Origin of the sequence: Pseudomonas marginalis, from assembly GCF_024169655.1 — a bacterium.
Lineage (GTDB): Bacteria > Pseudomonadota > Gammaproteobacteria > Pseudomonadales > Pseudomonadaceae > Aquipseudomonas > Aquipseudomonas paraveronii.
The window spans coordinates 1,592,619-1,649,215 of sequence record NZ_JALJWV010000001.1; the positions used below are offsets into that span (position 1 = coordinate 1,592,619).

The following is a 56,597-nucleotide window of genomic DNA, read 5'->3' on the forward strand; positions in this document are numbered from 1 at the left end:
TTTGCGCACGTCGAAGAACACGTCCAACGCTTCGCTGACCAGGTCTTTCTTGATGTTGGGGTAATGCACATCGACGATTTTTTGCAGGGTGGCGCGGTCGGGGAAGGCGATGTAATGGAAGAAGCAGCGGCGCAGGAACGCGTCCGGCAGCTCTTTTTCATTGTTGGAGGTGATGATGATGATCGGGCGCTTCTTGGCCTTGATGGTCTCGTCGATTTCGTAGACGTAGAACTCCATCTTGTCGAGTTCTTGCAGCAGGTCGTTGGGGAACTCGATGTCGGCCTTGTCGATTTCATCGATCAGCAGGATCACCCGCTCCTCGGACTCGAAGGCCTCCCAGAGCTTGCCCTTCTTCAGGTAATTGCGCACGTCGTGCACCTTGTCCACGCCCAACTGCGAGTCGCGCAGGCGGCTGACCGCATCGTACTCATACAGGCCCTGGTGGGCCTTGGTGGTGGACTTGATGTGCCAGGTGATCAGCTTGGCGCCGAAGGATTCGGCCAACTGCTCGGCGAGCATGGTCTTGCCGGTGCCCGGCTCGCCCTTGACCAGCAGCGGCCGCTCCAGGGTGATGGCCGCGTTGACGGCCAGTTTCAGGTCATCGGTGGCAACGTAGGCCTGGGTGCCTTCGAACTTCATCGGTCATTCCTCGAATTCATCAATGCCCGACTATACCGTGCGGCCCCGGCGACTGTGAACGCAGACGGGTTATTCAGTCTCTGAATGGCCAGTCACGCCTGCGCTCAGTCGATCGAAGGCGTGGTCGTTCCAGGGGCCGTTCTGCGGGCTTTGTAGGAGATTGACTGTTGTGATGTCTCCGACGTTCCTCTGACTGGACGCTTTGGAAGACGAGGCATACCCTTGGGGCTTTCTTCAAGCCGCCTCAAGGACCCGTCATGAGCCGCATTTTTGCAGACAACGCGCACTCCATCGGTAACACGCCTCTGGTTCAGATCAACCGCATCGCACCGCGTGGCGTGACCATCCTGGCCAAGATCGAAGGGCGTAACCCGGGTTATTCGGTGAAGTGCCGCATTGGCGCGAACATGATCTGGGACGCGGAAAGCACCGGCAAACTCAAGCCGGGCATGACCATTGTCGAACCGACCTCGGGCAACACCGGTATCGGCCTGGCGTTCGTCGCCGCCGCCCGTGGTTACAAACTGGTACTGACCATGCCCGCGTCGATGAGCATCGAACGCCGCAAAGTGCTCAAGGCCCTGGGCGCCGAACTGGTGCTGACCGAGCCGGTCAAGGGCATGAAGGGCGCAATCGACAAAGCCGCGGAAATCCTCGCCAGCGACCCGGCCACCTACTACATGCCGGCGCAGTTCGAAAACCCGGCCAACCCGGCGATCCATGAAAAAACCACCGGCCCGGAAATCTGGAACGACACCGACGGCGCCGTTGACGTGTTGGTGGCGGGCGTGGGCACCGGCGGTACCATTACGGGGGTGTCGCGCTATATCAAGAACACCGCAGGCAAGCCGATTCTGTCGGTGGCCGTCGAACCGATCGTATCGCCGGTGATCACCCAGGCGCTGGCCGGTCAAGAGATCAAGCCCAGCCCGCACAAGATCCAGGGCATTGGCGCCGGGTTCGTGCCGAAGAACCTCGACCTGTCGATGATCGACCGCGTGGAGCTGGTGAGCGACGACGAATCCAAGGCCATGGCCCTGCGCCTGATGCGGGAAGAGGGGATTCTGTGCGGGATCTCCTGCGGTGCGGCGATGGCGGTCGCCGTGCGCCTGGCCGAGAAGCCGGAAATGCAGGGCAAGACCATCGTGGTGATCCTGCCGGACTCCGGCGAGCGCTACCTGTCGAGCATGCTGTTCAGTGATTTGTTTACCGATCAAGAAAACCAGGCTTGATGCAAATCAGCGTGAGGGCGGGGGCCTTATGCATAATTGGCCCACCCTCGCGCCGTTTTAAACGCTGATTGTTGGACTGCGCGGGTTTTTCCCGAGGTCCGGAGTGTTTATCATGGCCGGCTGCTACGTCTGGTTTCCCCTCGACGGGAGGTTGTTGGCCAGGCGCTTATTTCCAGGAGTTGCTGCATGACCTTTTCTTTGGCCGCCAAACTGTCGGTGTTGCTGGTGTTTATCGGCAGTACGCTGTACGTGCACCTGCGCGGCAAGGCCCGTTTGCCGATGTTGCGCCAGTTCGTCAATCACTCGGCGCTGTTTGCCCCGTATAACGCCTTGATGTACCTGTTCTCGGCCGTGCCGTCCAAGCCGTACCTGGACCGCAGCAAGTTCCCGGAACTGGACGTGCTCAAGGACAACTGGGAAGTGATCCGCGAAGAGGCCATGCACCTGTTCGACGAGGGTTACATCCGCGCTGCCGAAAAGAATAACGACGCCGGCTTCGGTTCGTTCTTCAAGAAGGGCTGGAAGCGTTTCTACCTCAAGTGGTACGACAAACCGCTGCCGTCGGCCGAGGCCCTGTGCCCGAAAACCGTAGCGCTGGTCAGCAGCATCCCCAACGTCAAGGGCGCGATGTTCGCGCTGTTGCCGGGCGGCAGTCACCTCAACCCGCACCGCGACCCGTTTGCCGGTTCCCTGCGTTATCACCTGGGGCTGTCTACACCGAACTCCGATGATTGCCGCATCTTCGTCGATGGCCAGGAATACGCCTGGCGTGACGGTGAAGACGTGATGTTCGACGAAACCTACGTACATTGGGTGAAGAACGAGACGGAAAAGACGCGTGTGATCCTGTTCTGCGACATCGAACGTCCGCTGAGCAATCCCCTGATGACCCGCATCAACCGCTGGGTCAGCGCGCAACTGGGCCACGCCACCGCGCCGCAGAACGTGGATGACGAACGCGTCGGCGGTATCAACCAGGCCTATGCCTGGAGCAAGTCGTTCAGCGACAAGATCAGCAGTGTGGTCAAGCAGTGGAAGCGCAAGCATCCCAAGGCCTACCGCGTTGCGCGGCCGGTGCTGGCGGTTGTCGTCTTGGTACTGCTGTGGAAGTGGCTCTTCGGCTGATCTCGGTTTTTCCAGCTTGAAATGCAATCAAAATGTGGGAGGGGGCTTGCCCCCTCCCACATTTGATTTACAGCGTCGCCTAAGAGGCGATCAACTGGCGCAGCACATAGTGCAGGATGCCCCCGGCCTTGAAGTATTCCACTTCATTGAGGGTATCGATCCGGCACAGCACGTCGATCTTCTCGCTGCTGCCATCCTCGCGGGTAATCACCAGGGTCAGGTTCATGCGCGGCACGATCTCCACAGCGGTCAAACCGAGGATGTCGATCTTCTCCTTACCGGTGAGCTTGAGCGCCTTGCGGTTCTGGTCCAGCTTGAACTGCAAGGGCAGCACGCCCATACCCACCAGGTTGGAGCGGTGAATCCGCTCGAAGCTCTCGGCAATCACCGCCTTGACCCCCAGCAGGTTGGTGCCCTTGGCCGCCCAGTCGCGGCTTGAGCCGGTGCCGTATTCCTGGCCGGCGATCACTACCAGCGGTGTGGCGGATGCCTGGTATTTCATGGCCGCGTCGTAGATCGGCATTTTCTCGCCGGTGGGGATATACAGCGTGTTGCCGCCTTCCTCGCCGCCGAGCATTTCATTGCGGATACGGATATTGGCGAAGGTGCCGCGCATCATCACTTCATGGTTGCCCCGGCGTGAGCCGTAGGAGTTGAAGTCACGCGGTTCCACGCCTTGTTCGCGCAGGTAGCGACCGGCGGGGCTGTCGGCCTTGATGTTGCCGGCAGGGGAGATGTGGTCGGTGGTCACCGAATCGCCCAGCAGGGCCAGGATGTTGGCAGCGTTGATGTCTTTGATCACCGGCAGCGGGCCGGCGATGTCGTCGAAGAACGGCGGGTGCTGGATGTAGGTGGAATCCTTCTGCCACACGTAGGTCGCGGCCTGCGGCACTTCAATCGCTTGCCACTGTGCGTCACCGGCAAACACCTCGGCGTATTCCTTGTGGAACATGCTGGTGCTGACCTGGGCGACGGCGTCGGCAATTTCCTGGCTGCTCGGCCAGATGTCCTTCAGGTACACCGGATTGCCTTGCTGGTCGTTGCCCAACGGTTCGCGGCTGATATCGATGCGCACTGTACCGGCCAACGCATACGCCACCACCAGCGGCGGCGAGGCCAGCCAGTTGGTTTTCACCAGCGGGTGGACGCGGCCTTCGAAGTTGCGGTTGCCGGACAGCACCGACGCCACGGCAAGGTCGGCTTTCTGGATGGCTTTTTCAATCGGCTCGGGCAACGGGCCGGAGTTGCCGATGCAGGTGGTGCAGCCATAACCCACCAGGTCAAAGCCGAGCTTGTCCAGGTATTGAGTGAGGCCGGCGGCCTTGTAGTAGTCGGTGACCACTTTGGAGCCGGGGGCCAGGGAGGTTTTCACCCAGGGTTTGCGGGTCAGGCCTTTTTCCACGGCCTTTTTCGCCACCAGCCCGGCCGCCATCATCACGCTGGGGTTGGAGGTGTTGGTGCAGGAGGTGATGGCGGCGATGACCACGGCGCCGTTTTTCAGGCGATAGGTGTGGCCGTCATCTTCATAGTCGGTCTCGCCTACCAGGTCGGCATTGCCCACGGCCACACCGCCACCGCCTTCGCTTTCCAGGCGGCCTTCTTCCTTGTTGGTCGGTTTGAATTGCAGGTCGAGGAAGTCGCTGAACGCCTGGCTGACATCCGGCAGCGATACGCGGTCTTGCGGGCGTTTCGGCCCGGCGAGGCTGGCTTCGACGCTGCCCATGTCCAGGGCCAGGCTGTCGGTGAATACCGGCTCCTGGCCGGCGTTGCGCCACAGGCCCTGGGCCTTGGTGTAGGCCTCGACCAGTTTGACGGTCTGCACAGGACGACCGGACAAGCGCAGGTAGTCCAGGGTTACCTCATCCACCGGGAAAAAGCCGCAGGTTGCGCCGTATTCCGGGGCCATGTTGGCGATGGTGGCACGGTCCGCCAGGGGCAGGTCGGCGAGGCCGTCACCATAGAACTCGACGAATTTGCCGACCACACCTTTCTTGCGCAGCATCTGGGTGACGGTCAGCACCAGGTCGGTGGCGGTGATGCCTTCTTTCAATTTGCCGGTGAGCTTGAAGCCGATCACTTCCGGAATCAGCATCGACACCGGCTGGCCGAGCATCGCCGCTTCCGCTTCGATCCCGCCCACGCCCCAGCCGAGCACGCCGAGGCCGTTGATCATGGTGGTGTGGGAATCGGTGCCGACCAGGGTGTCGGGGAAGGCGTAGGTACGGCCGTCTTCATCCTTGGTCCACACGGTGCGGCCGAGGTATTCGAGGTTGACCTGGTGGCAGATGCCGGTGCCCGGCGGCACCACGCTGAAGTTGTCGAAGGCGCTCTGGCCCCAGCGCAGGAAGGCGTAGCGTTCGCCATTGCGCTGCATTTCGATGTCGACGTTTTGCTCGAACGCGCCGGTAGTACCGAACTTGTCGACCATCACCGAGTGGTCGATCACCAGGTCCACCGGCGACAGCGGGTTGATGCGCTGCGGGTCGCCCCCGGCCTTGGCCACGGCGGCGCGCATGGCGGCCAGGTCGACCACGGCGGGCACCCCGGTAAAATCTTGCATCAGCACGCGGGCCGGGCGGTACTGGATCTCGCGGTCGGACTGGCGCTCTTTGAGCCAGGCGGCGATGGCTTTGAGGTCGGCGCCGGTGACGGTCTTGTTGTCTTCCCAGCGCAGCAGGTTTTCCAGCAGCACTTTGAGGGACATCGGCAGCTTATCCAGGTCACCCAGGCTCTTGGCGGCTTCGGGCAGGCTGAAATAGTGATAAGTCTTGTCGTCGATTTGCAGGGTTTTAAGGGTTCTCAGGCTATCAATGGATGACATTACATGACTCCTTATGGTCCGCACGGCTACGGACCTGACGGGACGAACAGAGCTATCAAACTAGCGCTGTTTTCAGTAGCTGGCTAATTACTGGACTCTATGGACAGATCCAAGGTTCCGAAGTCAGCTATCATGCGCGCGTTTTCATGACAGACATTGCGATAGCGCATGTCCGTTGAGTCGCCAGGAGAATTGATGAACACCCTTTTTATGCACTGCCGCCCGGGTTTTGAAGGCGAGGTCTGTTCCGAGATCGCGGAGCACGCCGCGCGCCTGAACGTTTCCGGCTACGCCAAGGCCAAGACCGGCAGCGCTTGCGCCGAATTTGTCTGCACCGAAGAAGACGGCGCCCAGCGCCTGATGCACGGCCAGCGGTTTGCCGAGCTGATCTTCCCGCGACAATGGGCACGCGGGGTGTTCATCGACCTGCCGGAAACCGACCGCATCAGCGTGATCCTCGCGCACCTGCGCGATTTTCCGGTGTGCGGCAGCCTGTGGCTGGAGATGGTCGACACCAACGACGGCAAGGAACTGTCGAACTTCTGCAAGAAATTCGAAGTCCACCTGCGCAAAGCCTTGCTCAACGCCGGCAAACTGGTGGACGAGCCGAGCAAGCCACGCCTGCTGCTGACCTTCAAGAGCGGCCGCGAAGCGTTCATCGGCTTGGCCGAATCGAACAACTCGGCGATGTGGCCAATGGGCATCCCGCGCCTGAAATTCCCCCGCGACGCACCCAGCCGCTCGACCCTGAAGCTGGAAGAGGCCTGGCACCACTTCATCCCCCGCGACCAGTGGGACGAGCGCCTGCATGGCGACATGACGGGCGTCGACCTGGGCGCCGCGCCCGGCGGCTGGACCTGGCAGTTGGTCAACCGGGGCATGCTGGTGACCGCCATCGACAACGGGCCCATGGCCGAAAGCCTGATGGACACTGGCCTGGTGCAACACTTGATGGCCGACGGCTTCACCTTTGTGCCCAAGCAGCCGGTGGACTGGATGGTGTGTGACATCGTCGAAAAACCGGCACGCAACGCGGCCTTGCTGGAAACCTGGATCGGCGAAGGCTATTGCCGTGAAGCGGTGGTCAACCTGAAACTGCCGATGAAACAGCGTTATGCCGAGGTCAAGCGTTTGCTCGAGCGCATCGAAGACGGCTTCAAGGCACGCGGCATTCGCGTGGAGATCGGCTGCAAGCAGCTGTACCACGACCGCGAGGAAGTGACCTGCCACCTGCGCCGCCTGGTGGATGTGAAGAAAACCAAGGCCCGTTAAACTGAGCGCCTGCTGCAGGAGTAATCAATGAGCGATATGACCGACACTGCCGTCGACGGCACCCTTGATGCAACGGGCCTCAACTGCCCGGAGCCGGTGATGATGCTGCACCAGCACATCCGCGACCTGCCGCCTGGCGGTCTGCTCAAGGTGATCGCGACCGACCCGTCGACCCGCCGCGACATTCCCAAGTTCTGCGTGTTCCTCGACCACGAACTGGTGGCTCAGCAGGAGCAGGCCGGTACGTACCTGTACTGGATTCGCAAGAAGTCGGCTTAACCCCGCGCCTTGTCCCGGCGAATGCGCCGGCGTGCGCTGCGCGCCAGGCGCACCAGCAACATCCCCGCCGCACAGCTCAGGCCCACGATCAGCCCCTGCCACAAACCGCTGGGGCCGCTCGGCTCGCCCAACCAGTCGGTCAGCCCCAGGGCGTAACCCACCGGCAACCCCACGCCCCAGTAGGCAAACAGGGTCAGCACCATGGTCACCCGGGTGTCCTGATAGCCGCGCAACGCGCCGGCGGCGGTGACCTGGATCGAGTCGGAAAACTGGAACAGCGCTGAAAACACGATCAGCGTCGACGCCAGGTGGATCACCACGGGGTCCGGGGTGTAGATCGTCGCGATCTGTTCGCGGAACAACAGCATCAGGCTGCAGGACAGGCAGGCATACACCAGCGCCGTGCCCATGCCGACGCCAGCGGCAAAGCGCGCTTCGCGCGGCTGGTCACGGCCGAGGGCCTGGCCGACGCGCACGGTGACGGCCATGCTCAGGGAGTAGGGGATCATGAACACCAGGGAGCTGACGTTCAGGGCGATCTGATGGCCGGAGACCACTGTGGCGCCCAGGCTGCCGATCAGCAGGGCGATCACCGCGAAGATGCTCGATTCGGCAAAGATCGCGATGCCGATTGGCAGGCCAATGCCCAATACGCGCTTGATCACCGCCCATTGCGGCCAATCGAAACGCTTGAACAGTTCGCTGCTCTGGTACGCCGGCCCCCAGCGCGTCCAGCCTGCCAGGCCGAGCGTCATCACCCACATCGCAATGCCCGTGGCCCAGCCGCAGCCCGCGCCGCCCATGGCCGGCACGCCCAAATGGCCATAGATGAAGATGTAGTTCAGCGGGATATTCAGCGCCAACCCGCACAGGCCCATGACCATGCTCGGTCGTGTGCGGCCCAGGCCATCACTGAAACAGCGCAACACGTAATACACCGCAACGGCCGGCATGCCTGCGGCGATGCCGTGCAGGTAGCCCATGGACGGTTTGATCAGGTCGGGTTCAACCTTCATCGCGTGCAGGATGGGTTCGGCGCTGAGCAGCAACAGCGACGCGGTGATGCCGACCACCACCGCCAGCCACAGGGATTGGCGCACCAGTGGCCCGATCTCGCTATGCTGGCCGGCGCCGTAGCGCTGGGCGACTTTCGGCGTGGTGGCCAGCAAGGTACCGGTCATCAGCAGGTACACCGGAATCCAGATCGAATTGCCCAGGCCCACCGCCGCCAGGTCTTGCGGGCTGACGCGCCCGGCCATCACGGCGTCGACGAAGCTCATCGCGGTGGTTGCCAGTTGGCCGATCATGATCGGCACGGCGAGTCTCAGCAGGCCACGCACTTCCCGGCTGATGCGGGCGGGACGGGTGAGGGTGGCGGAGGCAGTGTTCACGTACAGATGTCCAAAAAAGAGCGCAGGACGGCGGATTCTACGCGTTGACACAGCGGTCAGGAAAAAACCTGTGTTAACGATTTGTAAGCGATCCTCCAGGCCGCGCAATTCGCTGTGGGCGCTGGCAAGCCGGCTCCCACCTTCGATCTGCGGTGGAACACCGAACGCATCCCTGTACACTGCTGATCCGCCAAAGGAGCCTGCCATGCTGATTGTTGCCGACGAAAATATTCCGCTGCTCGATGCTTTCTTCCAAGGATTTGGCGAAATCCGCCGGGTGCCCGGCCGTTCCATTGACCGCGCCACCGTCGAACAGGCCGATGTACTGCTGGTGCGCTCGGTGACCAACGTCAACCGGGCCTTGCTCGAAGGTTCCAAGGTGCGCTTTGTCGGCACCTGCACCATCGGCACCGATCATTTGGACCTCGATTATTTCAATCGGGCCGGTATTCAATGGTCCAGCGCGCCCGGCTGCAATGCCCGTGGCGTGGTGGACTATGTGCTGGGCAGCTTGCAGACCCTGGCCGAAATCGAAGGGGCCGACCTCAATCAGCGTACTTACGGTGTCGTCGGCGCCGGTGAAGTGGGCGGGCGGCTGGTCAAGGTGCTCAAGGGCCTGGGCTGGAACGTGCTGGTCTGCGACCCGCCGCGGCAGATCGCCGAAGACGGTGACTACGTCAGCCTGGAGCAGATCATCGAGCAATGCGACGTGATCAGCCTGCACACGCCGTTGACCAAGTCCGGCAATGGTTCCACCTGGCACTTGCTCGATCGCGAGCGCCTCAACCGTCTCAAGCCCGGTGCCTGGCTGATCAACGCCAGCCGTGGCCCGGTGGTGGACAACGCCGCCCTGCGCGACGTGCTGCTTTCGCGTGAAGACCTGCAAGCGGTGCTGGATGTGTGGGAAGGCGAGCCTGAAGTGGATGTCGACCTGGCCGACCTCTGCGTGCTGGCCACCCCGCACATCGCCGGTTACAGCCTGGACGGCAAGCAGCGTGGCACGGCGCAGATCTACCAGGCGTTTTGTGCGCATCTGGGTCAGGCACCCGCGATTGAACTGAGCGATTTGCTGCCGCCGCCGTGGCTGGCCGAGGTTCACTTGAATGCGTCTACCGACCCGGCCTGGGCGCTGGCGACGTTATGCCGCAGCGTGTACGACCCGCGTCGCGACGATGCGGATTTCCGTCGCAGCCTCGTGGGAACGGTGGATGAGCAACGCAAGGCGTTCGACCTGTTGCGCAAGCACTATCCGGAGCGCCGTGAGATCGATGGCTTGAAGGTGCGTATCCATGGGCAATCGGCGCTGTTGTCTGGCATCGTCGAGGCATTGGGCGCTGAGCTGCTGTAGGAACGAGGTCACAAAAAAACCGGCCATCAAGGCCGGTTCTGAAAGAGCGTGGGCGCTTCAGCCTTGCTGGGCAGGCTTGACCAGTCGCTGTTCCAGCTCACGGCACGCTTGCTGGATCATCTCTTCGGTAATCTGCACTTCGCGGCCTTGGGCGTCGATGACGGAGCAAGGCAGGTATTGCGGTTGGCGGATTACTTCAATCTTGGCATCGCTGCTGTTTTGCAAGGTCATGGCCTGTCTCCTCATCAGGTTGTGTACCAACTTTAACCCCCCTGCGTGACCAAGCTGTTACAACTCCTTGCAAGATCATCGCTTCGAATACCCAGTCCACCAGAAACCGTTACAAATTTCCAGACGGGCGTTAGACCGATAACCTCTAGGGGCCAATGTCGGCGGGCATAATTAACCCGACTCATTGTTATTTACCCAAGTTCCCCCAATGTTATCTGCAGGTTCCTATCTCCCATCATCAGGTGATGCCCTCCATGTTCTCAGTCCGTCAACGCCGTGCAATTCGCCTGGCCAGCCGCTTCATTGCGCCCTACCGCTGGCAGGCGCTCGGTGCGTTGGTGGCGCTGATCGTCACCGCGGGTATCACCTTGTCCATGGGGCAGGGCATTCGCCTGCTGGTGGACCAGGGGTTCATGACCCAATCGCCGCACTTGCTCAACCAGTCTATCGGCCTGTTCATGATCCTGGTGCTGGGCCTGGCCGTCGGCACGTTTGCGCGGTTTTACCTGGTGTCGTGGATCGGTGAGCGGGTGGTGGCTGACATTCGCCGGCAGGTGTTCAATCACCTGATCTACCTGCATCCGGGTTTTTATGAAAACAACCGCAGCTCGGAAATCCAGTCGCGGTTGACCACCGACACCACCCTGTTGCAATCGGTGATCGGCTCCTCGTTGTCGCTGTTCCTGCGCAACGCCTTGATGGTCATCGGTGGCATCGTGCTGCTGTTTGTCACCAATCCCAAGCTCACCAGCATCGTTGTGGTGGCGCTGCCGCTGGTGCTGGCGCCGATCCTGATTTTCGGCCGCCGCGTGCGCAGCCTGTCGCGCTTGAGCCAGGACCGCATTGCCGACGTCGGCAGCTACGTGTCCGAGACGCTCGGCCAGATCAAGACCGTGCAGGCCTATAACCACCAGGCGCAGGACGAACAACGCTTTGCCGTGACCGTCGAAGACGCCTTCGCCACGGCGCGCAAACGCATCGCCCAGCGCGCCTGGCTGATCACCCTGGTGATCATGCTGGTGCTCGGTGCTGTCGGGGTGATGCTGTGGGTTGGCGGGATGGACGTGATCAGCGGGCGCATTTCCGGCGGCGAGCTGGCGGCGTTTGTGTTCTACAGCCTGATCGTCGGCAGCGCCGTCGGCACGTTGAGCGAAGTGCTCGGCGAGTTGCAGCGCGCCGCCGGTGCGGCGGAGCGGATCGGCGAGTTGCTGCAGTCGAACAACGAGATCCAGGCGCCCGCCAGCGGCACCGTGCAGTTACCAGACCGCGTCAGCGGCCGTATGGAGCTGCAAGACCTGCGCTTTTCCTACCCCTCGCGGCCGGACACTTACGCCATCGACGGTTTGAGCCTGACCATCAATCCCGGTGAAACCCTGGCGCTGGTGGGGCCGTCCGGTGCGGGCAAATCGACGATTTTTGATCTGCTGCTGCGCTTTTATGATCCCCAGCACGGTCGCATCCTGCTCGAAGGCCACCCGCTGACCGAACTCGACCCCCAGGACCTGCGCCGCCACTTCGCCCTGGTGTCCCAGAGCCCGGCGCTGTTTTTCGGCAGCGTTGAAGACAACATCCGCTATGGCAACCCGACCGCCACCCGCGAGCAGGTCGAAGCCGCCGCGCGCATCGCCCATGCCCACGACTTCATCCTGCAAATGCCCGATGGTTACCAGACCCACCTCGGCGACGCCGGCATGGGCCTCTCCGGCGGCCAACGGCAACGCCTGGCCATCGCCCGCGCGCTGCTGGTGGACGCGCCGATCCTGCTGCTGGACGAAGCCACCAGCGCCCTCGACGCGCAGAGTGAACACCTGATCCAGCAGGCGCTGCCGCAACTGATGCATGGCCGCACCACGCTGGTTATCGCGCATCGCCTGGCGACGGTGAAGCATGCGGACCGGATTGCCGTGATGGACCAGGGCAAGCTGGTGGCGATCGGCACGCATCAGCAGTTGATCGCGAGTAACCCGCTGTATGCGCGGTTGGCGGCGTTGCAGTTCAGCGATGGCGTGGAGGAACAGGCTGCGCACTGAAATCACCGCGCATAAAAATGCCCGCATCCTTCGATGCGGGCATTTTTGTGTGTGCGTCAGGCTTTATTGATCATCGAAGTAACGCTCGTGCCAGTCCACCAACGGCTGTGGCGAATTGAGCTTCTGCCCGTAGATCACCGAATAAGACAGCACGTTCTGCACATACTGGCGGGTTTCGTCGAACGGGATGCTTTCCACCCACACGTCGAAACTCAGGTGATCGGCACCGCGCAGCCACTGGCGCACGCGGCCGGGGCCGGCGTTGTAGGCGGCGGAAGCGAGGACGCGGTTGCCGTTGAATTGGCTATGCACCTGGCTCAGGTAAGCCGCACCGAGCTGGATGTTTTTGTCCGGGTCGAGCACCTGGGCCGGGGAGGCCAGCGGGATGCTGAACTTGCGCGCAGTGTCTTTGGCAGTGCCGGGCATCAGTTGCATCAGGCCGCTGGCGCCGACGCCGGAGCGGGCGTCGTCCATGAACGCGCTTTCCTGGCGGGTGATGGCGAACACCCAGCTCGAATGCAGGCCGCGTACCTTGGCTTCGCGCACCAGGGTGTCGCGGTGGGCCATCGGGAAGCGGATGTCGAGGTCATCCCAGTACTGCGCCTGGCTGATGGTACGGATCGCCGGGAAGTACCACTTCATGTCGTAGGCCAACCTGGCCTGGGCGACCATTTCGTCGCGGTTGAAGTGACGGCTGACGTGGTACCACTCGCGGCGGCCATCGACCACCTGGCCACGCGCATAGAACTCCAGGGCGCGGCGCACGCCGGGGGTGTTGCGCACTTTGTTGATCAGCGCCTGGCTCATCAGCAGCGGCTTGTTGATCAACTGGTACGGGGCTCTGGAGCGGTCGGCGGCGAGGAAACCGTAGAAATCCCGCTCCCGCGACAGGTTCTTGTACAGCACCAGGGCTTGCGGGTTTTTCGGCTCGGCCAATTCAAGGCTGCGGGCCTGCCAGTAGCGCCAGCGGTTGGTGGTGGCCAAGTCTTGTGGGAGTTTGCGCGTGAGTTGGTAGGCGTCTTCCCAGCGAGCCAGGCGCAACAGCAGGCGCAGGCGCCATTCGGACACGGTGTTGTCGCGCAGTTCGGGGTCGTACTTGGTCATCACCTCAAGGGCGCGTGGGTCAAAGCGCTTGGCCAGGGTCAGGCCAATCTCGCGGGCAATCGCCACTTTTTCGTCACGGGAGAAGTGCATGCTGGTGGCGTAGCCGTCGAGCATGGCCATGGCCTTGTCCGGGTCCTGGCGCGCCAGACGGCGCAGGCCCAGGCCCACGGCGTCAGACATCGCCTCGGTGGCCGGCAGGAAGCGCGACGGGTCGCTGAGCATCTCGGGCTTTTGCGCCACGTCCACCATCAGGCGGCCTTGGGCGCCGAGGGTCGGCAGGCTTTTCACCAGGCTGTTGGCCAGCGCGTAGTTGCGGGCTTCGGCGGCGAGCTTGGCGCGGTCCCAGATTTTCTGTTCGGTGAGTTGGCCATCTGAGGCCCACTGCGCAAAGGTGGCATCACAGGCCGCCGGTTGGGATTTGCCAGTCAGCCAGAGTTTCTCGGCGGTCTTGTAGCCTTCGGCCTTCAGATTGTGCGTGAGCTGGAACTGGCCATGCAGGCAATCGAGCTCGACGAAGTTGAGCTTGGGGTCGTAGTACTTTTCAAAGGTCTGCCAGTCGCCACGGTCGGCCAGCCAGCGCAACCAACGCAGCTTCATCCAGTTGGCTTGGGGCAGGTCGCCGTTTTTAGCGAGGAATTGTTCGATTTCCTCGTTGCTGGCGGTCTTCAGGCGGGCGGTCAACTCGTCGTAGGCCAGGTACGGCGTCAGCGGATAATCGGCCAGGGCCTGGCTGTATTGCATGTACGGCCCGGTATCGCCTTTGGCCAGGGCGCGTTTGGCCTCATCGTAATATTGACGTTGGGTAGTGATGTCCACGGCCAGGGCGGATTGAGCGGCAGTGGCGGTAAGAAGCAGACAAGATAAAAAGTTGAAAAGGCGACTGCGCATGAGACGTCCGTGCAGAGAAATCACGACTAGCGCCGGCATCGCCGACACTCATTGCCTCTAGCTTAGCCTTTTGCCAGCGGCCGGTGAAAGCTTTGCTGACCGGTTCGTTCAAGTTCGCCGAAATTGTCCTACAGAACGCGTCAGTAGCGAAAATGCCGACCGCATCCCACCCTCAACTCAGGTAGAATGCGCGCCCAGTTTTTGGAGAAGCGTATGACCCTGCTCAAATTCAGCGATGTGTCCCTTGCTTTCGGCGCTATGCCGTTGTTGGACAAGGTGTCCTGGCAGATCGCCCGTGGTGAGCGGGTGTGCATCATCGGCCGCAACGGCACCGGTAAATCCAGCATGATGAAGCTGGTAAAGGGCGACCAGAAGCCCGATGAAGGCTCTGTTTGGCGTGCCCCCGGCCTCAAGATTGGTGAATTGCCGCAGGAATTGCCGGTGGCCGACGGACGGACAGTGTTCGACGTGGTCGCCGAAGGCCTCGACGGCGTTGGCGCGTTGCTCGCCCAGTACCATCACCTGGCGCAGAACTGCGTCACCGAAGAAGATCTGGACAAGCTGATGCACGTCCAGCAAGACCTCGAAGCCCGTGACGGCTGGCGCTTGCAGCAGTTGGTGGACAGCACCCTGAGCCGCCTGCAACTGCCGGCCGACAAGACCCTCGCCGAATTGTCCGGTGGCTGGCGTCGTCGCGTGCTGCTGGCCCAGGCCCTGGTGTCCGAGCCGGACCTGCTGCTGCTCGACGAACCGACCAACCACTTGGACATCGGTGCGATTGCCTGGCTCGAAGAAGCCCTCAAGGATTTCCAGGGTGCCGTGCTGTTCATCACGCACGACCGATCCTTCCTGCAGAACCTGGCGACACGCATCCTCGAACTGGACCGTGGTGGCCTGATCGACTGGAACGGCGACTACGCCAGCTTCCTGGTCCACAAGGAGGCCACCCTGGCCGCCGAAGATACCGCCAACGCTTTGTTCGACAAGCGTCTGGCCCAGGAAGAAGTGTGGATTCGCCAGGGCATCAAGGCGCGCCGCACCCGTAACGAAGGCCGTGTACGCGCACTCAAAGCCCTGCGCGTTGAGCGCGGTGAGCGTCGCGAGCGCACCGGCAAGGCCAACATCATGCTGGAAACCGCCGATAAGTCCGGCAAACAGGTGATGGTGCTGGATAACGTTAGCTTCCATCACCCGGACGGTCCGTTCCTGATCAAGGACTTCTCCATGGTCCTGCAGCGCGGCGACCGCATCGGCCTGCTCGGCGCCAACGGCACCGGCAAGACCACGTTGCTCAAGCTGATGCTCAGCGGCCTGCAGCCGACCAGCGGTAAAGTGGAAGAGGGTACGCGCATCGACGTGGCCTACTTCGACCAGTTGCGTCACCAGTTGGACCTGGAAAAAACCGTGATCGACAACGTCGCCGAAGGCCGCGACTTTATCGATATCGACGGCCAGAGCCGCCATGTACTGAGCTACCTGGGCGACTTCCTGTTCAGCCCGCAGCGCGCCCGAACGCCGGTCAAGGCCTTGTCCGGTGGTGAGCGCGCGCGCTTGCTGCTGGCCAAGCTGTTCAGCAAGCCGGCCAACTTGCTGGTCCTCGACGAACCGACCAACGACCTCGACGTGGAAACCCTCGAGCTGCTGGAAGAGGTCCTGCTGACCTTCAACGGCACCGTGCTGATGGTCAGCCACGACCGGGCATTCCTCGACAACGTGGTCACCAGCACCCTGGTCTTCGAAGGTGAGGGCAAGGTGCGCGAGTACGTCGGTGGTTACCAGGACTGGCTGCGCCAGGGCGGCTCGCCGCGCCTGTTGGGCGTGACCGAGAGCAAGTCCGGCAAGGCCGACTTGAGCTCCGCCGTCGTGGCCCCTGTGGCCGCCGCTGCACCGGCTGCGGAAGCCGCGCCTGCCGCGAAGAAGAAACTCAGCTACAAGCTGCAGCGTGAGCTGGAAGCCCTGCCTGGTGAAATCGACGCCAAGGAGCAGCAGATCGCCGCGGTCGAAGCGGAAATGGCTGACGCGGGTTTTTACCTGCGTCCGGCGGCGGAAACTGCCAAGGTCATCGCGTCCCTGGAAACATTGAACCAGGAGCTGGAAGGGTTGGTTGAGCGTTGGGCCGAGCTGGATGCCTGATTGATTCCAATGCATTAAAAAACCCGGTGTTCATCTGATGAACACCGGGTTTTTTATAGGAGATGAGTTCAAATGTGGGAGCAAGCAAGCCCCCTCCCACATTGGATCTCCATCGGTCTTACGAGCTTTTTACCAGCTTCACCGCCAGCACATCGCACGGTGCGCCGTGCAGTACGTCATTGGCGGTGGAACCCAGCAGCAATGCCAGCCCGTGACGGCCATGGCTGCCGACCACGATCAGGTCGCAGCCCTGTTCCTTGGCCAGGTGATGGATTTCCTGGCGCGGCTGACCATAGGTCAGGTGGCTCTGATCTTTTTTCAGGGTCGGGTACTTGGCGATCAGGCGCTCAAGGCGTTCCTTGGCTTGATCGAATTGCTGCTGTTGCAATTGAGACAGGTCCATCGGCACGTCGCCGCCAAAGGCCATGGCCATCGGTTCGACGATATGCACCAGGGACAGCTTCGCAGTGTCGCCAGCCAGATCCACGGCGCGCTTGATCACTGGATCGCACTCTTCGGTCAGGTCGACGGCGACCAGAATATGTTCGTATGACATGGGGCGTTCCTCCAGGGGACTGCAATAAGTTCAGTATGGCTGCTTTCAAGCGGATGGGGTTGCGTCAGGTCAAATCCGCTCATCTAGAAATTCGGGAGTACACATATGACGGTCTGGATAGTGGTGTCAATCCTCGCGGTGGTTTTGAGCCCCCTGGCATGGCTGCGCCCGTCGCCTCATCAGAGCGGGCGCATGGCCCTGCGCATGGAGGCGCGCCGTATGGGCCTGGCGATGCAACTGTCGCCTCAGGAGTGGCCGCACTGGCTCAAGCAGGAGCCACCGAGCCCGTGCGCGCAATACCACCGGCCACGGCGCGGCAAGGTTCCTGCGCTATGGAGTTACTGGCAGTTGGAGCCTGGGGTGTGGGTCAATCAATGGCAGGAACCGTGCGTGGATGAGACGTTGTTGGCGCATTTTGCGACGCTGCCGGCCAACGTCTACAAAGTCGAGGCGGACCGGCAAATGATCGCATTGTGCTGGGGCGAGAAGGGCGAGGTGAGTGATCTGCAGGCCATTGATACGTTGCTCAAGGCCCTGGCCTGAACGCCAGGCAATAAAAAAGCCCGACATCATCATCGGGCGGGGTTGGCCAGGCAGGCCGGTAACTCTGTGTGTTCCACGCCGGGTATTCATCCAGGCGTTTTGACTATTCGTTCATGGCTGCCGCAAGCCTAGCCGGATATCCGGATCTGTACAGCCTTTTTCAACATCGTGTTCATTATTGATTTTGTGAATAATTGAATATTGGCGAAGCGTGGGCCGCGGGTTGGGGTTCTGAAATGACTGGAAAGTCGCGTTTTTCCTAGCGCTTTCGAGCGATTGACAATTGCCCGGAATTGGATGAAGGTGGCGTACCCAAATCAAACGGGCGTATGAATTGAGCGTTTGTCTGTCAGATGTCTCATACAGAATCCCGACTATCGCATTGGCGGGTGTGCCTGGCGCATTGGGGTGAGCATTGACGAAATTTTCAATGTCCATCCAGAGGCCAGCGTCCAATGTGTACTGTTCAGCTTCCATATCGTGGAGATCAGTTGATGATTTACGAAGGTAAAGCCATCACGGTTAAGGCTCTTGAAAGTGGCATCGTCGAACTGAAATTCGACCTCAAGGGTGAGTCCGTCAACAAGTTCAACCGTCTAACCCTGAACGAACTGCGTCAGGCCGTAGACGCCATCAAAGCAGATGCTTCGGTCAAGGGCGTGATCGTCTCCAGCGGCAAGGACGTGTTTATCGTCGGCGCCGACATCACCGAATTCGTCGAGAGCTTCAAGCTGCCCGATGCCGAGCTGGTGGCTGGCAACCTCGAAGCCAACAAGATTTTCAGCGATTTCGAAGACCTCAGCGTGCCGACCGTTGCCGCGATCAACGGCATCGCGCTGGGCGGCGGCCTGGAAATGTGCCTGGCCGCGGATTTCCGCGTCATGTCGGCCACTGCGAAAATCGGCCTGCCGGAAGTCAAGTTGGGCATCTACCCAGGCTTTGGCGGCACCGTGCGCCTGCCGCGCATCATCGGTGCCGATAACGCCATCGAGTGGATCGCCGCCGGTAAGGAAAACAAGGCTGAAGACGCGCTGAAAGTCGGTGCTGTCGATGCCGTGGTTGCTCCGGACAAACTGGCCGAAGCGGCACTGAACCTGATCAAGGGCGCCATCAACGGCGAATTTGACTACAAGGCCAAGCGTCAGCCGAAGCTGGAAAAACTCAAGCTCAACGCTATCGAACAAATGATGGCGTTCGAAACCGCCAAAGGTTTCGTGGCAGGCCAGGCCGGCCCGAACTACCCGGCACCGGTTGAAGCGATCAAGACCATCCAGAAAGCCGCGAACTTCGGTCGCGACAAAGCCCTGGAAGTGGAAGCGGCGGGTTTCGTCAAACTGGCCAAGACCTCTGCTGCCCGGAGCCTGATTGGCTTGTTCCTGAACGATCAGGAACTGAAGAAAAAGGCCAAGGCCTACGATGAAGTCGCCAAAGACGTGAAACAGGCCGCCGTACTTGGCGCCGGTATCATGGGCGGCGGTATTGCCTATCAGTCGGCGTCCAAAGGCACGCCGATCCTGATGAAAGACATCAACGAGCACGGCATCGAGCAAGGCCTGGCGGAAGCGGCCAAGCTGCTGGTGGGTCGCGTTGATAAAGGTCGTATGACCGCTGCGAAAATGGCTGAAGTGCTTAACGGCATTCGTCCTACGCTGTCCTACGGCGATTTCGGCCACGTCGACCTGGTGGTCGAAGCGGTTGTCGAAAACCCGAAGGTCAAGCAAGCGGTGCTGGCTGAAGTGGAAGCCCAGGTCAAAGACGACACTATCCTGGCGTCCAACACCTCGACCATTTCCATCACGCTGCTGGCCAAGGCCCTCAAGCGTCCGGAAAACTTCGTCGGCATGCACTTCTTCAACCCGGTACACATGATGCCGCTGGTGGAAGTGATCCGTGGCGAGAAGTCCAGCGAGCTGGCCGTCGCCACCACCGTTGCCTACGCCAAGAAAATGGGCAAGAACCCGATCGTGGTCAACGACTGCCCGGGCTTCCTGGTCAACCGCGTGCTGTTCCCGTACTTCGGCGGTTTCGCCAAGCTGGTCAGCGCTGGCGTGGACTTTGTGCGTATCGACAAGGTCATGGAAAAATTCGGCTGGCCCATGGGCCCGGCGTACCTGATGGACGTGGTCGGCATCGACACCGGCCACCATGGCCGCGACGTGATGGCTGAAGGCTTCCCGGACCGCATGAAAGACGACCGCCGCTCGGCGATCGACGCGCTCTACGAGGCCAAGCGCCTGGGCCAGAAAAACGGCAAGGGTTTCTACGCCTACGAGACCGACAAGAAGGGCAAGCAGAAGAAAGTGGCCGACCCGTCGGTTCACGAAGTACTCGCGCCGGTCATCTACGAGCAGCGTGAGGTGTCCGACGAGGACATCATCAACTGGATGATGATCGCCCTGTGCCTGGAAACCGTGCGTTGCCTGGAAGACGGCATCGTTGAAACCGCCGCCGAAGCCGACATGGGCCTGGTGTACGGTATTGGTTTCCCTCCATTCCGTGGCGGTGCGCTGCGTTACATCGACTCGATCGGTGTGGCCGAGTTCGTTGCCCTGGCTGATCAATACGCTGATTTGGGCCCGCTGTACCACCCGACCGCGAAGCTGCGTGAGATGGCCAAGAATGGCCAGAGCTTCTTCGGTTAAGCGTCCCATACACTTGAGCGAGAATATTTATGAGCTTGAATCCAAGAGACGTCGTGATTGTCGACTTCGGTCGCACGCCGATGGGCCGCTCCAAGGGCGGCATGCACCGCAACACCCGCGCCGAAGACATGTCGGCGCACCTGATCAGCAAATTGCTGGAGCGTAACGTCAAGGTCGACCCGAACGAAGTCGAAGACGTGATCTGGGGCTGTGTCAACCAGACCCTGGAGCAGGGCTGGAACATCGCCCGCATGGCCTCGTTGCTGACCCAGATCCCGCACACTGCGGCCGCCCAGACGGTCAGCCGCCTGTGTGGCTCGTCGATGAGCGCACTGCACACGGCCGCCCAGGCGATCATGACCGGCAACGGTGATGTATTCGTGATCGGTGGCGTGGAGCACATGGGCCACGTCAGCATGATGCACGGCGTCGACCCTAACCCGCACATGTCGCTGTACGCGGCAAAAGCCTCGGGCATGATGGGCCTCACCGCAGAAATGCTCGGCAAGATGCACGGCATTACCCGTGAAGCCCAGGACGCGTTCGGCGTGCGCTCCCACCAACTCGCCCACAAGGCGACCGTGGAAGGCAAGTTCAAGGATGAAATCATCCCGATGAACGGCTACGACGAGAACGGTTTCCTGAAACTGTTCGACTACGACGAAACCATTCGTCCGGACACCACCCTGGAAAGCCTGGCCGCCTTGAAACCGGCGTTCAATCCAAAGGGCGGCACCGTGACAGCGGGTACTTCGTCGCAAATCACCGACGGTGCCTCGTGCATGATCGTGATGTCGGCGCAGCGTGCCCAGGACCTGGGGATCCAGCCGATGGCGGTGATTCGTTCGATGGCCGTTGCGGGTGTGGACCCGGCGATCATGGGCTATGGTCCAGTACCGGCTACACAAAAAGCCTTGAAGCGCGCAGGTCTGACCATCGCCGATATCGACTTCTTCGAGCTCAACGAAGCGTTCGCCGCACAGGCCCTGCCAGTGCTGAAAGATTTGAAAGTGCTCGACAAGATGAACGAGAAGGTTAACCTGCACGGCGGCGCGATTGCCCTGGGCCACCCGTTCGGTTGCTCCGGTGCGCGTATCTCCGGCACTTTGCTCAACGTGATGAAGCAAAATGGCGGCAACCTTGGGGTTGCAACCATGTGCATTGGTCTCGGCCAAGGCATTTCCACCGTCTTCGAACGCCTCTAAGCGTTTAGTTGACGGAAGCCGGGGCCCAGTGCCCCGGTTTTTGTTTTTCGGTAGGTTTATTATTTTTTTTTAACAAATTTTGTAAGGCGGCCAGAGCATGAAAGTCGAACCAGGGCTCTACCAACATTATAAAGGTCCGCAGTACCGCGTTTTTAATGTGGCGCGGCACTCCGAGACCGAAGAAGAAGTGGTGTTCTACCAAGCACTGTATGGCGATTACGGCTTTTGGGTGCGCCCTTTGAGCATGTTCCTCGAATCCGTCGAAGTTGACGGCGAACAGGTCCCGCGCTTTGCTTTGGTACAGGCCGAACCCAGTCTTTTTTCAGGGCAATAACGGCAGGCCGCGCAGAATGCTGCGCTTGACCTCACCCGGTTGCCACTATATATAGCGTTGCCGCGTCAGGCGCCAACTGCCTTTCACTTCTCGAATTCAGGAATTTTCCGATCCATGGGCAAATCGCTGGTCATTGTGGAATCCCCGGCTAAGGCCAAGACCATCAACAAGTACTTGGGCAACGAGTACGTGGTGAAGTCGAGTATCGGCCATATCCGAGACCTGCCCACCAGCGGTTCGGCTAGCGCCAGCAAGGAGCCAGCCGCCAAGCGCGGCAAGGCGGCTGCGGGCGAAGGTCCGGTACTCACGCCTAAAGAGAAAGCGCGCAAGCAACTGGTCTCGCGCATGGGTGTGGACCCGGAACATGGCTGGAAGGCCAAGTACGAAATCCTTCCGGGCAAGGAAAAGGTCATCGAAGAGCTGCGCCGGCTCGCCAAAGATGCCGACACCATCTATCTCGCAACGGACTTGGACCGCGAAGGGGAAGCCATTGCCTGGCACCTGCGGGAAGCCATCGGCGGCGATGACAGCCGCTACAAGCGTGTGGTGTTCAACGAAATCACCAAGAAAGCCATCCAGGAAGCCTTCTCCAAGCCGGGCGAACTGGATATCGACCGTGTCAACGCCCAGCAGGCCCGGCGTTTCCTCGACCGCGTCGTGGGTTACATGGTTTCGCCACTGCTGTGGGCCAAAATTGCCCGTGGCCTGTCCGCCGGCCGTGTGCAATCGGTAGCGGTCAAGCTGGTGGTAGAGCGTGAACGTGAAATTCGTGCGTTCAACCCCGAAGAGTATTGGGAAGTCCACGCGGACCTCGGTACCGCCAAGGGCAACAATGTGCGTTTCGAAGTGGCCCGTGAGAAAGGCGAGGCCTTCAAGCCGCTGAACGAAACCCAGGCCATGGCTGCGCTGGAGAAGCTCAAGTCTTCCAGCTACAGCATCGTCAAGCGCGAAGACAAACCGACCAGCAGCAAGCCGTCGGCGCCGTTCATCACGTCCACCCTGCAACAGGCCGCCAGTAACCGCCTGGGCTTCGGCGTGAAGAAAACCATGATGATGGCCCAGCGTCTGTACGAAGCCGGCTACATCACCTATATGCGTACCGACTCCACCAACCTGTCGCAAGACGCGGTGGCGATGGCGCGCACTTATATTGAAAGCGAGTTCGGCAAGAAGTACCTGCCGGAAAACCCGAACGTCTACAGCAGCAAAGAAGGCGCCCAAGAGGCTCACGAAGCGATTCGTCCTTCCGACGCCAACACCGAGCCGAGTAAGCTGACCGGCATGGAGCGTGACGCTGAGCGTCTCTACGAGCTCATCTGGCGCCAGTTCCTGGCCTGCCAGATGCTGCCGGCGCAATACCTGTCCACCACCGTCAGTGTGGGCGCAGGCGACTTCGAGCTGCGTGCCAAAGGCCGTATCCTCAAGTTCGACGGCTACACTCGCGTGATGCCGCAAATCGCCAAGCCAGGCGACGACGATGTGCTGCCGGACATGGCCCAGGGCGACACGTTGAAGCTGATCAAGCTCGACCCGTCCCAGCATTTCACCAAGCCGCCGGCGCGTTATTCGGAAGCCAGCCTTGTGAAGGAAATGGAGAAACGCGGTATCGGTCGTCCTTCGACCTATGCGGCGATCATTTCCACCATCCAGGACCGTGGCTACGTGGCGCTGCACAACCGTCGTTTCTATTCGGAAAAGATGGGCGACATCGTCACCGAGCGTCTGTCCGAGAGTTTCTCCAACCTGATGGACTACGGCTTCACTGCCGGCATGGAAGAGAACCTCGACGACGTGGCCCACGGCGAGCGCGACTGGAAGAACGTACTCGACGAGTTCTACGGCGACTTCAAGAAGAAGCTCGAAGTGGCCGAAAGCCCGGACAGCGGCATGCGTGCCAACCAGCCGGTGATGACCGACATCCCGTGCCTGACCTGCGGCCGGCCGATGCAGATTCGTACCGCGTCCACCGGCGTATTCCTCGGTTGCTCGGGCTACAGCCTGCCGCCGAAAGAACGCTGCAAGGCCACCGTCAACCTGGTGCCGGGCGATGAAATCGCCGCCGACGACGAGGGTGAATCCGAATCGCTGGTCCTGCGTGGCAAGCACCGTTGCCCGATCTGCAGCACGGCGATGGATGCCTACCTGTTGGACGAGAAGCACAAGTTGCACATCTGCGGTAACAACCCGGATTGCGACGGCTACGAGATCGAAGAGGGCAGCTACCGCATCAAGGGCTACGAAGGCCCGAGCCTGGAATGTGACAAGTGCGGCAGCGAGATGCAGCTCAAGACCGGCCGTTTCGGCAAGTTCTTCGGTTGCACCAACCCGACGTGCAAGAACACCCGCAAACTGCTGAAAAGCGGTGATGCGGCACCACCGAAGATGGACCCGGTGAAGATGCCCGAGCTCAAGTGCGAGAAGGTCAACGACACCTACATCCTGCGTGATGGCGCTTCGGGGCTGTTCCTGGCTGCCAGCCAGTTCCCGAAAAACCGCGAGACCCGTGCGCCGTTGGTGCTGGAGATCGTGCCGCACAAGGATGAGATCGATCCGAAGTACCACTTCCTGTGTGAAGCGCCGAAGAAGGACCCGGACGGTCGCCCGGCCGTGATCCGCTACAGCCGCAAGACCAAGGAACAGTACGTTCAGTCCGAAGTGGACGGTAAACCTACTGGTTGGAAGGCGTTCTACGACGGCGGCAAGTGGAAGGTCGAGGACAAGCGCCAGGGCGCTTGATCGGTTAATCTGATAACGCTAAAAGCCGTCTGCATAGACGGCTTTTGCTTGCTGTAGGAGCGAGCTTGCTCGCGAAGGTCGTTAACGATTACGCGAAAAACCTGATGCCCCACGGCGCTCCCGGTTTTTTCGCGGGCAAGCCCGCTCCTGCATACCAGCATCACGCCTATTCGTTGTGGAGATTGCCGTCATGGCCAACGAACTCTATACCCGTACCAATCAGAAAATTTACTTTGCGGGTTTGTCCCTGGAAGCCCTTGGCCGCGCCGAGGCAGGGAAGGAGATGAACGCCATCGCGCTGGTCCAGGCGGGACGTGAGGCGGCCTTGTTTCATCTCTACGGTGCCTTGCTGGGGTTGTGTCATGAAATCGCCGGGTTCTACCGTTTACCCCAGGCCGGTTCGCCGCGTGCGGAAATGATCATGAATCGCGAAGTGCTGGACGCCATGGCGATCCCTGAGCTCGCCGAGCTGGTGGAAATGGCGCAAAGCCCCGACAGTTGGGTAGCGCGCCTGCTCAAAGCGCATGCCGATATGTTCCAGCCGCCACGTGTTCCTCATGTCCCCAAGGGCGATGTGACCCAGCCGTTGATCGTGGCGCTGGCGCTGGAAGAGGATGAACCGAAGCCGTTGAGCCGCGAAGAGCTAGAAGGCTGGCGCCAAGAGCTGAAAAAGATGGCGCTGCGTTTTCGCGAAGGTTTGAACGAGTGCTGAGCTAAGTTATCTGCCAATTGCTCTGGGCAATGTGGGAGCAGGCAAACCAGCTCCCACCGCAGCAGCGGTGATCCAACGGACACCATTCATCCAGCCGTAAAGAAACCTCGCCAGATCCTCTGCGAGGCCCGGCAGATGACTGATATAATCCCGGCCTTTCGTGGAGAATAGACTTTTATGCCGACGTCCTTTCTGGAAATTGTTGAATTGCCTGACGGCCGAATCGAGCTGCGCCGGGCTGAGGACGAGGGTTCTCTGGTTATCTTGGACTTTTCCGAGGACGCCAAGGCATTCCTGCAAGGCCAGCACGTGGAAGTGGCTAAAGCCATGTTGAGCGTTGGTGTGCAGATGGCTGGCCGCTTGGCGGAAGGCGAACCGGAGAAGGACGACGGTCCACGGGTTCTGCACTGAGTCTCGCTGGTCGCTTTTTTGGCTGTATGTTGCAGATCGGCTTCTCAGCCTGAAGAAGCCTCGCGTCGATCGCGGGCACTGACCAAGGTCAGCTAGCCGCGAGTCTGACTGTTGCATTTACCCCAAACGAATATTCAAGCTCTGTGCATCGCCAGTGCGCGCGGCACTGATCAACTGCTGCTTGGCGTTGGCATTCAGCGGGTTCAACCAGCTCACCACTGTATGGCTGCGGCCCAGGCGCAGGGCTTCGCAGGTCAACTGTTGCGCGCTTTGCGCTCCGCGTGGTTGTAGCAACAGGATGCGCTCTCGGTTGAGACCGGCGTCCCGCAGCCAGGCTTGGGTCAGGCTGGCGGGCGGGGCGATCAGCGTCAACCAGCGTGCGTCCTGTTCCTCGCTCAGTTCGCGCAGGATCGGCGCCAGCAGGCTCAGGCAGCTCCCGGCCGCACCGCGCAACGACAGTTCACTGAACGCCTCAGGCTCGGCGCTCCAGGGCGCCTCGACCGTTTCCTTGAGGATGGGCGCAAGGGGTTGGGCCATAAAGGCCTCGAACAGCGACAGTTGTGTGTGTTGGGGTGTGTGCACGAGCTGCATGATGCCTCCTTTAGCGGCGAATGACGCCGACACTCAGGCCTTCGATCACCAGGTCCTGGTCTTTCAGGTTGACTTCTATCGGGGCGAACTCAGGGTTCTCGGCCAGGAGCCAGACCTTGCTGCCTTCGCGCTTGAAGCGTTTGACGGTGACTTCGTCACCGATACGGGCGACGACGATCTGGCCGTTACGGGCTTCGCGAGTGGTGTGGACGGCCAGCAGGTCGCCGTCGAAAATGCCCACGTCCTTCATGCTCATGCCATGCACCCGCAACAGGTAGTCGGCGCGAGGATGGAAGAAGGTCGGGTTGATGTTGCAGGACTCCTCGACGTGCTGCTGCGCCAGGATCGGCGCACCGGCAGCGACGCGACCGATGATCGGCAGGGTCGATTCGTCGGCCTTGGCTTCGAAACCGGGGATGCGAATGCCCCGCGAAGCGCCCGGGGTCATCTCGATCGCGCCTTTGCGAGCGAGGGCCTTGAGGTGTTCTTCGGCGGCGTTGGGGGATTTGAACCCCAGCTCCAGCGCAATTTCCGCACGCGTCGGCGGATAGCCGTTGTCGTCGAGGCAGCGCTTGATAAAAGCCAGAATCTCAGCTTGGCGTGGCGTCAGTTTTAGCATGTTGATCGCTCTGTCTTTTTATACAGTGACTGGGATTATATACAGTGGACTGCGCTTGGCAATCATCCTTTTTTGCGCGTCCGCTGGACGGTCATTCGTCAGCCCTCCTACAACGCAAAGACAGCGCTGCCTACAGAGTTGAAAGGATGTGATTAAATAGCCTTCAAATAGATGACTGCCCAGCCGGAAAGCGAACCCGCAGGCTTGACAAGACACAACCTGAAACGTATGTTTCAAACAAGTGTTTGTCAGGCGGAGTAGCCATGGCCCAGTCGGAAACCGTTGAACGCATTCTCGATGCTGCCGAGCAATTGTTCGCGGAAAAAGGATTTGCTGAAACCTCATTGCGGCTGATCACCAGCAAGGCCGGGGTCAACCTCGCCGCCGTGAACTACCATTTCGGCTCAAAAAAAGCCCTGATCCAGGCGGTGTTCTCGCGTTTCCTGGGGCCGTTCTGCGCCAGTCTCGACCGTGAGCTCGAACGCCGCCAGGCCAAGGCCGACCATAAGCCGAGCCTGGAAGAACTGCTGGAAATCCTCGTTGAGCAAGCGCTGGTGGTGCAGCCCCGCAGCGGCAACGACCTGTCGATCTTCATGCGCCTGTTGGGCCTGGCGTTCAGCCAGAGCCAAGGCCACCTGCGCCGCTACCTGGAAGACATGTACGGCAAGGTATTCCGCCGCTATATGTTGCTGGTCAACGAAGCCGCCCCGCGCATTCCGCCGATCGAATTGTTCTGGCGCGTACATTTCATGCTCGGCGCGGCGGCATTCAGCATGTCCGGGATCAAAGCGTTGCGGGCAATTGCCGAGACTGACTTTGGCGTCAACACCTCCATCGAACAGGTGATGCGCCTGATGGTGCCGTTCCTCGCTGCGGGCATGCGCGCCGAAACCGGCGTGACCGACCAGGCCATGGCCGCCGCGCAATTGCGTCCGCGCAGCAAATCCACGCCAATCCCCGCGAAGGTTTGACCGCCCCGGGTGTGCGCGGCCGCTGGCATCCGCTAAGCTAGCCACCCATGCCGAATTCAGCTATTGACTCGCAACCCGTTGTTCTCGCCGCCCCCGTCGCGCCGCGAGAGCAACGGGTTGTGTGCGTTATTTAAGGAAGGTTTATGACTGCTGCCCTGCAAGGTTCTTTGATGGTCGACGTTGCCGGCACCTGGCTGACGGCCGAGGATCGCCACCTGTTGCGCCAGCCTGAGGTGGGCGGCCTGATCATTTTTGCACGCAATATCGAGCATCCGCGCCAGGTGCGGGAATTGAGCGCGGCGATTCGTGCCGTGCGCCCGGACCTGCTGCTGGCGGTCGACCAGGAAGGCGGTCGCGTGCAGCGCTTGCGCCAGGGCTTTGTGCGTCTGCCGGCCATGCGCGCGCTGGCGGGTCACCCCAATGCCGAATACCTCGCCGAACAGTGTGGCTGGATCATGGCCACTGAAGTCCTGGCCGTTGGCCTGGACCTGAGCTTCGCCCCCGTGCTGGACCTGGACTACCAGCGCAGCGCGGTGGTCGGCAGCCGTTCCTTCGAGGGCGACCCCGAGCGCGCCGCAGTGCTTGCCGGTGCGTTTATCCGCGGCATGAACAGCGCCGGCATGGCCGCCACCGGCAAGCATTTCCCGGGGCACGGTTGGGCTGAGGCCGATTCCCACGTTGCGATTCCCAATGACGAACGCAGCCTGGAACAGATTCGCGCCAATGACTTGGTGCCTTTCGCACGCCTGAGTCAGCAATTGGCGGCGGTGATGCCGGCACACGTCATTTACCCGCAAGTCGACGCCCAGCCTGCCGGTTTCTCGCGCCGCTGGTTGCAGGACATCCTGCGCGGCGAGCTGCAGTTTGACGGGGTGATTTTCAGCGACGACCTGTCCATGGCCGGTGCCCATGTGGTCGGGGATGCGGCCAGCCGTATTGAAGCCGCACTGACGGCGGGGTGCGACATGGGCCTGGTGTGCAATGATCGGGCGGCTGCCGAACTGGCGCTGAGTGCGGCCCAGCGCATGAAGGTCATGCCATCGGCGCGGATTGCGCGGATGCGTGGGCAAGCGATTGCGTCGACGGACTATAAGCAAGATCCGCGTTGGCTGGTGGCGCTCAGGGCACTGCGCGAGGCGCAGTTGATCGATTAAGACGGCGGCGCGCCTATCGCGGGCAGGCCCGCGATAGGCGATCTAACCGTCAGCGCTTTTCTTGCTTATTGGGCAACGGCGCAAACAGCGCCTCGATATCCTCGTTGCCCAACTGCCAATCCCCGGTGGTCCGCCCGTCCAGCACGCCTGCTGCCAGGTCGGACTTTTCCTTCTGCAGGTGCTGGATTTTCTCCTCCACCGTGCCCCGCGCAATCATCTTGTAGACGAATACCGGCTTTTCCTGGCCGATGCGATACGCACGGTCAGTGGCCTGGTTTTCCGTGGCCGGGTTCCACCACGGGTCATAGTGGATCACGGTGTCGGCTTCGGTCAGGTTCAGGCCCACGCCACCTGCCTTCAGGCTGATCAGAAAGATCTGCAGCTTGCCGCTCTGGAAGTCCTTCACCGGCGTGCGCCGATCGCGGGTCTGGCCGGTCAGCAGCGCGTAGGCGACGCCGCGTTTTTTCAGCTCGACTTCAATCAAGCTCAGCATCGAGGTGAACTGGGAAAACAACAGAATCCGGCGCCCTTCGGCAAACAGTTCTTCGAGCATCTCCATCAAGCTGTCGAGCTTGCCCGAGCTGCTGCCGCGCGCCGGTAGGGTGGCATCGTTGACCAGGCGCAAGTCGCAGCACACCTGGCGCAACTTGAGCAGCGCTTCAAGAATGATGATCTGGCTGCGCGCCACGCCTTTGCGGGTGATCTCGTCGCGGACTTTTTTGTCCATGGCCAGGCGCATGGTTTCGTACACGTCGCGCTGAGCCTCATTGAGCTCGACCCAGTGGATGATCTCGGTTTTCGGCGGTAATTCCGTCGCCACCTGTTCCTTGGTACGGCGCAGCAGGAACGGTTTGATCCGACCGTTCAGGTGCTGCAATCGTACATCGCTGGCGCGTTTTTCAATGGGCACGCGGTAGTCGCGGTTGAAGCTTTTCACGTCGCCCAACCAGCCCGGCAGCAGGAAGTGGAACAGCGACCACAGCTCGCCCAGGTGGTTTTCCAGCGGCGTGCCGCTCAGGCACAGGCGCTGCCGTGCGTTGAGCTCACGCGCCGCCTGGGCCGCCTTGCTCGAAGGGTTCTTGATGTACTGCGCTTCGTCGAGGATCAGCACATGCAAGGGCAGGGCGGTGAGCTGCTCGATGTCTTTGGGCAGCAACGCATACGTGGTCAGCAGCAGGTCGTAGTCCTGCAAGTTCGCGAAGTGTTTTTTGCGCGTGGCGCCATACAGCGCCAGGACCTTGAGTTGCGGCGTGAAGTGCGCGGCTTCGTCGAGCCAGTTGGGAATCAGGCTGGTGGGCATCACCACCATGCACGGGCGGTCCAGGCGCCCGGCGATCTTTTCGCTGAGAATATGCGCCAGGGTCTGTAGGGTTTTGCCCAGGCCCATGTCGTCCGCAAGAATGCCGCCCACATCCAGTTGGCGCAGTGACTGCATCCAGCTCAAGCCCTCCAGCTGATAGGGGCGCAAGGTCGCGTTCAAGCCCTCGGGCGCGACGCAGGTGAAATCCTTGATGTCGCGCAGGCGCTGGGCGAAGTTGCGGATCTTCTCGCCGCCTTCCCATTGCAGGGGCAGGTCTTCCAGCGGGTTGAGGCGGATCGCGTCGGCTTTGGCCAGGCGCAACGTGGTGGTGCCGGGTTCCTGCAGGTAAAACTCGCCGAGGGTGGCCAGTACGGGTTTCAAGCGGCCGTAGGGCAGTGCCACTTGCAGCGGGCCATGGCCGCCGTTGGGCAGGCCGGGGATGTTGACCAGGATCAGTTCGTCATCGCGGCGCCGCGCGAGTTTTTCCGGGTTGAGGATCTCGGTGTGCGAACGCATCAGGTTGAGCAGGATCGGCAACAGGCTCAGGCGCTCACCGTTGACGATGATCCCCAGTTCCAGATCGAACCAGTCACGCTCCGGCCCTTCGTCGACGGTGGCATACCAGTCGTCCACCGGGCTCAGGTCGAAGCCGAAGTCGTCGTCGATCTGCAACTCCCAGCCTTCTGCCCGCAGTGTCGGCGATGCGTTGAGGGTGAAGTTCAGCCAGGCGCTGTCGTTGACCATCTCGAACAGCTCGCCGGCACTTTCCGGCAGCGCTTTGCTCTGGCGCGTGGCGATCTTGAAGCCGAGCAGGCGCAGTTGCTCGCGATAGCGTTGTTCCTGCTCGGGGTGCCGCTTGATTCGCAGGCTCTGGGTTTCCTGGCGGACGATGATGTCGGCGTTCTTTTGCCCGCTGACGTAGTTGCCCAGATAATTGAACGACAGCGCCGCACGGTGCTGGATATAGCGCTGCATCTTGCCGTTGCGCGGCTCGAACGCGCTGAACTCGACACTCGCCAGCCACAAGCGCGGCACGGGCAGCACATCGTCCATCACCACTTGCGGCAACACCACGCGGTTGTCCAGCACGGCCTGGAGTTTTTCCAGCAGTTCGGCGTCCTGGGCCGCCGCCGGGTAGGCCAGGGTTTCCTGGACCTTGAGCAGCACCGCCGCGATGTGTTTGCAGTTGGTGTGTACCGGGCAGGTACAGCGGCTGTCCACCAGGATCAGCGTGCCCTTGGCCGATTCGCGCAACGAGATGGTCTGCCGGTAGACGTTGCTGCCCGAGCCTTCGCAACTGGCGATGATGGTGCTGTCGCCCGACTCGACGATGCGCACGCGGTTTTCCAGGGCATAGCGCCGCCCGCGCTCCAGGCTTTGTTCTTTAAAGCGATTGGCCCACGAAGGGGCCAAGGGCTTGGTCAGCGGCGACGTCAGGGGCATGGCGCTGGATCAGTCCTGAAGGTCGGTGGGCGGTGCGCTGGGCTGCTTGGCGGTCAACGAAGTGATCTTGATCAGCAGCGCGAGGTGGCCGCCATCCAGGTAGTTGAGCTGGTTGTTCTTGGTGCGCACGTCTTTCTGCGCGAGGTGCTCGCTGGCGATGACGCTGCCGTTGCCGTCAAACTGGTTGATCCAGAAGTCGGCGTCGATATCGGTAAAACGGCCCAGTTGCAGGTTCAGCACGCCCTCGATGGGAAACTGGCCGAACTGCTCCTGGCCGTCGGTGATCGCGATCTTGACCGGTTGCTCGCCGAGGTTCTGTTCCCAGGCCTTGTGTGCGAGCACGGTGTAGTTGGCGTCTGCGCGAAGTTTGTCGACGATCGTGCCCAGGCGCGGCGGGCTCTTTCTGTCGCCCAGGCGCGTGGCGCCGGCATCCCAGTCTTCCGGTGCGGCGCGGCTGTTGATCACCGGCTCCATGTTCTGGCGCACCAGAACCATTTCCACTTGGTACAGGCTGTCGGCAAACGCCGAGGGTGCGAGTACCACTAATAACAAGCTCAGAATGCGGAACACGCGCATTGGGGCGTCCTTCAAGCAGATTTCGGGATGAGGCGCTCAAACAGCGCCTCCAAGGTATTGAAACGTTCTTCGGCGCGTTCCATCGGCACCATGAACTTGAACAGCGTAGCCCCTTCGAACTTGTAACGGTTGGGCTGGCCCTGGATCAGCTTGATCAGCACCAGCGGGTCCACTGGCGTCTGCGCTTCGAACTCGATGCGCCCGCCCTGCGGCCCGGCGTCGACCTTCTTGATGCCCAGTTGCTCAGCCTGCAATTTGAGCAGGGTCAGGCGCACCAGGTTCTTGGTCGGTTCCGGCAACAGGCCGAAGCGGTCGATCATCTCTACTTGCAAGTCCTTGAGGCCTTCTTCGTCGGTGGCCGAGGCGATGCGTTTGTACAGGATCAGCCGTGCGTGGACGTCCGGCAGGTAGTCTTCGGGAATCAACGCCGGCAAGCGCAAGTTGATCTCCGGGCCGCCGCCCAGCGGTTGGTCGAGGTTCGGTTGCTCGCCCTTGCGGATGGCTTTCACCGCACGTTCGAGCATTTCCATATACAGGGTGAAGCCCACGGCCTGGATCTGCCCGCTCTGGCCGTCGCCGAGCAGTTCGCCGGCGCCACGGATTTCCAGGTCGTTGGTGGCCAGCACAAAGCCGGCGCCCAGGTCCTGGGTGTTGGCGATGGCTTCCAGGCGTTTTTCCGCGTCGCCGGTGATTTGCTGGCGCGGTGGCGTCAGCAGGTAGGCGTAGGCCTGGTGGTGACTGCGTCCGACGCGGCCGCGCAGTTGATGCAGTTGCGCCAGGCCGAACTTGTCGGCGCGCTCGATGATGATGGTGTTGGCGCTTGGCACGTCGATGCCGGTCTCGATGATGGTCGAGGCGATCAGTACGTTGAAGCGCTTGTGGTAGAAGTCGCTCATCACCTGTTCGAGGTCGCGCTCGCGCATCTGCCCGTGGCCGATGGCGATGCGCGCTTCCGGCACCAATGCAGCGAGGTCGGCGGCGCATTTCTCGATGGTCTTCACGTCGTTGTGCAGGTAATACACCTGCCCGCCGCGCAGCAATTCGCGCAGCAGCGCTTCCTTGACCGTGCTGTTGTTCTGCTCCATCACGAAGGTGCGCACCGACAGGCGCCGCGCCGGCGGGGTGGCGATGATCGACAGGTCGCGCATGCCCGACACCGCCATGTTCAGCGTGCGCGGAATCGGCGTGGCGGTGAGGGTCAGAATGTCGACTTCGCTGCGCAGGGCCTTGAGCTGTTCTTTCTGGCGCACCCCGAAGCGGTGTTCTTCGTCGATGATCACCAGGCCCAGGTTCTTGATCTTCACATCGTCCGACAGCAGCTTGTGCGTGCCGATCACGATGTCGATCTTGCCCTCCGCCAGGTCGGCGACGGCGGCATTCACTTCCTTGGCGGACTTGAAGCGGCTCATCACTTCCACGGTCACCGGCCAGTCGGCAAAGCGGTCACGGAAGCTGTTGTAGTGCTGCTGGGCGAGCAGGGTGGTCGGCACCAGGATCGCCACTTGCTTGCCGCCATGCACCGCGATGAAGGCTGCGCGCATCGCCACTTCGGTCTTGCCGAAGCCCACGTCGCCGCACACCAGGCGGTCCATCGGCTTGGGCGCGAGCATGTCGGCGCGCACGGCGTCGATGGTGGTTTGCTGGTCCGGGGTTTCTTCGAAGGCGAAGCCGGCACTAAAAGTGGCGTAGTCGGCTTTCGGGTCGGCGAAGGCGTAACCTTCGCGCGCTGCACGCCGGGCATAAATGTCGAGCAGTTCGGCGGCGACGTCGCGCACCTGTTCGGCGGCCTTGCGCTTGGCTTTCTGCCAGGTCTCGGAACCGAGGCGGTGCAACGGCGCCAGGGCATCGTCGCTGCCGGTGTAGCGGGCGATCAGGTGCAGGTTGGCCACCGGCACATACAGCTTGGCGCCTTCGGCGTATTCCATGGTGAGGAATTCGGCGGCCTGGTTGTCGATTTCCAGGGTTTGCAGGCCGAGGTAGCGGCCGACGCCGTGGTCGATATGCACCACTGGCGCGCCTTCGCGCAACTCGGTGAGGTTTTTGATCACCGCGTCGTTGTTGGCGTCGGCGCGTTTATCGCGGCGACGACGCTGCATCACCCGTTGACCGAACAGCGGGCTTTCGGCGATCAGCGCCAGGGCCGGATCGTCCAGCTGCAGGCCTTCATTCAGCGGCGCGATGGTGATCGCCAGGCGCTCTTTGCTGGCGATGAAGTCCGGCCAACTGTCGACGGTTTTCGGGCGCAGCTTCAGGCGTTCCAGCAGCTCCAGCAGCACTTCGCGGCGCCCGGCCGATTCGGCGGTAAACAGCACGCGACCGGGGAAATCGCCGAGGAAGTTGGACAGCGCTTCGAGCGGTTGGCTGGCCTTGGCTTCAATCGCCAGGTTCGGCAGGTTTTGCGCCGGGAAGCGCGCGCGGCCCGTGCCGGCGTCCACATCCTCTTGGCTGACGACCACGCGCGGCCAGTTTTTCAGGCGGGCGAAGCAGTCTTCCACCGGCAGGAACAGTTCGGCGGGCGGTAATAAAGGTCGGGATGGATCGACGCGACGCTCTTCATAGCGGTTGCGCACGTCGTTCCAGAAGTTTTCCGCCGCTTGCTCGATGCCCGGCAGCGAGAACACCTGGGTGTCCTGGGGCAGGTAGTCGAACAGGGTGGAGGTTTCGTCGAAGAACAGCGGCAGGTAGTACTCGATACCGGCGGGGGTAATCCCGCTGCTCAAGTCCTGGAAGATCGGGCAGCGCCGGAAGTCCACGTCGAAGCGCTCGCGAAAGCGCGCCTTGAAGCGTGTCACCGCGTCTTTTTGCAGCGGGAACTCCCGCGCCGGCAGCAGTTTGATCGACTCGACCTTGTCGATGGAGCGCTGGTTTTCCGGATCGAAGGTGCGCAGGGTCTCGATTTCGTCGTCGAACAGGTCGATGCGGTACGGCAACTTGCTGCCCATCGGGAACAGGTCGATCAGCGCGCCGCGCACCGCGAATTCGCCGTGCTCATAGACCGTGTCGACGCAGCGGTAGCCGCTGGCTTCCAGGCGCGTGCGCATTTGCTCGACGTCGAGCTTCTGGCCGATATCCAGCACCAGGCTGCTGCCCAGCAGGAACTTGGTCGGCGCCAGGCGATGCAGCGCCGTGGTGATCGGCACCACCAACACGCCGTGGGCCAGTTCCGGCAGGCGGTACAGGCTGGCGATGCGCTGGGAAATGATGTCCTGGTGCGGCGAGAACAGGTCGTAGGGCAGGGTTTCCCAGTCGGGAAAGTGCAGCACCGGCAAATCGGGGGCGAAGAAGCTCAGCTCCTGCTCCAGCCGTTCGGCGCTTTGGCTGTCGGCGGTAAGCAGCAGGGTAAAGCGCTTGGCTGCGCTGGCAGCCTCGGCGATGGCCAGGCTCAGGGCGGCACCGGGCAAGTTACCCCAGTGCTGTTTACCTGCCGCGGCAGGGAGTAGCGGTAGACGCAGAACGGGCACGGAAGGTTGAGCTCCAAGCGTTGCGACAAAGTCGGTAATTGTAACGGCCCGAGGTGCCGCCTGTCAGTTGCTGACTGAGCCTATTACGGTTTGTGGGAAATGTAGTGGCTAAGACAAACAATGGCGTGTTTTGACTCAATATGTAGTGCTGAAATGCACATAGTTTTCGGAGGGTTACGGACAAGTCGCCCCGCCTGCTCCACTAGTGGCCTTCTGGAACCCGCGTATTTACTGGGCTGCAGCGGGGTGGCTTTTTTGGATGAGGGCTTTTTGTTGTGGGACGCGCATTGCTCCTGGGGCGGCCTGGCGGCATAATGTAGCCCCTTTTTTCAGCCCCTACATGTGGAAGGTTCCCGTGACTCAGAAGCCCGACCAGTGTCTTGGTGAATGGATCGACCGTGAAGCACTCGCTGAAGCGATGATCCCGCTTATCGGTCAGCTGTACCGCAATAACAATGTGGTGAGCTCGATCTATGGCCGCAGCCTGATCAACCAATCAGTCATCGCGATTCTCAAGGCGCATCGCTTTGCTCGCCATCGTTCTGCCAACGACAGCGAACTCTCCGTCCACGAAACATTCCCTCTGCTCAAAGCCATGAGCGAGCTCAAGCTCGGCGCGGCCTCGGTAGACCTGGGCAAGTTGGCCGCCAAATTCCGCGCCCAAGCCAGCGGCCGTTCCGTCGAGCAGTTCGTGCGTGAAGAATTGGCCGACGTGGTGGGCAAGCAGAACGCTTCCGCCCGCAAAGGCACTGACGTTGTGCTTTACGGCTTCGGTCGTATCGGCCGCTTGCTGGCACGCATCCTGATCGGCAAAACCGGTGGCGGCGACGGCTTGCGCCTGCGCGCCATCGTGGTGCGCAAAGGCGCCGAGAACGACCTGGCCAAGCGCGCGAGCCTCTTGCGTCGCGACTCGGTACACGGTCCGTTCAACGGCACCATCGTCATCGACGAAGAAAACAACACCATCACCGCCAACGGTAACCTGATCCAGGTGATCTACGCGAAGAACCCGACTGAGGTGGATTACACCCAGTACGGCATCAAGGACGCCCTGCTGGTGGATAACACCGGCGTATGGCGCGATGCCGAAGGCCTGGGCCAGCACCTGACCTGCCCGGGTATTGCCCGCGTTGTCCTGACTGCGCCTGGTAAAGGCAAGCTGAAGAACATCGTTCACGGCATCAACCACGCGGAAATCACCGCTGACGACAAGATCGTGTCTGCCGCTTCCTGCACCACCAACGCCATCGTGCCGGTGCTGAAGGCCGTCAATGACAAGTTCGGCATCGTCAACGGCCACGTCGAAACCGTTCACTCGTACACCAACGACCAGAACCTGATCGACAACTTCCACAAGGGCGATCGCCGTGGCCGCAGCGCCGCGTTGAACATGGTGATCACCGAGACCGGTGCTGCCACCGCTGCCGCCAAGGCCCTGCCTGAGCTGGCCGGCAAGCTGACCGGTAACGCGATCCGCGTGCCGACGCCTAACGTGTCGATGGCGATTCTCAACCTGAACCTTGAGAAAGCCGCTACCCGTGAAGAGATGAATGAGTACCTGCGCTACATGGCGCTGCACTCCGATCTGCATAAGCAAATCGACTTCGTCAACTCGCAGGAAGTGGTTTCCACCGACTTCGTTGGCTCGCGCCACGCCGGCGTGGTGGACGCGGAAGCGACCATTTCCCAGGACAACCGCGTTGTGCTGTACGTGTGGTACGACAACGAGTTCGGCTACAGCTGCCAGGTCGTTCGCGTGATGGAAGACATGGCTGGGGTCAACCCGCCTGCATTCCCGCGCTAAGCGTTCAGGTTGAATGAAAAAGCCCCGACTGGTTCGGGGCTTTTTTCTGGCTGGGGATTTATGTTGTTTGCGCCGGCTTCATCGCGGGCAAGCCCGCTCCCACAGGGGCGTCAGGCGGTACGCTGTCAAATGTGGGAGCGGGCTTGCCCGCGATAGCGCTGGATCAGTCGCCGCCTTTGCCGCGGCCCCGACACCCTCAATCCAGCAACTCGTCACGCAAACTATCGGACAGCCCCTTCGGCGCCAGCCAGAGGCCCAGGTACGCCCTCGCCAGTTCCTCATCGCGACTGCTGAACACCACCTGGCCATTGATCTCCAGATTCAGGCCGCGTCCTGGACGAAAATCCAGGGCGTAGCGATCACCGTTGCGGATGTTGCGAAAACGCCCATGCAGTTGCGCAAGCTCTGGTTTCAGGCGGGCGCTGGTCTGCTGGCGTTCAAGGGTGGTGTTCGCGGCTTTAATCACATCGTTGCGGTCGATATCGCGAAAGTAATACAGCACCAGGCGCAGGTCTTTTTGCCGATCCCAGGACTGCTTCGCGCTGACCTCGGCCGGGGCATACAGCGCCGCTGCATACACATCCGCCCAGAGGTAAGTCAGCAGCGCTTGGTTTTTCAGCGCCAACTGCTGGGATTGCGCCGGGAAATTCGCCTGGGTGAGACGATCCACCTCATTGGCGAATGCCGGCACCGAGAACATCAGCCATAAACAGACAACCGCATGCCGCATAATGGTGGGTCCTGCCAAGGTGTGTGCCTACAGGTTAATTCAATTTTCGACGGCGATTAGGTTTATGAGCAACCTGCGACAGATAGCGATGGTGTGCGGTTTTGCGGCGCTGGCCGGCTGTGGCGGCGATACGTTGGAGCAGTTTGGTGGCCCGACCATGGGCAGCACCTATTCAATTCAGTATGTCAGAAGCTCGACGGCACCCGCGCCGAAAGAGCTCCAACGCCAGGTGGAAAATATCCTGGGCGACGTCGACCGACAGATGTCGACCTACCGCAGCGACTCCGATATCGAACGTTTCAATAACCTGCCGGCCAACAGTTGCCAGCCGATGCCGGCGCCGGTTCTGCAACTGGTGCGTACTGGCGAGCAACTGTCCGAGGCCAGCGCGGGTGCGTTTGACCTGACGGTGGAACCGCTGCTGAACCTGTGGGGGTTCGGGCCCCAGGCCCGGCAACTCAGGGTGCCGGACGCCGCGACGCTGGCGCAGGTGCGTCAGCGGGTCGGTCACCAGCATCTGCGTATCGACGGCGAGCAACTGTGCAAGGACGCCGCCGTCGAAGTCGATTTCAACAGCATTGCTGCCGGTTACGCGGTGGATCGCATCGCCGAACTGTTGACCGGCCTGGGTATCCACCACTACCTCGCCGAAGCCACCGGCGAACTCAAGGCTGCCGGTCACAAACCTGACGGTTCGCCCTGGCGCGTGGCGTTGGAAGAACCCCGTGACGATCAACGGGTCGCCGAAAGAGTCATCAACGTCGACGGCTTTGGTGTGTCCACATCGGGTGACTATCGTAATTATTTCCAGCAGGATGGTCGGCGCTATTCCCACACCCTGGATGCGCGGACCGGTGCGCCGATTACCCATCAACTGGCATCGGTGACGGTGTTGCATCCGTCGGCGCTGATGGCCGATGGGGTGTCGACGTTGCTGTTGATCCTTGGGCCGGAGCAAGGCTGGGATTACGCTGAGCAGCACCAGATCGCTGCGTTTTTTGTGCTGCGCGAGGGTGATGCTTTCGTCACACGCAGTAATCAGGCGTTCGAGCAACTGACTGCGGTGAAACCGTAATCCGCGCCGTGTAGTAAAGGCAAAACTGGCCTACGACGCGACCAAGGGTTAATGTGCGCGGCGTTGAGCCTTATATAGACTGTGCCCCGGTTCACACACTTGAGCCAAATTGTCCTTCATGACCGCTGGCCGCGGCATGATTTAGCCAGGCGTCCAACCGTGGGCCTGGCCTGTTCTGAGGAGTATGCATGGCTGTCTACAACTACGACGTGGTAGTACTGGGTTCCGGCCCGGCTGGAGAAGGTGCGGCGATGAATGCCGCGAAGGCAGGGCGCAAGGTGGCGATGGTCGATAGCCGTCGTCAGGTCGGCGGTAACTGCACCCACCTGGGTACCATCCCGTCCAAGGCCTTGCGTCACTCAGTACGCCAGATCATGCAGTTCAACACCAACCCGATGTTCCGGGCCATTGGCGAGCCGCGTTGGTTTTCGTTCCCGGACGTGCTGAAAAGCGCGGAAAAAGTCATCTCCAAACAGGTGGCGTCGCGGACCGGCTATTACGCCCGTAACCGTGTCGACCTGTTCTTCGGCACCGGCAGCTTCGCCGACGAGCAAACCATCGAAGTGGTCTGCCCCAACGGTGTGGTCGAGAAGCTGGTGGCCAAGCACATCATCATCGCCACCGGGTCGCGCCCGTATCGCCCGGTGGATCTCGATTTCCACCACCCGCGTATCTACGATAGCGATACCATCCTCAGCCTGGGCCACACCCCGCGCAAACTGATCATCTATGGCGCCGGCGTGATCGGCTGCGAATACGCCTCGATCTTCAGCGGCCTGGGTGTGCTGGTAGAGCTGGTGGACAATCGCGAGCAGTTGCTGAGTTTCCTCGACTCGGAAATTTCCCAGGCGTTGAGTTACCACTTCAGTAACAACAACATCACCGTGCGCCACAACGAAGAGTACGAGCGGGTCGAAGGCCTGGACAACGGTGTGATCCTGCACCTCAAGTCCGGCAAGAAGATCAAGGCCGACGCTTTGCTGTGGTGCAACGGCCGTACCGGTAACACCGACAAGCTGGGCATGGAAAATGTCGGGGTCAAGGTCAACAGCCGTGGCCAGATCGAAGTGGACGAGAACTATCGCACCTGTGTGCCGAATATCTACGGTGCCGGTGACGTGATCGGCTGGCCAAGCCTGGCCAGCGCTGCTCATGACCAGGGCCGTTCGGCCGCTGGCAGCATTGTCGACAATGGCAGCTGGCGCTATGTGAACGACGTGCCGACCGGTATCTATACGATTCCGGAGATCAGCTCGATCGGTAAGAACGAACACGAACTGACCAAGGCCAAGGTGCCTTACGAAGTGGGCAAGGCGTTCTTCAAGAGCATGGCGCGTGCGCAGATCGCCGGTGAGCCGCAAGGCATGCTGAAGATTCTGTTCCACCGTGAAACTCTGGAAGTCCTCGGCGTGCATTGCTTCGGCTACCAGGCTTCGGAGATCGTCCACATCGGCCAGGCCATCATGAACCAGCCGGGCGAGCAAAATACCCTCAAGTATTTCGTCAACACCACGTTCAACTACCCGACCATGGCCGAAGCCTATCGCGTAGCGGCCTACGACGGCCTCAACCGGCTTTTTTGAGCGGCTCCGGCCGGTGGCCTGAGCCGGCCGGGGAGACCGATTTCAGTAATTCTCGAGGGTGGCAGTGGCCAAACCGGGAAAGTCTGTAATCAGGCTATCTACGCCGAAGTCGGCGAGCCTGCGCATCAGCGCAGGTTCGTTGACTGTCCACACCGACACGTGCAATCCCTGGCGCTGGGCTTTTTCCAGACGTTCGGGGGTACACAGCGTCCAGTTCAACGCCAGATACTCACAGCCGTAGTTTTGCGCGACCTTCAGCGGGTCGAGCCAGGCGTATTCGGCCACCAGCCCGCGCGACAGGTCCGGGGTGAGTTCCACGGCCGCTTTCAACACTTCCCGTGAGCTTGAGGTCACTGTGACCTTGTCCATGATGCCGAAACGCACGGCCATTTCCCGAATCGCCAGCACGGTGGTCGCGGCGCGGGTGCGCGAGGCGCTTTTGACTTCCAGTTGCCAGTGATCGAAGTCGCACTTTTCGAACAGCTCTTCCAGGCGCGGGATCGGGCAGGGGTTGACCCAGCCAGGGCCGCCCTTGCGTGCGTCCATCTTCATCAGGTCCGCTGCCGAATACTCGACGACTTTGCCGCGCCGGTCGGCGGTGCGCTTGAGGGTCGGGTCGTGGATGACCATCAGTTCGCCGTCCATGGACAGGTGCAAATCCAGTTCGCAACGGCGTACACCGTGCTTGAGGCACTGCTGGAAGCTGGTCAGGGTGTTTTCCGGTGCTTCGCCTTTGGCACCGCGGTGGCCGTAGATCAGGGTCACAGTTGCTCCTTTACGCCAGGTCGTCTGGCGGGGTGAATACGAATTCAGGTGTCTGGGGCGTCGCTCTGTTCCCGCGCCAGACGCCGTTCCTGCGCCTGTTTCTGCAGGATGTAGCGCGCCAGCAATTGGCGTTGGGCGTCGGTCATGGATTCGAATTCCGTGCCGATGGCAAACGCGGCGCCCTTGGCATCGCAATGGGTGACCCGGGCCCGCAGCAACAGGCCCAGCGCCTGGGGCATCAGCACCAGCTTGACCGCCAGGTGGGCACCGAGTGCCAGGGCGGTTGGGTGCTGGAAGTCGATGCCACCTTCGGAAATGATCACCGGCTGCGGGGCGCCGACTTCGTCCAGCAGGCCGCGCGCCATGATCTGGCTGAGCAGATCCAGGCGTTTGTTCTGGACTCTGAGGAGGGCCGCCAGGCTGCGATCTTTCTCGCTGAGCTGGCGTAACAGGTGCTGGGCTTCGAATTCGCTCAGGTGCAGTTCACTGAGCAGGTTGAACAGCGGCGAATCATCCAGTAGCACTTCCTTGCTCGCCGCTTCGGGGGCGGACAGGCTTTTGATTTGAAGTGCGATCATGTCGTCGATACGGTAGTATTCGCGGCGTTCTTCTTCATCTAATGTCGACATGGCGAACCCAAAGTAGCGGTAATGGTCTGAGTGTAAGGCTGCTTACCAGACCCCGCCACCGGGACGTCTTCTTTTCCTCCGAACAAGCCCCGACATGTTCAGACCTCTCTTCGTATTTATTGGCACGCGTTATACCCGTGCAAAGCGTCGCAATCATTTTGTGTCGTTCATTTCCTTGACCTCGATGATCGGTCTCGCCCTTGGCGTGGTCGTGATGATCGTGGTGCTGTCGGTGATGAACGGCTTCGATCATGAGATGCGCACCCGCGTGCTGGGCATGGTGCCCCACGCGACCATCGAGTCGGGTGAACCGATCAGCGACTGGCAAAGCCTGGCCGACAAGGTCAAGCAGAATCCCAAGGTCGTGGCCGTGGCGCCGTTCACCCAGATGCAAGGGTTGCTGACCCATGACGGCAAGGTGCAGAAAATCCTGCTCAACGCCATCGACCCGGTTCAGGAGCGCAAAGTCTCGATCATCGACAAGTTCATGCTGCAGGGCAAACTTGACGACCTGACGCCCGGCAGCTTTGGCATCGTGATCGGCGACAAAGCCGCGGCCAAGCTCGGCGTGGGCATCGGCGACAAGCTGACCTTCGTCGCCCCGGAAGTCACCGTGACCCCGGCCGGCATGTTCCCGCGCATGAAACGCTTTACCGTGGTCGGCACCTTCCACGTCGGCGCCGGCGAGATCGACGGCTACCTTGGCCTGACCAACCTCACCGACCTCGCGCGCCTGCATCGCTGGAAGCCGGACCAGGTGCAGGGCCTGCGCCTGAAGTTCAACGACTTGTTCGACGCCCCGCGCGGCGCCTGGGAAATCGCCCAGCACCTGGGTGAAAGCCAGTTCTACGCCCGCGACTGGACCCGTACCCACGGCAACCTATACCAGGCCATCCGCATGGAAAAAGCCATGATCGGCCTGCTGTTGTTGCTGATCGTCGCCGTCGCAGCCTTCAACATCATCTCCACCCTGGTGATGGTGGTGAACGACAAGAAGGGTGACATCGCCATCCTGCGCACCCTGGGTGCTACGCCTGGGCAGATCATGGCGATCTTCATGGTGCAGGGGACGGTGATCGGCGTGGTCGGCACCTTGATCGGCACCGCAGTGGGCATTCTGGCTGCGCTCAATGTCAGCGCGGCCATCGCTGGCCTCGAAACCCTGATCGGCCACAAGTTTCTCAACGCCGACGTCTACTTCATCGACTACTTACCGTCCCAGGTTCAGGCCCAGGACGTGCTGATGGTGGGCGGCGCCGCGTTGGTCCTGAGTTTCCTTGCCACCCTGTATCCAGCCTGGCGCGCGGCACGTACCCAGCCAGCACAGGCCTTACGTTATGAGTGAATCGGGCATGAGTGAAAAAGCAATCCTGAGCTGCCGCAACCTGGGCAAATCCTACGAGGAAGGCCCGGAATCGGTAGTGGTGTTGTCCAACCTGCAACTTGAGCTGCACCCCGGCGAGCGCGTGGCGATCGTCGGCAGTTCCGGTTCCGGCAAAAGTACCTTGCTCAACCTGTTGGGCGGCCTCGATACGCCGTCCCAGGGCAGCGTGTGGCTGGCGGGCGAAGAACTGTCGGCCCTCGGTGAAAAGGCCCGTGGCCAACTGCGCAACCGTTCGTTGGGTTTCGTGTACCAGTTCCACCACCTGTTGCCGGAGTTCACCGCCCTGGAAAACGTGTGCATGCCGCTGCTGATCGGCAAGACCGCGATCCCGGAGGCGCGCCAGCGTGCCAAAGCCTTGCTGGAGCGCGTCGGCCTCGGTCACCGCCTGGAGCACAAACCGGCCGAATTGTCCGGCGGTGAGCGCCAGCGTGTGGCGATTGCCCGCGCGCTGGTGAACAACCCGGGCCTGGTGATGCTCGACGAGCCGACCGGCAACCTCGATTCCCACACCGCCCAGGGCATCAAGGACTTGATGCTCGAACTGAGCACCCAGATGCGTACCGCGTTCCTGGTGGTGACCCATGACATGAGCATGGCCCGGCAGATGGACCGCGTATTGCACCTGCAGGAAGGTCATCTGGTCGCCATCTGACCTGTTTCAAGCCCGGGGCATGACGCCGGGCTTTTTCATTTTTTCAGGCGGTGCACGCGAATGTTCAGACCGTTATCGATTTTCATCGGCATGCGCTATACCCGCGCCAAGCGCCGTAACCGTTTTGTTTCGTTTATCTCGATGACCTCGATGATCGGCCTCGCCCTGGGCGTGCTGGCGATGATCGTGGTGTTGTCGGTGATGAATGGCTTTCAACGCGAAATGAGCTCGCGCATCCTCGGCATGGTGCCTCACGCCACCATCGTCGGTGTGAACCCGATCGACGATTGGCAGCCGGTAGCCGCGGCGGCGATGAAGAATCCCGAAGTGACCGCCGCAGTACCGTTCACGCAGATGGACGGCATGTTCTCCTACAAGGGCGCGATGCAGCCGATCGAGATCAGCGGCGTCGACCCGGCCCAGGAAGGCAAGGTGTCAATCGTGGCCCAGCATATCGTCCAGGGCAAACTCGAAGACTTGAAGCCCGGCGAGTTCGGCGTGGTGGTCGGCGAAATCACCGCACGGCGCTTTCGCCTGAACGTGGGCGACAAGCTGACCCTGATCGTCCCGGAAATCAGCAGCGCGCCGGGTGGCATCACCCCGCGTATGCAGCGATTGAACGTGGTCGGTATCTTCAAGGTCGGCGCCGAGCTGGACGGCTCCATGGCGTTGATCCATATGGCCGACGCCGCAGAAATTCAGCATTGGCAGCCGAACCAGGTGCAGAGCGTGCGCCTGGCGGTGAAAGACTTGTACGCGGCGCCCAAGGTTTCGGCGGATATCGCTGCCAGCCTTGGTGCGGCCTACAAGGCGGATGACTGGACCCATACCCAGGGCAGCCTGTTCAGCGCGATGAAGATGGAAAAAACCATGATCGGCCTGCTGTTGCTGATGATCGTCGCGGTGGCGGCGTTCAACATCATCGCCACGCTGATCATGGTGGTGAACGACAAGGGCGCGGACATCGCGATCCTGCGTACCATCGGCGCCACGCCACGGCAGATCATGGCGATCTTCATGGTGCAGGGCACGGTGATCGGCATCGTCGGCACCCTGATCGGCGGCGTGCTGGGCGTGATTGCGGCGCTGAACGTCAGTGAACTGGTGGGGTGGCTGGAGCGGGTGAGCGGGCAGCATATCTTCAGTTCGGACGTGTATTTCGTCAGCAACCTGCCCTCGCAATTGCAGGGTGGGGATGTGCTGCTGATTTGCTCGGCCGGGTTTGTGTTGAGCTTTTTGGCGACGATTTATCCGGCGTATCGGGCGGCGAAGATCGAGCCGGCGCATGCCCTCAGGTATTCGTAGGATTTAAGACCGCTATCGGGAGCAAGCCCCTCCCACATTTTGATCTGTGAATACATTCAAAATGTGGGAGGGAGCTTGCTCCCGATAGCGCTGGCACTGCTTGCATCAAACTCCCTGTGGCAACTCGATCACAAACCGCGTCCACCCCGGCTCAGACTCGCAATAAATCCGCCCCCCATGCGCCCGCACAATTGACTGGGTAATCGCCAGCCCCAGCCCCGCGTGTTCACTGCTGCCTTCATGCCGCGCCGGGTCCGCCCGGTAGAAACGGTCGAACAATCGCGGTAACACCTCCGCCGGGATGCCTTCCCCGCTGTTCTCCACCGTCAGCGTCACGCCGTGTGCGCCTTCTGTCAGATGCACCCGCACCTCGCCGCCCGCCGGGGTAAAGCGCAGCGCGTTATCCAACAGGTTCGACAATGCCCGGCGCAACATGCCGCGGTCGCCGGTGGTGTGGGCCATACCCTCGCGCACCAGGCTGACGTGCGCGTCTTCCGCCAGCAAGACGAAGAACTCCAGCAGCGCGTCGACTTCATCCTCCAGCTTCAACGGTTCGCGCGTGGGCGCCAGCAGGCCGTGATCGGCCTTGGCCAGGTACAACATGTCGTTCACCAGTTGCGCCATCCATTGCAGCTCTTCCAGGTTGCTGTGCAGCGCCTCGCGGTAATCCTCCAGCGGGCGCGGTTGTGTGAGGATGACTTGGGTGTGGGTCAACAGGTTCGACAGGGGCGTGCGCAGTTCGTGGGCGATATCGGCGGAGAACGCCGAGAGGCGCTGGAACGCGTCGTCCAGTCGGCCCAGCATGGCGTTGAAGGCTTGGGCCAGTTCCGCCAGTTCCACCGGCATACCCTGCTCGGGCAAACGCTGGGTCAGGGAATGGGCCGACACGCCGGCCGCCACTTCACCCATGCGCCGCAACGGTCGCAGCCCGCTGCGCGCCGCCCAGGCGCCGAGCAGCGCGGTGGCCAGGGCCGAGAGGCTGACCGTGAGCCAGATCAAATGCTGCATACGTTGCAGGAAGTGTTGGTGGTGGGTGATGTCGAGCATCAGGCTCAGTTGCGGCGAGTCGGGTTGGCCCGGCCTTAACGGCGCGTTGTACACGCGGTACTCGGTGCCGGCGTTCTGCAGGCCGTGCAGGCCAGGCGATTCGGGCAGGCTGATGTTCGGTGCGCCGTCAAACCAGCGTTGGCCGGCGGCGGTGATGCGTAATGCGAGGTCAGGCTGGCGATTGAGCTCGGCGCGCAGTTGCGCTTCGCGTTGGGCGAATAACTGCAGCGAGTCGACGCCCTGCAAGGTGCTGCGCAGCGCCACCAGTTTGCTTTCGAGCAGTTGCTGGTCCAGTTCGACAAAATGCGCCTCGCTGGCCCGGTTGAACAGCACGCCGGCGAGCAACGAGACCACGGCGGTGCAGGCCGCAAACAGCAGGGCCAGGCGGCTGCTCAGGGACAGGTGCTTGATCAACTGCATCGTTCCTCCAGCACATAACCCATACCGCGCACGGTGTGGATCAGCTTATTGGGGAAGTTGTCGTCGACTTTCAGGCGCAGTCGGCGGATCGCCACTTCGATGATGTTGGTGTCGCTGTCGAAGTTCATGTCCCACACCTGGGACGCGATCAGCGACTTGGGCAGCACTTCGCCCTGGCGCCGCAGCAGCAGTTCGAGCAAGGCGAATTCCTTGGCGGTGAGGTCAATGCGCTGGCCGTCGCGTTCGACGCGGCGGCGGATCAGGTCCAGGCGCAGGTCGGCCAGTTGCAGGGCGGTTTCCTGCGGTGCGCTGCTGCCACGGCGCAACAGGCTGCGCACCCGTGCGAGCAGTTCGGAAAAGGCGAACGGCTTGACCAGGTAATCGTCGGCGCCCAGTTCCAGGCCGTGTACGCGGTCTTCCACGGCGTCGCGGGCGGTGAGAAACAGCACCGGGATGTCGAGTCCGGCGCTGCGCACGGCCTGGAGGATCTGCCAGCCATCGCGGCCGGGCAGCATCACATCGAGGATCAGCAGGTCGTAGTCGCCGGTCAGCGCCAAGTGTTGGCCGCTGGTGCCGTCGGCCACCAGTTCAGTGGTAAAGCCGGCCTCGGCCAGGCCTTGGCGCAGGTACTGGCCGGTTTTGGGTTGGTCTTCGACGATCAGCAGTTTCATGGGCAGCTCTTGGCAGCGGGTCACGTCGGGCTTTATACCGTGGTGGCCAGGGGAGGGGCGCAACCTGACAAAGTTGTAATCTAGCAGTCAGCTAGCTGGCAGGGGGGCAATCTTAGAGTTGTCCTCAGACTGATCCCACACCTTTGGAGAATTGAGATGGCATTGCGTACCCCCCTGTTGTTGGCAGGCTGCCTGTTGGCGTTGAGTGTCGGGGCAATGGCTGACACGGCCCACACCTATGCATTCGGCCAGCCGGCATCTGCCGATAAGGCCACGCGCACCGTGGAAGTGGTGCTGCAGGATATGTCCTTTTCGCCCAAGTCCCTGGATGTAAAGGCCGGTGAGACCGTGCGTTTTGTGCTGGTCAACAAAGGCCAGTTGCTCCACGAGTTCAACCTGGGCGATGCGGCCATGCATGCTGAGCATCAGAAGCAAATGATGCAGATGCAGTCGAGCGGCATGCTGAACGCCACCGGTATGGGCAAGATGGACCACGGCGCTATGGACCACGATGCTATGGGCAATATGGGCAATATGGGCAATATGGGCAATATGGGCAATATGGGCGGGATGAAACACGATGACCCCAACAGCGTACTGGTAGAACCCGGTAAAACCGCCGAGTTGACCTGGACGTTCACCAAGGCTTCCGGCCTTGAGTTTGCCTGCAATATTCCCGGGCATTACCAGGCGGGTATGGTCGGCAAGCTCAACGTCCATTGAGCCTGCGAGAGGGCGCGTGCTGTGTTTCTTAGGGGCGGGGGCAAAGGCTGGTAGAATGCTCGGGTTTATTTAGCCAGGTTTCCGCCATGCATCCCGCAGCCGAACATTCGCCGCTGGGCAAGTCCAGTGAATACATCAGCACCTACACCCCCTCGTTGCTGTTCCCGATCCCGCGCGCCGCGAAATGGGCCGAACTGGGCCTGAGCGCCGAGACCCTGCCTTACAAGGGCGTGGATTTCTGGAACTGCTTCGAACTGTCCTGGCTGCTGCCGTCGGGCAAGCCGGTGGTGGCCATCGGTGAGTTCAGCATTGCGGCCGACTCGCCGAATATCATCGAGTCCAAGTCCTTCAAGCTGTACCTCAACTCGCTGAACCAGACCGCGTTTGCCGATACGCAAAGCCTGGAGGCGACGTTGCGCAGCGACCTCAGCGCTGCTGCCGGCAAGCCGGTGGGCGTGCGCATCCGCAGCCTGGCCGAGGTTGAGGCCGAAGGCGTGATGGCGTTGCCGGGTGTGTGCATCGATGACCTGGATATCAGCGTCAGCAACTACGAACACCCGCGTCCGGAACTGCTGCGTTGCGATGACTCGCGGATTGTCGAGGAGAGCGTGCACAGCCACCTGCTCAAATCCAACTGCCCGGTCACCAGCCAGCCCGACTGGGGCAGCGTGGCGGTGCAATACCGCGGCGCACAGCTGGATCACGCCAGCCTGCTGGAATACCTGGTGAGCTTTCGCCAGCACTCGGACTTCCATGAACAGTGCGTGGAACGGATCTTCCTGGACTTGCAGCGCTTGCTGAAACCGGAGAAGTTGACGGTGTTTGCGCGTTATGTGCGGCGGGGTGGGCTGGATATCAACCCGTATCGCAGTACTGAGGATGTGCAGTTCCAAAACCTGCGCCTGGCGCGCCAGTAACCTTTACACAAAACCAATGTGGGAGGGGGCTTGCCCCCGATAGCGGAGTGTCAGTCACAGTCTCTGTGCCTGACCCACTGCAATCGGGGGCAAGCCCCCTCCCACATTTTGGTTCTGTGCTTGGCTGGGCTCGGGTTAAATGCCGATGTTGCCCAAGGTGATCACAATATTGCGCAATGTCCCGGCAATGCCCGGATGGTCCAACTCGAAACTTTCTACCGCCCGGTTCACATCATCAGCGATGCTCGGCGGCTGAGTGGCCGGTTCCAGTTCAAGTTGCACTTCAAACTTGGCAAGCAAGGCTTCCAGCGCTTCACGTTTTTCGGACGGCAGCGGTGGTTCTTGTTCCAGTTGCTCGCGCAGGATGTTGACCTGTTCTTGCAGTTTTTCGCGGGCAGGCATGGTGTTCTTCCTTTTATCGATAGGCACTGGCGTAGACCACGGCACGCCGAGAAAGGTCTACGAGAGGAGCTGTAGATTAATCTACCGGCGCCGTCTGTGCATGATCTCAATCAGGGCTTTTCGCCTTTGAGCTGGCGCAGGCTGATGTCCGCCAGGCAGGTACCGAGCTCGCCGAGGTGATCGATCACCGAATGCCCCCCCAACCCATACAGCGCCACGGTGGCCTTGCCGCGTTTGTATTCGCGCTGTTGCTCGGTCAGTGCCTGCCATTGCTCTGGCGCCAGGCCGCACAGCGAACCGCAGGACGCCAGGCCGATAGTCCACAGCCCAGCGTTCAGGCCCGATTGCAGCAGGCGCGGCTCGCCGCTGACCAGTACGCAGCCTTCCAGGCGTTCGATGTTCAATTCCATCAAGGCTTGCCAGCACGCATGGGGGGCGGGCCAGCGGATGGAAGAGGGCGACGCCGCCTTGAGCCAATCGGGCAGCGCAGCGGCCAGCGGGGTCGTCACCGAGGGCGGCAGTTCATCCAGCCAGGCGCAGGGCACGCCTTGTTCCTTGAGGCTGCGCAGGATCTTCAATGCTCCTGGCGTGGCTTCGGAATGCGGGGAGGGTGAATCGGTGCGCGCCTGGGAACCAAAATCCACCAGGCAGCCACTCAGGCCAAACAACACGGCGGTCAAGGTGGGGGCAGTGGCGATGGCTATCTCGGCGTGAGGCATTTCGACATCCCTGAAATAGCTGTGACGCTATCGGAGTGGCGTGACAAGTCCGTGACAGTTTGTAGGAATTTTGTACATTCTCCGTATGTCGTTTCCTGGCAGCTGCCTAAAAGGACACTTCCGTCATATACTGGCGCCTTATTCAGGGCATAGCGCCCATGACAGACTATTCAAGGAGCAAAAGCTATGCGCTGGAGCCACTACTTCGCTCAGTTTTCGGTGTGTGCCGTTATCCTGATGGCCCCTTTCGCCGCACAGGCCGCGTCGGAAGATGATCCATGGGAAAGCATCAACCGCCCGATCTTCACCTTCAACGACACCGTTGATACCTACGCCCTCAAACCATTGGCCCAAGGCTATCAGTTTGTGACCCCGCAATTCGTGCAGGACGGCGTGCACAACTTCTTCCGCAATATCGGCGATGTCGGCAACCTGGCCAACAACGTGCTGCAACTCAAGCCACACGCGGCCGGCGTGGATACTGCCCGCCTGTTGATGAACACCACCTTCGGCGTGCTGGGCTTTATCGACGTCGGCACCAAAATGGGGCTGCAACGCAGCGATGAAGACTTCGGCCAAACCCTCGGTTACTGGGGCGTCGGCAGCGGTCCTTACGTGATGCTGCCGCTGCTGGGTCCAAGCACCTTGCGCGACGCGCCGTCCAAATACGTGGACAGCTACACCCAACCGTACCGCTACATGAACGACATCGGCTGGCGCAACAGCACCTTTGGCCTGAACATTGTCGACACCCGTGCCAGCCTGCTCGACAGCGAGAAGCTGATCACTGGCGACAAGTACACCTTCATTCGCAACGCCTACCTGCAGAACCGCGAGTTCAAGGTCAAGGATGGGAAGGTCGTCGACGACTTCTAAGTCCAGACGTCTTGAAACGAAAAAGGCGACCGCGTGGTCGCCTTTTTTGTGCGCGGGTATTAGCGCATTTTCAGGATCTTCAGCCCCAAATGTTGTTTTTCGCCCTCGTTCTTCGCCCATACCACCTGGGTGTCCGCTTCCAGGCCCGTGAGGGCGGCATGTTCCGACTCGATGCGCACGGTCAGCAGATCGCCCACCGTGAACTGGCGAGGTGCCTGCACTTGCATGCCGGAGCTGGAAAGGTCCACGCAAACCCCGTCAATTTCCTGCCCGGCGTGGATCAAAGAGACATCGGCATTCACTCGCATGCGGATGAAATCGCGCTTTTCAGCGTAGTCGCGCTCGTGTTCGCTCACAGCTTCCATCCTTACTTTGTGTTGTGGTGATGGCTGTTCTTATAACTCCCTGTGATTTGCGATGTAAAGACGCCCGGCGACCATCGGCATGAGCTTGAAACCCCTGACGGATGGGAGTACCGTCTGCGCCTTAGAAGGGCACCTCTGCTTTACCGTTGTGCGTGGGCAAAAAGCCTATGCTTTGTAGGACAGAGAGGCTAGAAAGCGAATCCAGTAGCGTGAGCACGGCCATTGCCGAGCCGCCTACGCCAACCTAATTCTGGCGCCGTTTGCCCACATGCCAAAAACCAGTGCCACGCTGCTGATAATCGATGACGACGAAGTAGTGCGCGCAAGCCTTGCGGCCTATTTGGAAGACAGTGGCTTCAGCGTCCTGCAGGCCAGCAATGGCCAACAGGGTCTCCAGGTATTCGAGCGCGATAAGCCCGACCTCGTGATCTGCGATCTGCGCATGCCCCAGATGGGCGGCCTCGAGCTGATTCGCCAGGTGACCGAGCTTGCTCCGCAGACGCCGGTGATCGTCGTGTCTGGTGCCGGGGTGATGAACGATGCCGTCGAGGCCCTGCGCCTGGGCGCCGCCGACTACCTGATCAAGCCCCTGCAAGACCTGGCGGTGCTGGAGCACTCGGTGCGCCGAGCCCTGGATCGTGCACGCCTACTGGTGGAAAACCAGCGCTACCGCGAAAAGCTCGAAACCGCCAACCGCGAACTCGAAGCCAGCCTGAACCTGCTCCAGGAAGACCAGAACGCCGGTCGCCAGGTGCAGATGAACATGCTGCCGGTCAGCCCGTGGACCATCGATGAGTTCAAGTTTGCGCACCAGATCATCCCGTCGCTGTACCTGTCGGGTGATTTTGTCGACTATTTCCGCGTAGATGAGCGGCGGGTGGCGTTTTATCTGGCCGACGTGTCCGGCCATGGCGCGTCCTCGGCATTTGTCACCGTGTTGTTGAAGTTCATGACCACACGGCTGTTGTTCGAATCCAAGCGCAATGGCACCTTGCCGGAGTTCACCCCCTCCGAGGTGCTGGGCCACATCAACCGAGGTCTGATCAGCTGCAAGCTGGGCAAGCACGTGACGATGGTGGGTGGTGTGATTGATGAAGAAACCGGTCTTTTGACCTACAGCATCGGCGGTCACCTGCCGATGCCGGTTTTATACACTCCTGACAGTGTGCGCTACCTGGAAGGGCGTGGTCTGCCCGTCGGCTTGTTCAATGAAGCCACCTACGAAGACCACATCCTGGAGCTGCCGCCGACCTTCAGCCTGACGCTGATGTCCGATGGCATCCTCGACCTTCTTCCAGAGCCTACACTCAAAGAGAAAGAAGCCGCCTTGCCCCAACGGGTCAAGTCGGCGGGCGGCAGCCTGGATGGCCTGCGGCAGGTTTTTGGATTGGCCACGCTAGGGGAGATGCCGGATGATATCGCCCTATTGGTGTTGAGCAGGAATCTTTGATGAGTACCGGAAGAATCCAATTCGCCGAGCAAGACGGGACCTTCGTCCTGAAGTTTGTCGGTGAAGTGCGCCTGACCTTGTGTTCGGCGCTGGATGCAACGATTGAGCGGATTTTCACAGCACTGAATTTCTCGGCGATCGTGATCGATCTGACCGAAACCCGCAGCATCGATAGCACCACCCTTGGGTTGTTGGCCAAGTTGTCCATTCTGTCTCGGCAGAAGGTCGGCCTGTTGCCCACTGTCGTCACCACCCACGAAGACATCACCCGTCTGCTGCAGTCCATGGGCTTCGATCAAGTGTTCAACATCGTTGACCGCCCGATCCCCTGCCCGGAATGCCTGACCGACCTGCCGTCCCAGGATCAGTCCGAGGAAATCGTGCGGATCAAGGTGCTGGAAGCGCACAAAATCCTGATGGGCTTGAACGAGTCCAATCGCGAAGCCTTCCACGACCTCGTCAACGCCCTCGAACGCCACTGACCTCACTCTCCAAGTGTGGGAGGGGGCTTGCTCCCGATGCCGGTGGGCCAGCTACAGATTTGCTGACTGATGCACCGCCATCGGGGGCAAGCCCCCTCCCACATTTGACACTGAAAAAAAGGGCGGCACCCTCACAGGTGCCGCCCTTTTTGCTGCCGCCGCTTTTACAGCTTGGCAGACAACAACGCTTCGAGCTTCTCTTGGTCGCGGGCAAACTGACGAATCCCCTCGGCCAGCTTCTCAGTCGCCATCGCATCCTCGTTGGACTCCCAACGGAACTGCGCTTCAGTCAGATGCATCCGCGCTTCACCGGCATGGCCTGGCGACAGCTTGCGCTCCAGCTTGCCGGTATCGGCCGCCAGTTTCTCCAGCAGGTCCGGGCTGATCGTCAGGCGATCACAGCCGGCCAGCTCTTCGATCTGGCTCAGGTTGCGGAAGCTTGCACCCATCACCACGGTCTTGTAGTCATTGGCCTTGTAGTAGTTGTAGATGCGCGTCACCGACTGCACGCCGGGATCATCGGCGCCGGTGTAGTCGTTGCCGTTGGCTTTCTTGTACCAGTCGTAGATACGGCCCACGAACGGCGAAATCAGGAACACACCCGCTTCGGCACAGGCCACGGCCTGGGCGAAGGAGAACAGCAGGGTCAGGTTGGTCTGGATGCCTTCTTTTTCCAGCTTCTCCGCCGCGCGGATGCCTTCCCAGGTGGACGCGATCTTGATCAGCACGCGATCACGGCCAACCCCGGCTTTGTCGTACAGGTCGATCAGACGGTGCGCACGCTTGAGTACGGCGTCAGTGTCGAACGACAGGCGTGCATCCACCTCGGTAGAGATACGGCCGGGCACCACTTTCAAGATTTCTTGACCCACCGCCACCGCAAAACGGTCACTGGCCAGGCCAACATCACCGTTGCAGTCCTTCACGCATTCATCCAGCAACTTGGCATAGCCCGGAATCGACGCGGCCTTGAGCAGCAGGGAAGGGTTGGTGGTGGCATCTTGCGGCTTGAGATTGGCGAGGGCCGCGAAATCGCCGGTATCGGCGACGACGGTAGTGAACTGTTTGAGTTGTTCCAGCTTGGAAGTCATGGGCGTGCTCTGTCCTATGGGTCTGATGACATTACCCGAGCGCTGGCAGGCGCTCAAGGGCGCAAATGCGTTCGATCGTTTGCGAGGGCAACAACCTGAAAACAGCCGTTTGAATGACTGGCCTTGCTGCTAAATAGGAGGGCAAGATCGCCCGCAGGTTCAACCCAACAGCCCAATGAACACCGCGATAAACACGTGGGCGCCGGTTTCACCGGCCCTCCAGCAACCCGGCCGCCTGATCCAGCAACGCCAACGGATCACTCGCTTTATGAATATCCACCGACAGCAACTGCCTGAACTTGCGCGCCCCAGGGAAACCCGTGCCCAACCCCAGCACATGCCGCGTAATGTGATGCATCGAGCCACCGCTCGCCAAATGCTCCGCGATATAAGGCCGCAACTGCGCCAACGCCTCTGCCCGACTGATCACCGGCCGCGCACTGCCGAACAACTGCTGATCCACCTCCGCCAGCACATACGGATTGTGATAAGCCTCCCGGCCCAGCATCACCCCGTCAAACGTCTGCAGATGCTCTTGGCACTGTTCCAGCGTCTTGATCCCGCCGTTGAGAATAATCTCCAGCTCGGCAAAATCCCGCTTCAACTGCGCCGCCACGTCATAACGCAACGGCGGAATGTCGCGATTCTCCTTCGGCGACAACCCCTCCAGAATCGCAATCCGCGCATGCACGGTAAAACTGGTACACCCCGCGTCCTTCACCTGCCCGACGAAATCGCACAGTTGCGCATAACTGTCCCGCCCATTGATCCCGATACGGTGCTTCACCGTCACCGGAATCGACACCGCATCGCGCATCGCCTTCACACAATCGGCGACCAACGCCGGATGGCCCATCAGGCACGCGCCGATCATATTGTTCTGCACCCGATCGCTGGGGCAGCCAACGTTGAGGTTCACTTCATCGTAACCGGCCGCCTCGGCCATACGGGCACAGGCGGCCAGATCGGCGGGAACACTGCCGCCCAGTTGGAGGGCGAGCGGGTGCTCGGCCTCGCTGTGGCGCAGGAAGCGCTCGTGATCGCCGTGGAGGATCGCGCCGGTGGTGACCATCTCGGTGTAGAGTAGGGCGTGTTTGGAGAGTAGGCGTAGGAAGAACCGGCAGTGGCGGTCGGTCCAGTCCATCATGGGTGCGACGGAGAAGCGGCGGGAGAAGGGGGTGGTTTGTAGGGGCATGAGGGATCTGAGTTTGCGGGGCGAATGGGGCGTAGTTTATCAGGGATGGATCTTGGGTGTGCTGGAGGCGTGTTCCGCGGCATTCACCACTTCGAACGGGGACGTTGCCGCGTGTGGAATACGCCGAGGATCTGCAGACGATCACCGCGTATGCGATAAGGGATCAGATAAGACCAATTGGGGACTGCCCATTCGCGCGTGTTTGTGACCCGACCTTCACGGCCCATAGAGGGAAACTGCGCCAGTTTGTCGACGCTGGCGAAAATGGCATCGGAGAAGTCGTCAGCTGCTTTTGGGTTTTCGAGAGCTATATAGTTTGCTTCGTCTTCCAGATTTTTGAGTGCTTTTTCAAGCCACTCAACCCGCATTCCGGCTCCAGCGCCTGGCGCGCATGGCTGCTACCTGGTCATCGGTGGCAAATTTGCCCTGGTCGGCTTCTTTCACCGCCAGCTCGATTTGAGCGGTTAGCGTTTTTTCGTGCTCGATGTAGTCGCGGAGGACGTCCATCGCCAGGTAGGTCGCAGTCTGGCCGTTGGTTTTGGCCAGGTCGGCGAGAGAGTTGGAC

At 61.0% G+C, this 56,597-nt stretch carries 51 protein-coding genes (2 of these 51 cut by a window edge); 27 read left to right on the top strand and 24 right to left on the bottom strand.

Features of this window, described 5'->3' with window-relative positions; translation table 11 throughout:
• Positions 1-639, bottom strand: the 5' portion of a protein-coding gene (locus J2Y83_RS07155) for an AAA family ATPase (RefSeq protein ID WP_253394105.1). Its footprint begins 207 nt before the window's first position; 639 of the gene's 846 nt are visible here — the first part of the coding sequence; its start codon is at positions 637-639; the stop codon falls past the left edge of the window.
• Between the two features lie 257 nt (positions 640-896).
• On the opposite strand from J2Y83_RS07155, the gene cysK reads away from it, so the two are divergent.
• Positions 897-1,871: a cysteine synthase A gene (gene cysK / locus J2Y83_RS07160; protein WP_253394106.1), complete on the top strand. Its 975-nt coding sequence runs from the start codon at positions 897-899 to the stop codon at positions 1,869-1,871.
• Between the two features lie 186 nt (positions 1,872-2,057).
• Positions 2,058-2,996 carry an aspartyl/asparaginyl beta-hydroxylase domain-containing protein gene (locus tag J2Y83_RS07165; protein WP_253394107.1) on the top strand — a complete coding sequence of 313 codons (939 nt, stop codon included), beginning with the start codon at positions 2,058-2,060 and terminating at the stop codon, positions 2,994-2,996.
• 79 nt (positions 2,997-3,075) lie between these two features.
• Here J2Y83_RS07165 and acnA read toward each other — a convergent pair whose 3' ends face one another.
• Positions 3,076-5,817 (bottom strand): aconitate hydratase AcnA, encoded by a 2,742-nt coding sequence (gene acnA, locus J2Y83_RS07170; RefSeq protein ID WP_253394108.1) that lies wholly within the window; start codon positions 5,815-5,817, stop codon positions 3,076-3,078.
• Between the two features lie 195 nt (positions 5,818-6,012).
• On the opposite strand from acnA, the gene rlmM reads away from it, so the two are divergent.
• Both rlmM and tusA read left to right on the top strand, forming a co-directional pair.
• Complete coding sequence (gene rlmM, locus J2Y83_RS07175; RefSeq protein ID WP_253394109.1) at positions 6,013-7,089, top strand: 23S rRNA (cytidine(2498)-2'-O)-methyltransferase RlmM; 1,077 nt, start codon at positions 6,013-6,015, stop codon at positions 7,087-7,089.
• Between the two features lie 27 nt (positions 7,090-7,116).
• On the top strand, positions 7,117-7,368 hold the full coding sequence (gene tusA / locus J2Y83_RS07180; RefSeq protein ID WP_373423728.1) for a sulfurtransferase TusA: 252 nt from the start codon (positions 7,117-7,119) through the stop codon (positions 7,366-7,368).
• On the opposite strand, the gene J2Y83_RS07185 is transcribed toward tusA, so the two are convergent.
• Entirely contained in the window at positions 7,365-8,759 is a 1,395-nt protein-coding gene (locus J2Y83_RS07185; protein WP_253394110.1) for an MATE family efflux transporter, read from the bottom strand. The two genes, tusA and J2Y83_RS07185, sit on opposite strands and share 4 nt — an antisense overlap.
• 205 nt (positions 8,760-8,964) lie before the next feature.
• Between J2Y83_RS07185 and pdxB the strand changes: the two genes are divergently transcribed.
• Positions 8,965-10,107, top strand: coding sequence for a 4-phosphoerythronate dehydrogenase PdxB (gene pdxB, locus J2Y83_RS07190; RefSeq protein ID WP_253394111.1), 1,143 nt, complete (start codon positions 8,965-8,967; stop codon positions 10,105-10,107).
• A 57-nt stretch (positions 10,108-10,164) separates the two neighbouring features.
• On the opposite strand, the gene J2Y83_RS07195 is transcribed toward pdxB, so the two are convergent.
• Entirely contained in the window at positions 10,165-10,338 is a 174-nt protein-coding gene (locus J2Y83_RS07195; RefSeq protein WP_247407196.1) for a PA1571 family protein, read from the bottom strand.
• Between the two features lie 245 nt (positions 10,339-10,583).
• Between J2Y83_RS07195 and J2Y83_RS07200 the strand changes: the two genes are divergently transcribed.
• Positions 10,584-12,368: an ABC transporter ATP-binding protein/permease gene (locus tag J2Y83_RS07200; RefSeq protein WP_253394112.1), complete on the top strand. Its 1,785-nt coding sequence runs from the start codon at positions 10,584-10,586 to the stop codon at positions 12,366-12,368.
• A gap of 63 nt (positions 12,369-12,431) precedes the next feature.
• Here J2Y83_RS07200 and J2Y83_RS07205 read toward each other — a convergent pair whose 3' ends face one another.
• Positions 12,432-14,360, bottom strand: coding sequence for a transglycosylase SLT domain-containing protein (locus tag J2Y83_RS07205; protein WP_253394113.1), 1,929 nt, complete (start codon positions 14,358-14,360; stop codon positions 12,432-12,434).
• A 213-nt stretch (positions 14,361-14,573) separates the two neighbouring features.
• Here J2Y83_RS07205 and J2Y83_RS07210 point away from each other — a divergent pair, with 213 nt between their 5' ends.
• Entirely contained in the window at positions 14,574-16,493 is a 1,920-nt protein-coding gene (locus tag J2Y83_RS07210; RefSeq protein ID WP_253394114.1) for an ATP-binding cassette domain-containing protein, read from the top strand.
• 118 nt (positions 16,494-16,611) lie between these two features.
• Here the strand turns inward: J2Y83_RS07210 and J2Y83_RS07215 are convergent, their stop codons facing one another.
• A complete protein-coding gene (locus tag J2Y83_RS07215) occupies positions 16,612-17,049 on the bottom strand; it encodes a universal stress protein (protein WP_253394115.1) in 438 nt (145 codons plus the stop codon).
• Positions 17,050-17,154: 105 nt separating this feature from the next.
• On the opposite strand from J2Y83_RS07215, the gene J2Y83_RS07220 reads away from it, so the two are divergent.
• Complete coding sequence (locus tag J2Y83_RS07220; RefSeq protein WP_253394116.1) at positions 17,155-17,592, top strand: hypothetical protein; 438 nt, start codon at positions 17,155-17,157, stop codon at positions 17,590-17,592.
• A gap of 111 nt (positions 17,593-17,703) precedes the next feature.
• Here J2Y83_RS07220 and J2Y83_RS07225 read toward each other — a convergent pair whose 3' ends face one another.
• Positions 17,704-18,069, bottom strand: a complete 366-nt coding sequence (locus J2Y83_RS07225; RefSeq protein ID WP_253394118.1) for a hypothetical protein — start codon at positions 18,067-18,069, stop codon at positions 17,704-17,706.
• Between the two features lie 17 nt (positions 18,070-18,086).
• Here J2Y83_RS07225 and fadB point away from each other — a divergent pair, with 17 nt between their 5' ends.
• The 6 genes from fadB (at position 18,087) to J2Y83_RS07255 (ending at position 25,632) form a co-directional block, all read left to right on the top strand.
• Complete coding sequence (gene fadB / locus J2Y83_RS07230; protein WP_253394120.1) at positions 18,087-20,234, top strand: fatty acid oxidation complex subunit alpha FadB; 2,148 nt, start codon at positions 18,087-18,089, stop codon at positions 20,232-20,234.
• A gap of 29 nt (positions 20,235-20,263) precedes the next feature.
• Complete coding sequence (fadA, locus tag J2Y83_RS07235; protein ID WP_253394122.1) at positions 20,264-21,439, top strand: acetyl-CoA C-acyltransferase FadA; 1,176 nt, start codon at positions 20,264-20,266, stop codon at positions 21,437-21,439.
• A gap of 97 nt (positions 21,440-21,536) precedes the next feature.
• Positions 21,537-21,773, top strand: coding sequence for a DUF1653 domain-containing protein (locus J2Y83_RS07240; RefSeq protein ID WP_010563748.1), 237 nt, complete (start codon positions 21,537-21,539; stop codon positions 21,771-21,773).
• A gap of 114 nt (positions 21,774-21,887) precedes the next feature.
• Complete coding sequence (gene topA, locus J2Y83_RS07245; protein WP_247402001.1) at positions 21,888-24,509, top strand: type I DNA topoisomerase; 2,622 nt, start codon at positions 21,888-21,890, stop codon at positions 24,507-24,509.
• A gap of 190 nt (positions 24,510-24,699) precedes the next feature.
• Positions 24,700-25,221, top strand: a complete 522-nt coding sequence (locus J2Y83_RS07250) for a DUF6586 family protein (RefSeq protein WP_253394124.1) — start codon at positions 24,700-24,702, stop codon at positions 25,219-25,221.
• 177 nt (positions 25,222-25,398) lie between these two features.
• Positions 25,399-25,632 (top strand): hypothetical protein, encoded by a 234-nt coding sequence (locus tag J2Y83_RS07255; protein WP_053255041.1) that lies wholly within the window; start codon positions 25,399-25,401, stop codon positions 25,630-25,632.
• A 117-nt stretch (positions 25,633-25,749) separates the two neighbouring features.
• Here the strand turns inward: J2Y83_RS07255 and sulA are convergent, their stop codons facing one another.
• Positions 25,750-26,223, bottom strand: coding sequence for an SOS-induced cell division inhibitor SulA (sulA, locus tag J2Y83_RS07260; protein ID WP_253394126.1), 474 nt, complete (start codon positions 26,221-26,223; stop codon positions 25,750-25,752).
• Between the two features lie 10 nt (positions 26,224-26,233).
• Complete coding sequence (lexA, locus tag J2Y83_RS07265; protein ID WP_003172575.1) at positions 26,234-26,842, bottom strand: transcriptional repressor LexA; 609 nt, start codon at positions 26,840-26,842, stop codon at positions 26,234-26,236.
• Positions 26,843-27,105: 263 nt separating this feature from the next.
• Here lexA and J2Y83_RS07270 point away from each other — a divergent pair, with 263 nt between their 5' ends.
• Positions 27,106-27,813 (top strand): TetR/AcrR family transcriptional regulator, encoded by a 708-nt coding sequence (locus J2Y83_RS07270; RefSeq protein ID WP_253394130.1) that lies wholly within the window; start codon positions 27,106-27,108, stop codon positions 27,811-27,813.
• Between the two features lie 143 nt (positions 27,814-27,956).
• Complete coding sequence (gene nagZ / locus J2Y83_RS07275; RefSeq protein ID WP_253394131.1) at positions 27,957-28,967, top strand: beta-N-acetylhexosaminidase; 1,011 nt, start codon at positions 27,957-27,959, stop codon at positions 28,965-28,967.
• 49 nt (positions 28,968-29,016) lie between these two features.
• Here nagZ and J2Y83_RS07280 read toward each other — a convergent pair whose 3' ends face one another.
• The 3 genes from J2Y83_RS07280 to mfd are packed head-to-tail and all read right to left on the bottom strand — an operon-like array spanning position 29,017 to position 35,747.
• On the bottom strand, positions 29,017-31,710 hold the full coding sequence (locus tag J2Y83_RS07280) for a DEAD/DEAH box helicase (RefSeq protein ID WP_253394132.1): 2,694 nt from the start codon (positions 31,708-31,710) through the stop codon (positions 29,017-29,019).
• A gap of 9 nt (positions 31,711-31,719) precedes the next feature.
• Positions 31,720-32,286 (bottom strand): CsiV family protein, encoded by a 567-nt coding sequence (locus J2Y83_RS07285; protein ID WP_253394133.1) that lies wholly within the window; start codon positions 32,284-32,286, stop codon positions 31,720-31,722.
• 11 nt (positions 32,287-32,297) lie between these two features.
• Complete coding sequence (gene mfd / locus J2Y83_RS07290; protein ID WP_253394134.1) at positions 32,298-35,747, bottom strand: transcription-repair coupling factor; 3,450 nt, start codon at positions 35,745-35,747, stop codon at positions 32,298-32,300.
• Positions 35,748-36,087: 340 nt separating this feature from the next.
• Here mfd and J2Y83_RS07295 point away from each other — a divergent pair, with 340 nt between their 5' ends.
• Complete coding sequence (locus J2Y83_RS07295) at positions 36,088-37,551, top strand: glyceraldehyde-3-phosphate dehydrogenase (RefSeq protein ID WP_253394135.1); 1,464 nt, start codon at positions 36,088-36,090, stop codon at positions 37,549-37,551.
• 196 nt (positions 37,552-37,747) lie between these two features.
• Here J2Y83_RS07295 and J2Y83_RS07300 read toward each other — a convergent pair whose 3' ends face one another.
• Positions 37,748-38,281, bottom strand: coding sequence for a chalcone isomerase family protein (locus J2Y83_RS07300; protein WP_253394137.1), 534 nt, complete (start codon positions 38,279-38,281; stop codon positions 37,748-37,750).
• Positions 38,282-38,345: 64 nt separating this feature from the next.
• Here J2Y83_RS07300 and J2Y83_RS07305 point away from each other — a divergent pair, with 64 nt between their 5' ends.
• Together J2Y83_RS07305 and sthA are read left to right on the top strand one after the other, a co-directional pair.
• Positions 38,346-39,356 carry an FAD:protein FMN transferase gene (locus J2Y83_RS07305; RefSeq protein WP_253394138.1) on the top strand — a complete coding sequence of 337 codons (1,011 nt, stop codon included), beginning with the start codon at positions 38,346-38,348 and terminating at the stop codon, positions 39,354-39,356.
• A gap of 188 nt (positions 39,357-39,544) precedes the next feature.
• Positions 39,545-40,939, top strand: a complete 1,395-nt coding sequence (sthA, locus tag J2Y83_RS07310) for a Si-specific NAD(P)(+) transhydrogenase (protein WP_247399972.1) — start codon at positions 39,545-39,547, stop codon at positions 40,937-40,939.
• A gap of 42 nt (positions 40,940-40,981) precedes the next feature.
• Here the strand turns inward: sthA and J2Y83_RS07315 are convergent, their stop codons facing one another.
• The gene (locus J2Y83_RS07315) at positions 40,982-41,704 is read right to left on the bottom strand and encodes a glycerophosphodiester phosphodiesterase (RefSeq protein ID WP_247399974.1); all 723 of its coding nucleotides are present in this window, start codon (positions 41,702-41,704) and stop codon (positions 40,982-40,984) included.
• A gap of 44 nt (positions 41,705-41,748) precedes the next feature.
• Positions 41,749-42,333: a PilZ domain-containing protein gene (locus J2Y83_RS07320; protein ID WP_253394140.1), complete on the bottom strand. Its 585-nt coding sequence runs from the start codon at positions 42,331-42,333 to the stop codon at positions 41,749-41,751.
• Between the two features lie 94 nt (positions 42,334-42,427).
• Here J2Y83_RS07320 and J2Y83_RS07325 point away from each other — a divergent pair, with 94 nt between their 5' ends.
• Genes J2Y83_RS07325 through J2Y83_RS07335 form a run of 3 tightly spaced genes read left to right on the top strand, consistent with a single transcriptional unit; the run spans position 42,428 to position 45,674 of the window.
• Entirely contained in the window at positions 42,428-43,678 is a 1,251-nt protein-coding gene (locus tag J2Y83_RS07325) for a lipoprotein-releasing ABC transporter permease subunit (RefSeq protein ID WP_253394142.1), read from the top strand.
• 7 nt (positions 43,679-43,685) lie between these two features.
• Positions 43,686-44,369, top strand: a complete 684-nt coding sequence (lolD, locus tag J2Y83_RS07330; protein WP_017477213.1) for a lipoprotein-releasing ABC transporter ATP-binding protein LolD — start codon at positions 43,686-43,688, stop codon at positions 44,367-44,369.
• Positions 44,370-44,429: 60 nt separating this feature from the next.
• The gene (locus J2Y83_RS07335; RefSeq protein WP_247399980.1) at positions 44,430-45,674 is read left to right on the top strand and encodes a lipoprotein-releasing ABC transporter permease subunit; all 1,245 of its coding nucleotides are present in this window, start codon (positions 44,430-44,432) and stop codon (positions 45,672-45,674) included.
• Between the two features lie 105 nt (positions 45,675-45,779).
• Here the strand turns inward: J2Y83_RS07335 and J2Y83_RS07340 are convergent, their stop codons facing one another.
• Positions 45,780-47,135 (bottom strand): heavy metal sensor histidine kinase, encoded by a 1,356-nt coding sequence (locus J2Y83_RS07340; RefSeq protein WP_253400354.1) that lies wholly within the window; start codon positions 47,133-47,135, stop codon positions 45,780-45,782.
• Entirely contained in the window at positions 47,132-47,812 is a 681-nt protein-coding gene (locus J2Y83_RS07345) for a heavy metal response regulator transcription factor (protein WP_253394144.1), read from the bottom strand. Before J2Y83_RS07345 ends, J2Y83_RS07340 begins: the two co-directional genes overlap by 4 nt.
• A 156-nt stretch (positions 47,813-47,968) precedes the next feature.
• Here J2Y83_RS07345 and copI point away from each other — a divergent pair, with 156 nt between their 5' ends.
• Positions 47,969-48,535: a copper-resistant cuproprotein CopI gene (gene copI, locus J2Y83_RS07350; protein WP_253394145.1), complete on the top strand. Its 567-nt coding sequence runs from the start codon at positions 47,969-47,971 to the stop codon at positions 48,533-48,535.
• Between the two features lie 86 nt (positions 48,536-48,621).
• On the top strand, positions 48,622-49,452 hold the full coding sequence (gene queF, locus J2Y83_RS07355) for an NADPH-dependent 7-cyano-7-deazaguanine reductase QueF (RefSeq protein WP_253394146.1): 831 nt from the start codon (positions 48,622-48,624) through the stop codon (positions 49,450-49,452).
• 135 nt (positions 49,453-49,587) lie between these two features.
• Here the strand turns inward: queF and J2Y83_RS07360 are convergent, their stop codons facing one another.
• Entirely contained in the window at positions 49,588-49,854 is a 267-nt protein-coding gene (locus tag J2Y83_RS07360; protein ID WP_247402236.1) for a DUF4404 family protein, read from the bottom strand.
• 110 nt (positions 49,855-49,964) lie between these two features.
• Positions 49,965-50,573 carry an HAD family phosphatase gene (locus J2Y83_RS07365; RefSeq protein ID WP_253394147.1) on the bottom strand — a complete coding sequence of 203 codons (609 nt, stop codon included), beginning with the start codon at positions 50,571-50,573 and terminating at the stop codon, positions 49,965-49,967.
• Between the two features lie 237 nt (positions 50,574-50,810).
• Between J2Y83_RS07365 and J2Y83_RS07370 the strand changes: the two genes are divergently transcribed.
• Complete coding sequence (locus J2Y83_RS07370) at positions 50,811-51,449, top strand: MlaA family lipoprotein (protein WP_370737570.1); 639 nt, start codon at positions 50,811-50,813, stop codon at positions 51,447-51,449.
• A 59-nt stretch (positions 51,450-51,508) separates the two neighbouring features.
• Here J2Y83_RS07370 and J2Y83_RS07375 read toward each other — a convergent pair whose 3' ends face one another.
• Entirely contained in the window at positions 51,509-51,805 is a 297-nt protein-coding gene (locus tag J2Y83_RS07375; protein WP_253394148.1) for a PilZ domain-containing protein, read from the bottom strand.
• Between the two features lie 277 nt (positions 51,806-52,082).
• Between J2Y83_RS07375 and rssB the strand changes: the two genes are divergently transcribed.
• Both rssB and rssC read left to right on the top strand, forming a co-directional pair.
• Positions 52,083-53,264, top strand: a complete 1,182-nt coding sequence (gene rssB, locus J2Y83_RS07380) for a two-component system response regulator RssB (RefSeq protein ID WP_253394149.1) — start codon at positions 52,083-52,085, stop codon at positions 53,262-53,264.
• Complete coding sequence (gene rssC / locus J2Y83_RS07385; protein ID WP_017848891.1) at positions 53,264-53,746, top strand: anti-sigma factor antagonist RssC; 483 nt, start codon at positions 53,264-53,266, stop codon at positions 53,744-53,746. The genes rssB and rssC overlap by 1 nt, the downstream gene beginning before the upstream one ends.
• Before the next feature lie 164 nt (positions 53,747-53,910).
• Here rssC and tal read toward each other — a convergent pair whose 3' ends face one another.
• From tal to J2Y83_RS07405, 4 genes are all read right to left on the bottom strand, one after another.
• Positions 53,911-54,837: a transaldolase gene (gene tal, locus J2Y83_RS07390; protein ID WP_253394150.1), complete on the bottom strand. Its 927-nt coding sequence runs from the start codon at positions 54,835-54,837 to the stop codon at positions 53,911-53,913.
• Between the two features lie 208 nt (positions 54,838-55,045).
• Positions 55,046-56,032 carry a tRNA dihydrouridine(20/20a) synthase DusA gene (gene dusA, locus J2Y83_RS07395; RefSeq protein ID WP_253394152.1) on the bottom strand — a complete coding sequence of 329 codons (987 nt, stop codon included), beginning with the start codon at positions 56,030-56,032 and terminating at the stop codon, positions 55,046-55,048.
• 83 nt (positions 56,033-56,115) lie between these two features.
• Complete coding sequence (locus tag J2Y83_RS07400; protein WP_017848888.1) at positions 56,116-56,400, bottom strand: type II toxin-antitoxin system RelE/ParE family toxin; 285 nt, start codon at positions 56,398-56,400, stop codon at positions 56,116-56,118.
• Positions 56,390-56,597: the 3' portion of a CopG family ribbon-helix-helix protein gene (locus J2Y83_RS07405; protein WP_017848887.1), read on the bottom strand. Its footprint extends 35 nt past the window's final position; the window shows 208 of its 243 coding nt (coding positions 36-243); its start codon lies beyond the right edge, outside the window; the stop codon is at positions 56,390-56,392. Before J2Y83_RS07405 ends, J2Y83_RS07400 begins: the two co-directional genes overlap by 11 nt.

Bases quoted from the DNA above. Each gene is read 5' to 3' on its own strand.
- cysK (WP_253394106.1), top strand. From the start codon at position 897: ATGAGCCGCATTTTTGCAGACAACGCGCACTCCATCGGTAACACGCCT.
- J2Y83_RS07165 (WP_253394107.1), top strand. From the start codon at position 2,058: ATGACCTTTTCTTTGGCCGCCAAACTGTCGGTGTTGCTGGTGTTTATC.
- acnA (WP_253394108.1), bottom strand. From the start codon at position 5,817: ATGTCATCCATTGATAGCCTGAGAACCCTTAAAACCCTGCAAATCGAC.
- rlmM (WP_253394109.1), top strand. From the start codon at position 6,013: ATGAACACCCTTTTTATGCACTGCCGCCCGGGTTTTGAAGGCGAGGTC.
- tusA (WP_373423728.1), top strand. From the start codon at position 7,117: ATGAGCGATATGACCGACACTGCCGTCGACGGCACCCTTGATGCAACG.
- pdxB (WP_253394111.1), top strand. From the start codon at position 8,965: ATGCTGATTGTTGCCGACGAAAATATTCCGCTGCTCGATGCTTTCTTC.
- J2Y83_RS07195 (WP_247407196.1), bottom strand. From the start codon at position 10,338: ATGACCTTGCAAAACAGCAGCGATGCCAAGATTGAAGTAATCCGCCAA.
- J2Y83_RS07200 (WP_253394112.1), top strand. From the start codon at position 10,584: ATGCCCTCCATGTTCTCAGTCCGTCAACGCCGTGCAATTCGCCTGGCC.
- J2Y83_RS07205 (WP_253394113.1), bottom strand. From the start codon at position 14,360: ATGCGCAGTCGCCTTTTCAACTTTTTATCTTGTCTGCTTCTTACCGCC.
- J2Y83_RS07210 (WP_253394114.1), top strand. From the start codon at position 14,574: ATGACCCTGCTCAAATTCAGCGATGTGTCCCTTGCTTTCGGCGCTATG.
- J2Y83_RS07215 (WP_253394115.1), bottom strand. From the start codon at position 17,049: ATGTCATACGAACATATTCTGGTCGCCGTCGACCTGACCGAAGAGTGC.
- J2Y83_RS07220 (WP_253394116.1), top strand. From the start codon at position 17,155: ATGACGGTCTGGATAGTGGTGTCAATCCTCGCGGTGGTTTTGAGCCCC.
- J2Y83_RS07225 (WP_253394118.1), bottom strand. From the start codon at position 18,069: ATGGAAGCTGAACAGTACACATTGGACGCTGGCCTCTGGATGGACATT.
- fadB (WP_253394120.1), top strand. From the start codon at position 18,087: ATGATTTACGAAGGTAAAGCCATCACGGTTAAGGCTCTTGAAAGTGGC.
- fadA (WP_253394122.1), top strand. From the start codon at position 20,264: ATGAGCTTGAATCCAAGAGACGTCGTGATTGTCGACTTCGGTCGCACG.
- J2Y83_RS07240 (WP_010563748.1), top strand. From the start codon at position 21,537: ATGAAAGTCGAACCAGGGCTCTACCAACATTATAAAGGTCCGCAGTAC.
- topA (WP_247402001.1), top strand. From the start codon at position 21,888: ATGGGCAAATCGCTGGTCATTGTGGAATCCCCGGCTAAGGCCAAGACC.
- J2Y83_RS07250 (WP_253394124.1), top strand. From the start codon at position 24,700: ATGGCCAACGAACTCTATACCCGTACCAATCAGAAAATTTACTTTGCG.
- J2Y83_RS07255 (WP_053255041.1), top strand. From the start codon at position 25,399: ATGCCGACGTCCTTTCTGGAAATTGTTGAATTGCCTGACGGCCGAATC.
- sulA (WP_253394126.1), bottom strand. From the start codon at position 26,223: ATGCAGCTCGTGCACACACCCCAACACACACAACTGTCGCTGTTCGAG.
- lexA (WP_003172575.1), bottom strand. From the start codon at position 26,842: ATGCTAAAACTGACGCCACGCCAAGCTGAGATTCTGGCTTTTATCAAG.
- J2Y83_RS07270 (WP_253394130.1), top strand. From the start codon at position 27,106: ATGGCCCAGTCGGAAACCGTTGAACGCATTCTCGATGCTGCCGAGCAA.
- nagZ (WP_253394131.1), top strand. From the start codon at position 27,957: ATGACTGCTGCCCTGCAAGGTTCTTTGATGGTCGACGTTGCCGGCACC.
- J2Y83_RS07280 (WP_253394132.1), bottom strand. From the start codon at position 31,710: ATGCCCCTGACGTCGCCGCTGACCAAGCCCTTGGCCCCTTCGTGGGCC.
- J2Y83_RS07285 (WP_253394133.1), bottom strand. From the start codon at position 32,286: ATGCGCGTGTTCCGCATTCTGAGCTTGTTATTAGTGGTACTCGCACCC.
- J2Y83_RS07295 (WP_253394135.1), top strand. From the start codon at position 36,088: ATGTGGAAGGTTCCCGTGACTCAGAAGCCCGACCAGTGTCTTGGTGAA.
- J2Y83_RS07300 (WP_253394137.1), bottom strand. From the start codon at position 38,281: ATGCGGCATGCGGTTGTCTGTTTATGGCTGATGTTCTCGGTGCCGGCA.
- J2Y83_RS07305 (WP_253394138.1), top strand. From the start codon at position 38,346: ATGAGCAACCTGCGACAGATAGCGATGGTGTGCGGTTTTGCGGCGCTG.
- sthA (WP_247399972.1), top strand. From the start codon at position 39,545: ATGGCTGTCTACAACTACGACGTGGTAGTACTGGGTTCCGGCCCGGCT.
- J2Y83_RS07320 (WP_253394140.1), bottom strand. From the start codon at position 42,333: ATGTCGACATTAGATGAAGAAGAACGCCGCGAATACTACCGTATCGAC.
- J2Y83_RS07325 (WP_253394142.1), top strand. From the start codon at position 42,428: ATGTTCAGACCTCTCTTCGTATTTATTGGCACGCGTTATACCCGTGCA.
- lolD (WP_017477213.1), top strand. From the start codon at position 43,686: ATGAGTGAAAAAGCAATCCTGAGCTGCCGCAACCTGGGCAAATCCTAC.
- J2Y83_RS07335 (WP_247399980.1), top strand. From the start codon at position 44,430: ATGTTCAGACCGTTATCGATTTTCATCGGCATGCGCTATACCCGCGCC.
- J2Y83_RS07345 (WP_253394144.1), bottom strand. From the start codon at position 47,812: ATGAAACTGCTGATCGTCGAAGACCAACCCAAAACCGGCCAGTACCTG.
- copI (WP_253394145.1), top strand. From the start codon at position 47,969: ATGGCATTGCGTACCCCCCTGTTGTTGGCAGGCTGCCTGTTGGCGTTG.
- queF (WP_253394146.1), top strand. From the start codon at position 48,622: ATGCATCCCGCAGCCGAACATTCGCCGCTGGGCAAGTCCAGTGAATAC.
- J2Y83_RS07360 (WP_247402236.1), bottom strand. From the start codon at position 49,854: ATGCCTGCCCGCGAAAAACTGCAAGAACAGGTCAACATCCTGCGCGAG.
- J2Y83_RS07365 (WP_253394147.1), bottom strand. From the start codon at position 50,573: ATGCCTCACGCCGAGATAGCCATCGCCACTGCCCCCACCTTGACCGCC.
- J2Y83_RS07370 (WP_370737570.1), top strand. From the start codon at position 50,811: ATGGCCCCTTTCGCCGCACAGGCCGCGTCGGAAGATGATCCATGGGAA.
- rssB (WP_253394149.1), top strand. From the start codon at position 52,083: ATGCCAAAAACCAGTGCCACGCTGCTGATAATCGATGACGACGAAGTA.
- rssC (WP_017848891.1), top strand. From the start codon at position 53,264: ATGAGTACCGGAAGAATCCAATTCGCCGAGCAAGACGGGACCTTCGTC.
- tal (WP_253394150.1), bottom strand. From the start codon at position 54,837: ATGACTTCCAAGCTGGAACAACTCAAACAGTTCACTACCGTCGTCGCC.
- dusA (WP_253394152.1), bottom strand. From the start codon at position 56,032: ATGCCCCTACAAACCACCCCCTTCTCCCGCCGCTTCTCCGTCGCACCC.
- J2Y83_RS07400 (WP_017848888.1), bottom strand. From the start codon at position 56,400: ATGCGGGTTGAGTGGCTTGAAAAAGCACTCAAAAATCTGGAAGACGAA.